Source organism: Pseudoalteromonas sp. PAST1 (assembly GCF_021532515.1).
GTDB classification, from domain to species: Bacteria; Pseudomonadota; Gammaproteobacteria; order Enterobacterales; family Alteromonadaceae; genus Pseudoalteromonas; species Pseudoalteromonas simplex.
In genome coordinates this window covers 57,672-115,342 of record NZ_JAKGBH010000004.1, presented here as the reverse complement: position 1 = coordinate 115,342, position 57,671 = coordinate 57,672, and the positions used below count along the sequence as shown (strand labels likewise).

Genomic DNA, 57,671 nt, shown 5'->3' with positions numbered 1-57,671 from the left:
ATATTACTTAAAGTGTCTTTAAGGGCTAAACCTATCGCCAAACCTGCCGCCCCCATTAGGGCAATAAGGCTTGCCGTATTCACGCCAAAGATATCTAAAATAAATACCCCGCCAATAATATACACCGCATAGCCTGCCACAGACGACAAAATAGGCAGCAAGGTATTATCAACTTTTTTAAGCGTCGCGTTGGAGTTTTTTATAGCCTTTTTCACTGACTTAGCAAGCACTGCACTGGCAATTAAAATAACAATTGCGAGTATCAATTTATACCCTAGCGCTATGATTGTTTCTGAGTTATTGAGCCAAAACTCATTGAGGGTTTGTTTCATAAAGATCCTTGATTTTTTTAAATTCGAAATTGCATTTATTGATAAATTGAAAAGAAAAGCCATGCGTTATAGGCAATAAAAATCAGCAATAAACCAATACCTTCAGCGCGATTTACCCTGCCAATACCTCGGTGCCCATAAGCAAAAATTAATAAAAATATTGAAAGAGAGAACATCGCCAGCCAATCTCGCGATAATAGATCCGGTGAAAGGTTATCAGCTGGCGCTATCATCCCTGCAATACCTGTGACGGCCAAGATATTAAATATGTTTGAGCCAATCACATTACCAATGGCAATGTCGTGTTCACCTTTTCTGGCTGCGGCAATTGAAGCTGCAAGTTCAGGGAGCGAAGTGCCAAGTGCCACAATTGTGAGACCGATAATGAGGTCGCTAATACCCATAATCTCAGCAATACTGACTGCCCCCCATACCAATAGCCTTGAGCTAATAATGAGTACAACAAGCCCAACTACCAGCCAAACAATAGCTGCTTTAAGTGACATTGTTTGCACGTTAAGTTCTTGCTCAACATCTGTTGCTAAGCTGTCATTTTTGCTTTTAAGGCCAGAATAAATACTCCACCCCATAAAACTGCAAAAGCCAAGTAACAATACACCTGCGTCAAAACGTGATAAGCCACCATCAACAATCAGTAATGCAAATAGCACACTCACCACAAGCAATAATGGGAGCTCTTTTTTAACGATATTAGAGTGAACAGCAATCGGGGCAATCAGCGCTGTTATCCCTAGTATAAGCCCAATATTGACAATGTTTGACCCCAGCGCATTACCTAAAGCAAGCTCTGGGCTGCCATCAGCAGCAGCCATGGCCGATACCAACATCTCAGGAGCCGACGTACCAAACCCAACCACAATCATACCAATGAGTAAACTAGGCATACCTGCATATTTTGCGCTTACAGCTGCACCATCAACAAAGCGATCAGCGCTCCAAATCAGCAATACAAAACCAACTAAAATGGCAAGGATAAACAAGGTCATAGTGCTCTCCAACAGAAGGGTTGCACAGCAAAATGTGATAAATAAACCGATTTAAGAGGACAGAAATAACCATATAAATGGTCTAGAAATGTAACAAGCACGAGACGGTTCCTTAGGGCGAAGAACAATAAGACACGCATCAAGGTCGCCCATTGAACCCAATACGTGCCTTAGGTCTTGTCAATCCGGCTTGCGGACATGAACGCCACGAACATTGGTTCGGAGACTGTTGACGTTCATCTTAATCTAAGAGACTACTCCCCTAAGGTTAGGTAAAGACTATATAACTAAAAGTCATACAATTAAAGCTCTATTTGTTCCTTTTTTACTTGTTATTTAGAAGCTCAAATGTTCTACAACAATCCCTGTAACTTGACAATTTTCACAGCTCAATTGCCAGCCAGCAGCCCATGTGGTTGCGTTAAGATTTCCTTTGCAAAGTGGGCAAACTTCGCCAGCAAACGTACTGGGGGTAATATCTTTAGCTCGCTTAGAAAACGGCCTTAAAAACCAAAGAATATTATCGTCGATACTGATGGTTAGATCGTGGCGTAACGTCTCACAATACGCATTAAACACAGCTTGTTTGTACTGCTTTTCGTGCTCAGCAGATTGACTGGCATAAACACTCAACGCGTTTTCGATGTTTCTTAGACGATCGGGCCATGCTTGTGCGTCTATATTCGCTTTGCAATCTAACAACTCTTCAAGAGTGTAACTTGCATAGTTTGGTTCAAACATCATTGCCATCCTTGCTTTGGGTTATTAATTCTTTGGGTACTCAGTGCTTTAGATATAATGTACCATTTTGCTTTATTTGCAAAAGCCATTGATCAAACAAATTGTTCGCGATACTCAGCTCTTCATCTGAAAGTGTCGGGTATTGTCTTTGCTCAAACCACGCATAACGATTATACACATCGTTATTTTGCGTGATTTCCATAATGAGTCGATTTATAGCGTAGGCTTTTGCTGCACTATGCTCACCAACTTGTTCGCTGTAATACATGCTCGCTAAACTCATCAGCGCTTGTTCACTGCCCTGCTTCGCTGCTTGCTCTAAAAATACGGTTTTACGCTCTTTAAAACCATCACGATTTTTTTATGAACTCGGCACGTGACAACTTCTCAGGAAATTGCGACTTCATGTAAAATTCGGGAGTTAGCCCAGCAAACGTTTGCTGCGCAAAGGCAGAGCCCTGTTCTGCTGCCATTGCCAAATAACGGTAAAAAGACCGCCGCGTTGCTAAATCAACCCCTTCGCAATACTCATATTTTTCTAAAACACGGTTTTGCGTATCACCAGCATCGCTAAACTCATAGCTTTCGGCTAATGTTGCCTCAAGCGCCTCAGCATCTAAAGGAGCATTAAAGCAATACTTAAGATTTTGTGCGATGAGATAGTTAGCCTCAGCATCACCTTGCTTAGCGCGTTGCTTTAGCTCAGTAAAATGGTCAATAAACACACCATCAAAACGCCATTTCGGTGCATTTTTGATAATAAATTCACGGCTATCATTGGCTTCACTCCCTTGCTCAGCAGATTCATCAGCTAACAAACTCGTATCAGGCTTTGTGGCTGATATGTTTGCTTGTGCCTCAACGTGCTGCGAAGCTGTTGTATCATTTGATGACTCTGAATTGGTTGCAAAAATTGCAGCTTCTCGTGAAAAATATATATAAATAACGAACAACAATACCAAAACCACAATTAAAAATGGCTTTACTCCTTGCCTAACAAAAGCATACCCAGACATAACAACCTACTTATTATTTTTGTTGCTCAGTAAGTTACAAGAAAACAAGGATGAAAGCGAAACTTAACTGCGGTTTCGCTTTGTTTGCATTAAACAAGCAATAACAATAAAACTAATCCCAACTAATTGCTGCCCATTTACCGGGCTATCTAGAATAGTTAACTGAAGAAGGTATGAAAACACCACTGACGTATAAATCAGCGGCGCTAGTTCAGAGCCGGTAGTAACTAGTTTATATGCAGAGCTTCTAAAGTATTGCGTAGCACTACTAAATACCGCTAATAACACTAATAAGCCTAATAATAACCAAGCACTCTCATCCACCAAGCTGCCTGCTGCGAGCTCAGCATTTAGCCCACCAACGAACAGCGGCAGAATGAAAAATAGCGTACTGAATAGTGCTGCAATTAAAAAGCAAAAACCATTAGCAACCAGAACCGGGGTTTTCTCTTTACTAATTTGAAATAAACACAATTGCGAGCAAGCATTAAAAAAGCCAGCTGCCAGACCAATTAATAGCTCCCAACGTAACGTAATCCCTTGGTCGGTCATACTTTGAATGATCAGCCCTATCATCATTAACAACAAAGTCGGCACGACAAACAAGTCGATTTCTCGCTTATACACCACACTTTCAAGCAATGGGATAAACAAAGGCCCGGTGCTAAACAACACAACTGCCTCAATTAACGTAAGTTTGTAAAGCGCTAAAATAAAAAAACCTTGGCACAAGGTGATAAAAACAGCACGTAGCATCACATTTTTTAATGCAGAAAAACTAACATAATGCCAAAACCGTGCTCGCGCTGTTGCTAACATTAAACAACCAGGTAAGAGCAACCTTAAGAATAACAGTAAAATAATTGGCAGCATGGGGGTTAACAGCTGGGTAACCAGTCCATTCAGTGCTAGAGTGAGGGTAGATAGCAGCATTAACGCACTAGAGCGGTGACTAATGTTCATTTACATTGTTTATAAAGCGAGTAGATGACACTCACGATACGCTCTGCTGAAATTATAAAAAAGCGAATAAAACCGCATTAATATGTAAGAAAAACTAACATATGAAACACAATATCCCGCTCAAATCCTTATACAGTTTCATTGCTGTTGCAGAGACTGGCAGCATGGTTAAAGCCGCAGATTCAATTCACGTTAGTCACTCGGCTATCAGCCAAGCTATCAAGTCTCTTGAACAACAGCTTGAGGTAAAACTTTTCGATAGGGTTGGCAGACAAGTGTATTTAAATGATGCTGGGAAACTTTATTATCAGCGCGTTTCGCCCGCCGTTCAGGCCATCATTTCAGCAAGCGAAGAGGTTAAAAATAAAGACAAAAATCATCATTCAATTTCACTCAACATGGTGAACTCTTTGGCATTACATTGGTGGATACCACGAGTTGATAAGCTACAAAATTGTTATGCTGAGTTAGATATTCGCTTATCAAACTTTGTAGGTGATGTTGATCTCGAAAGACGCAATATTGATATGGCTATTTTTCAGGGCGATCCGCAAAATTGGCAAAAGTACCACTGTGAGAAATTAGCAGATGATGAACTTGTTTTAGTTTGCAGCCCGTCATTATTAAAGTCAGAAACTACAAACAACATCAATGAACTATTAAACCGCTTTCCCGCCATTCAAGTGCTTAATGCACGCAGAAACAATAACTGGCAGATTTGGGCAGAGCATAACCACATTGCCTGCCCTAAAACACAAAAAAACCGCTCTTTTGAAACCACAGCTCAAGCATTGCAAGCTGTAACGAGAGAACTTGGCCTACTGGTTACCCATAAGCAATTTGTTCTAGAAAAGCTCGAATATGGCGAATTAGTGCAGCTAGGCAATGCAGTAATCCATCCGCAGCAGTCATTTTTCTATGCCTGCAAAGCTGACAAATTAAAACATACCAGCATTCAACAATTGATCGCATGGCTAAAAAATGAATTTTTAGCAAGTTAGCAAAATTGTAGCGACGATTTTATATCGCGTAGAATTGATTGCTTTACATTGAATCATTTATATAGCACCAGCAATAAAGACCAATTCAAAACTATTTTATTTAGAGCTAGTTATATGCCAAACGTGATTAGCTTAACTTATCTTTATACTCACACATGCCTTTTAACGCATGGTCGATTAAGGTTTTTATGTTCGTCAGCTCAGTGATTTTGGCGTCTATTTCTTTACTTTTTTCAATCAATTTGGCGGCCATAGCTTGCTGAGTTAAGTTGTTTTTGCCAAGTAGCTGTGTGAGATCTTTAATCTCTTTTAAAGTGAAGCCTAGGTTTTTAGCCATTGTGATCATGTTGAGCTGCTCAACTGTTTTTTCACTATAAATACGATAGCCATTCACATCTCTTGAAGGTGGCGGGATCAACTGCTCTTTTTCATAAAAACGAATGGTGTCTTTTGTGAGGCCGGTTAATTGCGTGACTTGCTTGGTTTTCATAAAAATACGCTTGACTGTAGAGTAAGCTCCACAGTTTATGCTCAACGCATTCTTCTATCAATACTAATAAAAAAATGAATACATCGATTAGTGTTAAAACAGCCGATAACGTCACTTTAAATGGCACTCATTTTGCGGCCAACAATCCTAAAGCAACGGTGCTATTAAACCCAGGTACAGCAACAAAAACCACCTACTATTTACCGTTTGCGGAGTTCTTAGTCAGCCAAGGTTTCGATGTGGTTGTTTGGAATTACCGTGGCTTTTGCGAATCGAAAACAAGCCAGTTAAAAGGCTGTATTTATCAATATTCAGACATTGGCCGCTTTGATATGCCTGCCATGATTGATAAAGCTAAAAGCATCAATCCTTCTCTGCCACTTTATTGCGTTGGTCATAGTGCTGGCGGTCAGCAAATAGGTTTAGCTGCCAATTACCAAAAGCTTGATGCCCTTGTTGCGGTTGCAGTTTCTGCCGGATACTTTGGTTATATGCCAACCGGTTACCGTATTAAAGCTAACTTCTTCTTTCGTTTATTTTCGCCGATTACGGGGGCATTATTTAAATACGTGCCTGCTAAAAAAATGAATTTTATGGAAGACTTACCCGTTGGCTTTACGCGTGAATGGTCAGCGTGGTGTAGAGAAAAACAGTTGTTTTTCTCGAATAAATTTTACGGTAAATCGATTGCCGAAGGTACCTATAAAAACTTTGATATTCCTACCTATGTCTTTACCGCTGACGATGATGAAATCTGTACCGAGCAAAACGTGCATAACTTTTGGCGCAATGTAACCAGCAAACACCCAATTGCTTTTAAGCGTTATCAATCTGCACAATTACCCGCTAAAAAAGTAGGCCACTTTGGCTATTTCAGAAAACATAATCAAGCAATTTGGCATGACATATTAACCGCGTTAAATGAGACTCATAATGCAAAACAAAGCAGTGCTATTTAAACAACCCGCTCGTTTACTCTTTATTGTACTCGCGAACTTTATCGCCAGTATTTTGCATTATGTGCACAATATTATGTATTTTGAGCACTATCCTGAACCTGATTGGCTTGCAGCAAACGTGGTCGACTACTTTTGGTTTATCATGACTTTTGTTGGCTTATATGCGCTGCTCTGTTTAGCTAAGCAACGCATTAAACACGCCATGTGGCTGCTCTATCTTTATGCTGCGATGAACATGTTATCGGTACTGCATTATGCGGTTGATAGCGATAACGTTATGACAACCGAAATGCATGTATTAATTTTGCTAGAAACCGTTGTTGCTATTTGGCTCATTATTTTCGTTGCAAAAACACGCTTAGCAACAACCAACTAACGGTCACTCTTGAGTCTTTTTAATTGACCTATTTTGCTTTTGAACAGTATTAACCATTTTTGAAAACGACCTCTGTTTTGTTATGCTCAACAACACGTCCTAAATGGCTGTTTTCCAGCTCATCTAAACTCAACTGTTGTTGAAAGAAAGGTCGCATGCCTAATTCTATCAGTGAAGGTGTTTGCATAGTGTTTACCAAAGCTGTGGATTATCGAGTGGTTTTAGGCAACTTGGCTTACCAGTAATTGGCAAAATTTCGTCATCTAAAACCGGTTTAACAAGCCAGCCTTTTGGGTATGATAAGCTATGAGGAGCTTGAATAATTTCTTCACTCACAACGGAAAAACCGACTTTTCCATAAAAGTTGATATCACCATAGGTCATCACTAGGCTGACATTTTGTTCAGCTAACTTATCGCAGCCAAATTGGATCAGCTTTTGTCCTATGCCTTGTCCCTGCCAATTCGTTGCCACTGCAACAGGTGAGAGTAAAAACACCTCTTTAGCGTGCGCAAACTGTAAACGCGACATCACGATAGCGCCCACGATCCGTTGCTCATCTGTCGCGACAAACACATATAAATCAGTTGATGGATATGGCTCAGCTAAAAAGTCAGTGACTAAACGGGCAACTTGCTCGCCTTCTTGTTTTGACTCTGATGCACTAAATGTTGCCAAGTAAAGCGCAATAATCTCGTTTTTTTGGCTCTGTTCGTAAATTGAAAAATTCACTTAGACTCCTTAAGTTTTAAAATAAAATAGTGATAAGTAAAGTTTTGCCCGGTTTCATTTTCGTAAAGGGCAATTTCTGTTTGTATGTCTTTCACAGCTTGAGACTCACTTATCGATGGCGCTAACTCAGCAAGGCGCGCCTTGAGTGGTTGCCAATAGTTTTTCCAAGCTTGCTGATCCAGCGAAAACTGCTCTATAAGCTCATAACCAAGCTCATCAAATAAGGCTATGCGGCTTTCGATTGATTGCATATCTGGGTAATTCGCTTGCCAGTACTCTTTAACCGCCATTTCAGGCTGGCTGTTAAGCCAAACTAAATCACTGACCACAATCACCCCATCACGGCGAAGAAACGGTTTCCAGCTTGACAGTGCGCTTTGCATACCCATGACATATACACACCCTTCAGCCCAAATAACATCGAATGAACTTGCTTTAAAAGGCAGCGCAGTCATCGATGCGCACGTCAAAGACACATGCTCATCCAATTGCTCTTCGAGCAATCGCTCCTGTAAATAAGCAAGTGCCGATGACTCATTATCTAAAGCCGTGATCTCGGCATCAGTTTGCTTGGCGATTAGTAATGTTGATGAGCCTTTACCACAGCCAATTTCTAAAATTTGTTTGGCATTGTTAGGAACAGCAGCAAAAGCTTTTAATGTGGCTTCTTCGCTACCAGGTCCCCATCGCTCTAATGGCTCAAACACAGCCATGAAATCTTGCATGTAGCTTTCATGGTCACTCATATCTTTTGATAACCAACGAAGCCGCAATGCCTCTTTTTCTGTGTATCCTTGCTTTAACAACCAATTTAAATGTGCACTTGGCGCACGCTTATTCAGCTCATCATGTAGGTGTTTTTGAGAGCGTTCGCCAAGCAAACTCAGTAATAAATCTTTGGCTTGTAACTTAGCGGTAATTTCATCTTCAAGTTGCGCTAAGCGCTGTTGCAAAATCGCTTTATCTAGCTCTACATCTAAACAGCTCTGACATTCTTTTAAGGTTAACCCCGCGCTTTGTAACTGCTGGATCAAAACCAAGCGTTGTAAATCAGCCTCGCTATAATAGCGATAACCATGTGCAAGCCTGCGCCCTTGAATAATTTTAAGCTTCTCGTAATACAACACAGCCGTGCGCGACAAACCCAGCTTTGCTGCTAACTCTGAAATTAAATACATGATGAAATAGGCCTATAAGGCTTTTGAATACAATAAGTATGAAGTGTAAAGCTGTAGACAGGTCAAATATTTTTGCAAAATAATTTAAGAAAATAAGGTAAGCAAGAAAGCTTACCTTTATAGGGCGTGTTTAGATTCAACTAAATTTGTTTTGGCAATTTAGTCGATATAAGGGCGGTAATTACAATAAATAACAGTGAGATAGCTAAACAAGCTGCTAAGCCATAAAGTTGAAACACTAAGCCCGACAACACAGTGCCAATTAAGCGACCCATGGCATTAGCCATATAGTAAAACCCAACATCAAGTGATACGCCATCGGCGTCAGCCATGCTCACAATCAAGTAGCTGTGCAACGATGAGTTAATCGCGAATAACACACCAAATAACATCAACCCGCCTATCAGCATTGGTTTTACAGCCCACTCAAAGCCAATAGCAAGGGCAATGGCTAAGGTGACTACAGCAAGCAATGATGCCCACTTAACTGTTTCTGCGCTTGGTGATGTTTGCTTATTGAGCTTAATGATTTTAGGAGCAAAAGATTGCACAGCCCCATAACCAATGACCCAACTCGCTAAGAAGGCACCCACGGTCCAATGGTCCCAATCAAAGGCTTGCGATAAAAACACCGGAAGTGCAACTACAAACCAAACATCACGCGCACCAAACAAAAACAACCTCGCGGCCGACAAGATATTGATTGAACTACTCTTTGAAAATATCTCGTTAAACTTAGGTTTGTTTTTAGCTTTGCCTAAATCATTTTTAAGTGCATAAATACTAAAACACCACACCACCAGCAAGGTGGCAGCCATGGTTAGCATTGCGCCTTTAAACGACATTAATGTCAGTAGTAAGCCACCTAAAAAGAAGCCCACACCTTTTAAGGCGTTTTTAGAGCCTGTTAGTATCGCTACCCATTTAAACAAGGTGCCTTCTTGGCCACTGGCAACCAGCATTTTAATTGAGCTTTTAGCGCTCACTTTATTGAAATCTTTGGCAATGCCCGACAGCGCCTGCGCCATCATCACATAGGCAACACTCAGCCATTCAGGAGGGACTGCCAGCATGAACAAGGCTGCAACCTGTATGGCAAGGCCAATGTTCATGGTCTTGTTTAAACCAAGCCTTGCGCCTAAATAGCCGCCCACTAAGTTAGTGACAACACCAAAAATCTCATAAAACAAAAACAGCATGGCAATACTCAAAGGCGAGTAGCCAAGCGCATGAAAATGCAGTACCACCAACATTCTCAATGCGCCATCTGTTAGCGTAAATGCCCAGTAATTCCCGGTGACAATTAAGTACTGCTTTATATCAGCGGGAAGATTAGCCAAACGCGTCATTACTTTTAACCTTGTAGTGATCGCGCAACTTTACGGGCAAGTTCGGCGGTGCGGTTTGCATAACCCCATTCGTTATCGTACCAAACATACAGCTTAACTTGAGTCTCGTTGACAACCATGGTTGATAACGCATCAACAATGCTTGAGCGTGGATCAGTTTTGTAATCGATAGAAACAAGTGGCTTTTCTTCATAGCCCAAAATGCCTTTTAGCTCGCCCTCTGCGGCTTCTTGCATCCATTGGTTAATTTGCTCAGCAGTGGTCGGCTTTTCAACTTCAAACACACAGTCAGTGATTGATGCATTTGCTAATGGCACACGAACTGCGTGGCCGTTTAATTTGCCTTTAAGTTCAGGGAAAATATGTGTGATCGCCGTTGCAGAGCCGGTTGTAGTTGGAATTAAGCTCATGCCACATGCGCGAGCACGGCGTAAATCTTTATGCGGCGCATCTAAGATAGTTTGCGTGTTAGTAATATCGTGAATGGTCGTCATTGAACCATGTTTGATACCAATTTTTTCTTGCAATACTTTAACCACAGGCGCTAAACAGTTGGTAGTGCATGATGCCGCAGTCACAATATCGTGCTGCTGTACATCATATAAATCATCGTTTACACCCATTACAACGTTCAACACGCCGTCTTCTTTTACAGGCGCAGTGACAACAACTTTTTTCACACCTTGATCAAGATAGGCTTGCAGTAATTCGGTTTTTTTCATTTTACCTGAGGCTTCAATAACGATATCGCAACCAGACCAATCAGTGTCTGCAATCGCTTTATTTTGCGTAACGTTAATTTCGTGGCCATCGATGATCACAGCATTGTCGTTACTTTCAACCTCATGAGGCCAAATACCGTGTACCGAATCATATTTTAGTAAGTGAGCCAGTGTAGCTGCATCACCCGCTGGGTCATTAATTTGCACAAACTCAATGTCGTCCCATGCAAACGCTGCTCTTAGTGATAAACGACCCATGCGGCCAAAACCATTAATGCCTACTTTAATTGCCATTGTTAAGCTCCTACTTTTTGAAAATTGTCGAAATATGAACGTTGTACTGGGTTATGCAACGATTTAGGGCGAATAGCCTGCACTTGAGTAACTATGTCGTTTTTAGCATAGCCAAGCTCATGCATTAATAAACCAATGACTAAGCCTGTACGGCCCGAGCCGCCTTTACAATGCACAGCCACGCTACCACCGCTTTTTATGATGGCAAGAATGTCGTTAAGGTGTTTGTTGAAAGCGAGACTAAACGCTTCGTTTGGCGCGTCATCATCCAAAATAGGTAACTGAAACCAGCTAAGGCCGGCTTGCTCACATTCGATTGCAAGCTGCTGCGCCCCATTTTTAACAAGCTCTTCATCGTACATTAGCGTAATAATGGCTTTTGCACCTGCCGCTTTTAAATCAGCAACAGAGTGTGATAAGCCAACGCCTTTTGTGCCAGGGCAAGGGGTAAAAATAAATGCCCCAGTTTCTAGCTGTAAAATATCAAATGGATGTGATTGCATTATGATTCCCCAATTACTCTTTAAACCAATGTGTTGTTTTATTAACGATTGCAACCAACGACAGCATCACAGGTACTTCGACCAACACCCCAACAACGGTTGCTAATGCTGCACCCGAGTGCAAACCAAATAATGAAATAGCCACTGCGACCGCTAACTCAAAAAAGTTAGAAGTACCAATTAAACATGCAGGCCCTGCAATGTTGTGCTTAAGCCTGAGCTTTAACGCAATGAAATAGGTGATTACAAAAATACCGTAGGTTTGCAAAACAAGCGGAATGGCAATCAGTACAATGTTAAGCGGTTGGGCTAAAATCGTGTTGGCCTGAAACCCAAATAGCAAGACCACAGTGGCCAGTAAACCAATAACTGAGTAAGGTTTAACTTTCTCTAAAAATGACTGCACAGCAGCTTCATTTTGCGCTGAATTATTAAGAGCTTTGCGTGTTAATACACCAGCAATAAGTGGCAGTAATACATACAACACAACCGAAATCATCAGTGTAAGCCAAGGCACATGAATATCAGATACACCCAGCAATAACCCCGCAATAGGTGCAAAAGCAAAAATCATGATGATGTCGTTCACAGATACTTGCACTAAGGTATAATTTGCATCGCCTTTGGTTAGTTGTGACCACACAAACACCATTGCCGTACAAGGTGCAACACCGAGTAAAATCATCCCTGCAATATATTCTTGCGCCGTTTCAGGGCTAACAAAATCAGCAAATAACCCTTCAAAAAATAACCAGCCTAATGCGGCCATTGAAAACGGTTTGATAAGCCAATTAATGATTAAAGTGAGCATCAGCCCTTTTGGATTCTTACCGACTTCTTTAATCGTTGAAAAATCAACTTGCACCATCATCGGGTAGATCATTACCCAAATAAACAGTGCAACAACAATGTTTACATGGGCCACTTCGGCTTTCGCTATTAGCTCAAATAAAGGCGGAAACATCACCCCTAGCGCCACACCAATGACAATAGCAGCAGCAACCCATACAGATAAATATCGTTCAAAAACACCCATTTTTAGTCCTTAATTGCAGCAACGAGCAACACGGGTTGGGCGATCATCGCCCATCGCATTTAGCCTTGCTAACTCGTTTTCTATGAAATTTGGTTCGTTTACCACGGTCGAGGTAATTGTTTGTTTCATCCACATAGGTAGAGTCGGGTTTAAAGAGTAAAACACCCACTGCTGGTGTTTTCTATCCGACAAAATGCCCTGCTTTTTAAGTTGCGCTAAATGCCTTGAAACCTTTGGTTGGCTCTGCTCGTTAAGTGCCGTCATTAGTTCGCATACGCAAACCTCTTGCTCAACAGCGATAAGCAATAAGCTTTTTAAACGAATATCATCTGCAAGCGCTTTATAAAATGTAGTTGGCGAAATCGATACTGGTTTTTCTTTGTTATGGGATTGCACAAACTGCTTAATTCGCTCATTGATCTCTTGCAAGGTTTTTTCAAAGGCATGAGGTTCAGGGCGAGTTTTTGGATCAACAAAGTCCCAGCCTAAACAATGTGTGCCATCAACACGATTTGTACATTCTTTAGCTGCCTTGTCGCACAATGTAATGACATAATCAAAATGCAGGTTAGTTACATCATTTAAGTGCTTTGAGTGTAAGTCATCGGTTTTTAGGCCAAAATGCTCAATCGTAGCAAGCGTACGAGGGTCTACCGCATAAGGTTCTGTGCCCGCACTAAATACCTCAAACTCACCTTTACCATGATGTTTAAGCAATGCTTCAGCCATAATTGAACGGGCTGAATTTTCTGTACATAAAAAGAGGACTTTCACGGCTTACTCCATAACAATTTTGTTATATAATATTTTTGTTATATACCATTTGCAAGCTGAATTTTATAAATGGCGCGTTTTGCAATAACGATGGCGCGATCTGATGTCATGTGGCACCAATAGATGGCCTACCATGCATATAACAAAACAACAGCTCAAATTAATGGAGTACAAATATGACAGCAACAGCATTGATCACTGGCGCCTCAAACGGGATTGGTTTAGAACTTGCGCATATTCACGCACAGCATGGCGATAATTTAGTGCTGGTAGCTCGTTCAGAAGACAAACTGAATGATCTTAAGCAACAGCTTGAATCAAAACACAACGTAAAGGTTACGGTTATTGCTGCCGATTTATCTAAGCCAGATTCAGCTGAGTATGTTTTTACACGTACTGAGGCACTTGGTTTGCACATAGATATTTTGGTGAATAATGCCGGCATTGGCGGACATGGCAAGTTTCATGAGCGTGATCTCAGTGCAGAACAAACGATGATGCAACTTAATATTGTGACATTAACAAACCTAAGCCACTATTACTTACAAGGCATGGTTGAGCGAAATCGTGGCAAAATTTTAAATATTTCGTCTACAGCTTCCTTTATGCCCGGCCCACTGCAAGCGGTATATTATGCAACGAAAGCGTTTGTGACTTCATTCAGTCAAGCAATTGCAGAAGAAGTAAAAGATAAAAACATTACGGTCACCGCGTTATGCCCAGGAACAGTAGCAACAGGCTTTGTTGAAGCAGGTGATCTACAAGGGGTAGATGCTTGGAAGAATGCTAAATCAGCGCATTCTGTGGCATTGTGTGGTTACAAGGCAATGCAAAAAGGTCAGTTAATTGCTTTTAATGAAGCGCCGCTTAAATTTATGCTCAATTGGGTGATCCCTTTATTGCCTCGCAAAACTGTGTTAAAAATTTCTCGTCAGTGTATGGAAAAAAGCGGAAACTAATATGAAACGAGCCAGCAAGTTTTTGATCCCTCCCAACTGGCAAGTATTACTCAATGATTTAGAAATCAACCTAGAAGAGGCACTGGCTTATGCCCAGTTGCCTTCAGGTTTATTTTCTCAAGATAAAGTATACTTAACGCCGGCTCAATACTTCCAATTATGGCAGGGTGTAGAGACAGCAGCAAACGGCATTGAGTTACCCTTAAAACTTGCCGAAGTAATGACAATAGAATCATTTGACGTACCAATTTTTGCCGCGATCTGTAGCCCAAACTTAAATGCCGCTTTAGCAAGGTTACAGCAGTACAAACCACTAATTGGCCCTATGGAACTAGCACTTGAAATTACCAACACTCATACTAAAGCCCAAGTAAGCTGTTATGGTTTTATTGATACGCTGCCCAAGTGCTACAGCTTGGCAGAGCTGGTATTTTTTACACAACTAACTCGCCTTGCTACTCGAAAACAAATTAACCCTGTTACGGTTATTGTGCCAGAGCTACCTGAAAAGCTCATGGAATACGAAGCCTACTTTGGTTGCCCGCTGAAAGTGGGTAACACCCCTAGCGTGACATTTTTAGCAGAAGATGCAAAAGCGCCATTTTTAACTAGTAATCAAGTAATGTTGTCGTGCTTTGAGGGAGATTTAAAACGTAAGCTGCAAGATGTTATCAGCGAACAAAGCCTTACTGACAAGGTATCAAGTATTTTGTTTAAATCCCTACCTCAAGGGCAAAGTAACATTGAGCATGTTGCCTCAGAGCTGGCACTAAGCAAACGCTCTCTACAACGAAAACTAGCAACTGAAAAGCAAAGTTATCAAAAAATATTACAGCAAGTCCGAGAAGATCTTGCGCAGCACTACTTAATGCAAACTGAGTTACCAATTATCGAAATCGCCTTTTTACTCGGTTTTAGCGAAACAAATTCGTTTGTTCGCGCTTACAGTAGCTGGACGGGTGTTTCTCCCGCCCATAAGCGCATACAAGTGAGACACTAGTTTTTTGTTAAGCCAACTAAAAGTCTAGCTAAAGGCTGCTTAACAATAGCAGCCTTACTGGACACACCATAACCGATACGTAAAAGCTAATGTTTCTGCCTTAAATCTCTTTCAAATTCAGTTTCTGTTTTAACTGGATTGCAACGCGTTATAACTTCAGTTTTGCCAACTTTTTCAGGTTCGTCAGAGCTATAAATCGTGGTGCTATAACTTCGATCTATTTCCCCTGGACAGTGATGATCTGCGATTACTACATCCTCAAACTCACCCGTTTGCTGCTGTGAGGCGCAACCAGATAAAAGTAGTGCAATAAAGGTTACTGTGTATTTCATAACAAATCCTCTGTAAAAGTACGGGGCTGATTTTTTGGCACATTGTCTTGGCTTAACATCCATTTTGCTATGTCATCTTTACGCATAAACTTAACCCCTTTGTGCTGCTTTGCATAGGTTATAAAGTCGTCCAACGCTTTCACTCTGGCGGGAGTGCCCGCTAATCTATCGTGAGCACTGATAGACATCATCCTTCTGCGCTGTTTGCCTTCTTTGTAGAGCACATCAAACTCGTCTTTAAGCTCTTGTAAATATGCCTTACCAGTCATAGCTGTGCTGCCAGTGTACCGAACTATATCGTTGTTTCTAAACGTGTATGGAACAACAACAATGTCGTCACTTCCAACAGGTGTTAGCGATGGCTCATCACGAGATAAATCGTCTATGTGATAAATAAAACCTAATTCTTTAAGGATTTTGAGGGTATTTTTTGAATGTCTCATCCAAAAAGCGTTAAAGCCCACAGGCCGCTGCCCTGTTACTTTTTCAATGATATTTGCACTTTTTATGTATGACTGTCGCTCTTGTTCTTCACTCATAGAGTATTGAGGGGTCCATGTTTGTCCGTGCCCTGATGCTTCATGCCCGCGTTGAACCACTTCTTTTGCTAACTCAGGGTTTAACTCAACAGCTCTGCCAACCATATGAGAGGTGACTTTAATATCATGCTTATCCCATAAATCTAGCAGCCTAGGAATGCCCTCGTTCATGCCGTATTGGTACCAAGAAGGCGAAATAGTGTCAGGATATCCAACCTCTTGCGGTGGAAACGGGCCCGGATCTGATTGGTCTTGCGCTGTGGCCTCAAACTGCATCGAAATAGAGATCACAAGTTGAGCATCATCAGGCCAAAATGCAGATGTTGCCTCCTTAGCCTGAGCAACACCTAAGCAACTTAAAACAAATACCGACGCAATTAAAATTGACTTTAAAAATTTCATCATTTATTCCCCCTGAAATACTGGGTAGTCTGTGTAACCTTGCTCATCACCTCCAAATAAAGTAGTAGGATCTGATATTTCATTTAGAGGTAAATTGTGCTCTAAGCGATAAGGTAAATCTGGATTTGCAATAAACTTTCTGCCAAATGCAACATAGTCAACTAAGCCTTCACCAATGAGTTTATCGGCCTTTGCTAATGTGTAGTTTCCTGCCACCACAATTTTTCCATTAAAGCTTTCACGTAATTTAACTCTAAACTCATCGGTTACGAGGGGAGCGTCATCCCAATCAGCTTCCGCTAAATGCAGATAAGCAATGCCAAGTTCATCAAACTTTTTAGCTAAATATAGAATGACATCGATTGCTTGCGGATCATCCATGCCTCTTTGTGTAATAAAAGGTGCTAATCGAATAGCCGTTTTTTCTGGGCCGATAGCTTGACTAATTGCAGTAATGATTTGCAGCGCGAACTTTGCTCTATTTTCAATATTACCGCCGTATTCGTCACTACGTTTATTTGATGTTTGTCTTAGAAATTGATCAATTAAATAGCCATTACCTGCATGTACCTCAACGCCATCAAACCCTGCTTCAATCGCATTTAAAGCAGCTTGTTTATAGTCTTGAACGATGCCCTTTATTTCATTGGTCGATAATTCACGTGGTGTAGGACAATCAAGCATTTGGCCTTCGCCATTTTCATCAACCACCCACACTTGCGCATTTGGGGCAATAGCACTTGGCGCAACCGGCAAGCCGTCTGGATGAAAGACACTATGCGACATTCTGCCAACATGCCATAACTGAGAAAAAATGAGTCCATTGTGCTGATGAACGGCTTGCGTTACTTTGCGCCATCCGTTGATTTGCTCTTCAGTATAAATCCCGGGGGTAAATGAGTAGCCCTTTCCTTGTGCAGAAATTTGCGTCGCCTCTGATACTATAAAACCCGCACTGGCTCGTTGCGCATAATATTCTGCCATTAGACTTGTCGGAATATCACCTGGTTGAGCCGTACGTGAACGAGTCATAGGAGCCATTACTATTTTATTTGCGGTTTTATGATGACCAATTTGGTCTGGATTAAATACTCTATTTTTCATGTGTGTACCTTTTAAATAAGCTCGCTGCGTGTAAATAAAATTTCTATTTTTAAGCCATCAGGCCCTTGAATAAACACTTGATGCTCATTCGCTGCCGGCACTTCCCGCTCAACGAATGGTATTGAAGTTGCTTTTAGCCGTGCTTTAACTTCTTGATAATCAGTTGCAAAGAAAGCAAGGTGGTCAACCGTTGATAAGCCAACTGCTTCTGTTGATACCGAAGCTTGGCTTAAGTAATCAGATTGCGATTCATTTATGCCAAACTTAGCTGCTATATGAATGCATGGCGTATCCAAGTCGTCATATAACCAAACACCATCAAAACCAAATGCTGGCCTTGGCCCCTTTTTAAGGCCTAACGACGACTCTAAAAACTGAGCCATGTGCTGGATATTCGTTGCTAAAAGCAGGGCGTGATTAAGCTGCATTTCTATCTCCTTCAAGTGATGAAATGAGTTTAACTATTTTGACTAAATTTATAATTAGCCTTAGAGTTAAATCAGTATTCATTAAAACTGAAGAATAATGTCAAAAATTGATGATATGGCGCTTTTTGTTCACGTTGTAAAAGCGGGAGGGTTAGCCGCTGCGGGAAGAAAATTGGGGCTTTCGCCTGCAAGCATGACAGCACGAATTAATAAAATTGAGCAAAATTACGATACGCGATTATTAACGCGTAATACGCGCAGTATTGCCTTAACAGATGCAGGCGAACGTTTTTATAGTGGCTGTTTAAGAGTATTAGCAGAAGTCGAAAATACTGAAAACATACTTCAAGAGTCACAACAAAGCCTAAGAGGCCAGCTAAAACTCTCTGCAACATCTGACTTTGGTCGCCAGTTTGTTGCACCCGCATTAGCAGAATTCATCAATAATCACCCAAATGTTAAACCGCATTTAGTACTGACAGATGGGGTCACCAATATTGTTGAGGAAGGTATTGATCTGGCATTTAGATTCGGCAATTTGCCTGATAGTAACTTGATTAGCCGCCCGCTATGTAATAACCGCCGTGTGCTATGCGCCTCACCTAGCTATATAGAATCGTTTGGCTTGCCAAGGCATCCCGAAGATTTAAAAAATCATCGTTGCCTTGTACTTGAGCGACTTGGGCAACCGCTAAATGACTGGCATTTTGAGGTAGATAACACGCACTTTTCTATCAAAGTAGCTCCCCACCTTTCATGCTCAGACGGTGAGGTGATAAGACGCTGGGCAAATCAAGGCCATGGCATAGCCTTAAAATCATACATTGATATCAAAAATGACCTCAAAACAGGCGACCTTATTTTGATACTAGATGAGTATGTTCGAGGCTTTAGCCACAGCGATAAAAAAAGTGTCGGCCTACAGGTGATATATCCAAGCAGGCAATTTCAACCTCGGCAAGTGAAAGCGTTTATAGAGTTTTTTGAGTGTTGGTTTAAAAATAAGTAAGCCGCCCAACAAAGTATGAGCGGCTTGGGTATTTATTAATTAACCACCAAATTGAATTCGCATGCCTGCATTAACGGTAAAACCATCATTTCGAGACCATATATCAGTTGTCCAGCGTCCACTTGCAGCTTGCTCAGGCAAGGTGAGCGGATGTTCTTTTGTTTGACGAACGTTAAGTAAGTTCTCTGCGTTTACAAACCAGCTTACGTTACCCGTGGTTATTTGACCTAACAACCCCAAGTGCCAATATGGTTTGCTTCGTTCAAGGTAAGGGTTGTCTTCAAGGTGCTGAGTACCAGTATAATAGGCTTCAAAACCAACTAGATGACTGCCATGCTCTTCCCACATTACAACCAGCCCAGCCGAGTGCTCTGGTGTTAGAGTGAGTTTTTCGCGACCATACCCTGCCTGATTTTGCTTCGTTGCATCGGTATATAAATAGCTGCCGGTAAACTTAATATCATGCCAGCGATAGCGCATTAAAAACTCTGCGCCTCTGATTTGTGTTTGCCCTTGGCTGTTTACAAGTCGAACGGCTTTTTCACTGCCAACTTGAGAGGCTTCAAGCTCTGTAACATGCTCAATATTTGATGAAAACAACGTTATGCTGGTTTCTAAATTACCAGCAATGTAGCTAATATCGAATGAAGCTGTATCTGCTTGCTCTGCTTGTAAGTCATTAATGGGCTCAAGCTGTGATAAACCGACCTCATCAATTTCTTCAATAAAAGGAGTTGGTGCAAAATACCCTTTGCCATATGCACCTCTAAATAGCCAGTTTTCTGGATTATAGAGTACAGAAAGTCGAGGACTAAATTGATTGCCATATTCACTGTGATCATCTGCACGAGCACTCACTGACATTGATAAGTCATCCGTTGCTTGGTAATCAATTTGTGAAAACAGTCCTGGCACCTCATAACGATAATCAAACGCCGAAAATGTCTGTGAGGAAAACTGCTCTGTTTGATATGCAACACCTAGCAACCAAGCAGTATTGTGCAAATAACCTGACACACTCGACTCAAGTAAATAACTATTATGCTTATCTTGTTCAAATACCTGACCGTACTGGTGATCATGATCTTGTTCCATTGCTGAGCCACGAACATTTAAATCAAGTTCTTCAGCTAATGCTTGATCATAAACAAAACCTAAGTCTGTTCTAAGTGTATCTTGCTGTTGCACAAATGGCAGACCATCAGGCATTAAAGCCCCAGCTTCTGTGCCACCTTTACGCTGTTCTTTCATCCCTCCAAGTGTTACGTAAAGGTTTTCTCCATTTTCGCCTTGATAGTAAAGCCTAGGCCTTGCAGTGACCCGTTCATACTGTGCCATATCTATCCAACCATCATCATCCAGATCCTGTTTTGCTTGATGATGAATGCCCGCCGTCAAAGAGCTTGCGAACGACTCATTGATCGGGGCCGATAAATAGGTTGTTACATCTTGGCCATCTTTAGATGTCGCATTAAGCAATACCTCGCCGCCAAACTCGTCGGCAGGTGTTCGCGAAATTAAGTTAATTACACCACCAAGTGCTGAACCACCATATAAAGATGAGGCAGAACCTTTAATTATCTCAACATTTGCAAGATCAGTAGGTGGAATTTGTAAAAGGCCAATCGAAGCCGTTTGCCCACCATAAAGTGGCAAGCCATCGCTTAGTAACTGGGTATATCGACCATACAAACCTTGCAAACGAATATTCGCGCTGCCTAGTGACGGTGATGTTGTTTGCACCCTAACCCCCCCTGTTTCAGCAACTAACATCGAAATATTTCCAGGCCGCATTAATGCCTTTTCTTGAACTTCTTCACCGTTAATAATCTCAGTGCGAGTAGCTGATTCTGTCACAATACGCCCTAAACGTGACGCTCTGACCTGAATTCGCTCGATACTTTTTTCTTCATGATGATGTTCATCTTCATGTGCACTTGTATAACCAGCCGATGGCAATAGCAGTGTAACCGCGGCTAATTTAAATAGTCTTTGACGCATTTTTACCTCTTAGAATGCTTATTGTAATGACAAATAAATTTTCATTAACCAGCACCTATAGGCGAGCAAATGCCAACTTATAGGTTTTGGTTAAGAGGTAAAAATGGGTGGGCGATATAATTGCCGTGCAATTAAGTTGGGGGGTTGTGGCTGATCACTGAATCGAAAACCAGCAAAATAGGGCAACTTAATTTTTTTAACTTCAAGGTCTAAATACAAGATTGGTGAGCATAAACTTGCTACGCAAGAACACCCTAATTCACAGCAATCGATATTGCAGCAATCATTAGTTTCACTCGGGCTGATTTGGTTGGTTGCGCTATCAAGTGCAGCGAGCTGATAAATATCTTCACTTTCACAAGGTAACTCAGACGGCGACGCAATAACCTGCCCTACAAAAGAGAGCAAAACACACATTATCACCAACCAAGTTGAACAAAGCTTAGACATTTAATTTAAATCTGAAATAAGTTACGGGTCATTGTAACACTCATTGCGCTTATTTTGCTTGTAATGTTAAGTAATCACTCATCACTTTTTCAAGCTGGGCATAGTCTTTTTGCTGAGTAACAGCTCCTGCGACCACCACCTGCGTTGTTGGCTCATACATCACCAAAGTGCCCCAAAAGCCACCATGTTGATAAACCAAAGTGCCGTTATATTCTTTTGCAAATACACCTAAACGATAAGGGCTACCTGCAGGTAAGCCTTTATTAGAGAGCATCAGTTTGAGCGTTTCTGGGTGTTTGAAGACCTTACCTGAAAATAAAGCCTGATAAAATTTAGCCATACCGATTGGACTGGCAACAAGCCCACCGCCACCATATAAATCGACAGTTGGACTCCAATTAAAGGTGTCAGTGCCGTGCAAGTATTGATGCACGCGTCGTGACTCATCCACAGCAACTGAATCACCACGTTCCCAGATCACATTTTCAATATGATTTTTGTCGAAACTTAAGTATTTACGAACCGCTTCAGGCAAGGGTAAATCTGTCACTCTTTCAATAATATGGCCGAGTAACACATATCCGGTATCTGAATATGAAAAAAGCTCGCCAGGTTTGCCAACTGGGTCGCCCCACTCTACACACCCTTTAATTTGCTCGCGCATCGTAATATCTTGCTGCGGATTTGCCATTATGCCAGCTAAATACTGATCGCTTTGAGCGTGATCGTATAGCCCTGCCGTATGACTCAGCACTTGCTTAAGCGTCATTTTATCAAGGGCATAGCCATCGCTTTCAAGAAGCGCAAAAAAGTCGTCAGAAATTAACTTATCAAGTGTTGTATCAAGATTTAATTTCCCTTCTTCATGCAAACGTAGCACCGTTGCTGCAGTGAAGGTTTTAGTCACGCTGGCAATTCTAAATAAACTGTTGGGGTTAATAACTTGCGGCGCATTTTCTTTACTTTGCTTTACCGTTGAAAAAGTATGTCCATCATCAACAATCACATGAAGTGCAAAACCTGTAAGGGGAGCTTGTTGGTGTGCATTGAGAACTTGGCCCATTAAAGCGTGGTGAGTTTCGAGTGGCTTTGTAGGCTCAGCAGTCACTGGCAAAGCCAACATTGATAGAGCAACAAATAAAGAGCTTAGCGTTTTTTTACTTGCTAGAGAGCACCGACGATCCATAACAGGTTCCTTAAAAAATGAATCCTTTATTAGCGCCTAAAGCCAAAATAAGCGCGCAGTTAAGCAGCCTAATTACTACTTAACTGACATTAACAAACCGTTTTTGCGTTGTCGAATTAATAAGTTAACACTATTTTGTAAGCATATTCACAGCCATAATAACCAACAGCCCAGCAAATATTTTTTTAATAGTAGAGACGGGTAAATGATGCGTTGCTTTTGCACCTAATGGTGCGGTAAACCACGAAGTACAAACAATACCAAACAAGGCAGGCAAATAAACAAATCCAGCAAAGCCCTCTTTTAATGTAAAGTACTGACTGCCTGAGCTGATGTAACCCACAGAGCCAAATAGCGCAATGACAATACCGCACGCCGAAGCACAGCCAATGGCTTTTTTCATATCAACCGAGAAAAACGTCAGTAGCGGCACAAGTACCGCACCACCGCCAATACCTATCATGGCAGATAGACCCCCTGTGATGGATGTATAAAGTGTCAAAAGGCCTTTATTAGGTAGCGTTCGTGATGTTTGGCTGTCGTTTTTACTGCTGAAAATCATTTTTAATGCAATAAGCACCACACTCACAGCGAATACAATTCGCACCACATTTGCGGGTAATAGCGAAGCCAAAAAGCCACTGATAAGTGCGCCTAGTGCAACCCCTGTCATTACCCACGGAGCCAATTGCCAAGGCACATTACCATTTTTGTGGTGAGCGATAGCTGATGACGTTGAAGTAAAAAGAATTGAGGCGAGCGATGTAGCAATCGCCACCAGCACCACTTGCTCTGCGGGTAACACCTGAAAATACAGCAAGATCATGCTTAATATAGGCACGATCACTAGGCCTCCACCAATTCCTAACAGCCCAGCTAAAAAGCCAACCCCGCTACCAAGTATGGCGCAAGCGATAATAAGCACGATTAATTCATTCATTGTATTTGTCTGTGTTGTTGATTTGTGAAACCGAGTATAACAACAATAAAGTACGGGGTTGCTCTCAAAAGTCCTGTTAACTAGTGAATATTACTCACGTTTTATATGAAATTACTGCAACTTCAACATATGACTTTAGAAATCTAGACGTCCAAAATAACTTTAAAGCATTTTTTCATTCCCAGTTGCTGTTTTTAGAACTAAGACAACAAAGCAGCATGAATCTGCCTCATGTTTTACCTGAAATAAAAACGTTTTTCTTCATGATAGTAAGAACGTATAAATTTATTAGCGCTGCAGAGCAACCTAAGGTTAATGACCTAGCGATTTAAGGAAGGTGAGCAGCAATCATTTATCTCAGGACTTTTGGATACATTGCCATGAACAACGATTTCAGATTTACAATTAAAAGTATTTGCCTCGACGAAAATTATCATCCGTCAAATAGCACACGACTTACCACAAACTTTGCGAACCTAGCTCGCGGTGAAAGTCGCCAGCAGAATTTACGTAACGCCTTAAAAATGATTGATAGTCGCTTTAATGCGCTAGCAAACTGGGATAACCCGCAAGGCAACCGCTACTCAGTAGAGCTTGAGATCATTTCTGTTGATTTAGAAATTGCACAAAGCGCAGAGGCATTCCCGTCAATTGAAGTACTAAAAACTAATATCATTGATCACCAAACTAATGAACGTATCGAAGGTATTGTTGGTAATAACTTTTCATCTTACGTGCGCGATTATGATTTTAGCGTACTGCTGCTTGATCATAACAAAGCGAAAAGCGAATTCAGCATTCCCGAAAACTTTGGTGACTTACACGGTAAACTCTTTAAATACTTCATTGACTCAGAAACTTACAAACAGCACTTTAAAAAGCCACCGGTTATTTGTTTAAGCGTGTCTGATAACAAAACGTACCACCGCACAGAAAACCAACACCCAATTTTAGGTGCTGAGTACCAACCAAATGAGTCGTCATTAACCGAGCAATACTTTAAAAAAATGGGCTTGCAGGTGCGCTATTTTATGCCACCAAACACAGTTGCTCCGCTGGCGTTTTATTTCTTTGGTGACTTGCTGAACGATTACACCAACTTAGAGTTGATCAGCACGATTAGCACTATGGAAACATTCCAAAAAATCTACCGTCCAGAAATTTATAACGCCAATGCTGTGGCGGGTAGTTGCTATCAACCCAATTTAAGAAACGCCGATCACTCTATCACGCAAATTGTTTACGACCGTGAAGAGCGCAGTCAACTTGCGATTGCACAAGGTAAATTTACTGAGCAGCACTTTATTAAGCCTTATCAGTCAGTACTTGAAAAATGGTCTGCCAACTACGCAATTTAATGAGATTAAAAATGAAAAAATTATTACCTACATCAACAGCAGGCAGTTTACCAAAACCAGCTTGGCTTGCTGAGCCTGAAACCTTATGGTCACCTTGGAAATTGCAAGGTGCAGAACTTATCGACGGCAAACAAGACGCGCTGCGTGTTGCCTTACAAGAGCAGCAACAAGCTGGTGTTGATATCGTGAGCGACGGCGAGCAAACCCGCCAGCACTTTGTAACGACCTTTATCGAACACTTAAATGGCGTTGATTTTGAGAACCGTAAAACAGTGACCATTCGAAATCGCTACGAAGCCAGTGTACCAAGTGTGATTGGCCCGGTGTCACGCAGCAAACCCGTGTTTGTTGAAGACGCCAAGTTTTTACGTTCGCAAACCAAGCAACCTATAAAATGGGCATTGCCAGGGCCAATGACCATGATCGATACCTTGTATGACGCCCACTATCAAAGCCGTGAAAAACTAGCATGGGAATTTGCCAAAATCCTCAATCAAGAAGCGAAAGAGCTCGAAGCTGCAGGTGTTGATATTATTCAATTTGATGAGCCTGCGTTTAATGTGTTTTTCGATGATGTAAATGACTGGGGCATTAAGTGCCTCGAAAGAGCAATTGAAGGCTTAAAGTGCGAAACCGCCGTACACATTTGCTACGGCTACGGCATTAAAGCTAACACTGATTGGAAACAAACACTGGGCAATGAATGGCGTCAATATGAAGAAGTATTCCCAAAACTTCAAAAATCGAATATCGATATTATTTCACTTGAGTGCCACAACTCTCGCGTACCTATTGAGCTATTAGCACTGATACGCGGAAAAAAAGTGATGGTTGGCGCCATTGATGTAGCGAGCAATGAAATTGAAACCCCTGAAGAGGTCGCACACACATTACGCGAAGCTCTGAAATACGTTGATGCCGACAAGCTTTACCCATGCACAAACTGCGGTATGGCTCCCCTCCCTCGCCAGATAGCAAGCGCCAAACTCAGTGCGCTAAGTAAAGGTGCAGAGATTGTAAGAGGCGAGGTTTTAGAGGCGAGGAGCTAGGTTCTAGAGGTAGTTAGCGAGTAACTAAGGGAAAGAGTAAAGTTACGAGGTGCGAGATTCGAGAGGCGAGGTGCGCATCTCCCTCGAGCCTTGTCGCCATAAATAGCGACCTACATGGTAGGTCGGGCTTTAGCCCGTCAGATTTTAAATTTAGTCTGAACCTGCTTGTGTAGCAGCGATTTCACATCGCGTTTATGATTTTATTATTGAGCGAGTAAGTTAGCGAGTTACTAGGGTCAAGTTACGAGGTGCTCGTCTACCTCACCCCTTGTCGCCATAAATAGCGACCTACATGGTAGGTCGGGCTTTAGCCCGTCAGGTTTTAAATTTAGTCTGAACATGATTGTGTAGCAGCGATTTCACATCGCGTTTATGATTTTATTATTGAGCGAGTAAGTTAGCGAGTTACTAGAGGAAAGAGGAAAGTTGCGAGGTTCGAGGTTCGAGAGGCTAGGTGCGCGTCTACCTCCCCCTTGTCGCCATAAATAGCGACCTACATGGTAGGTCGGGCTTTAGCCCGTCAGTTTTAAAATCAGGTATGGACCTGCTTGTGTAGCAGCGATTTCACATCACGTTTATGGTTTTACTATTATGAGAGTAAGTTAGCGAGTTACTAGGGTAAAGTTACGAGGTGCGCGTCTACCTCCCCCTTGTCACCATAAATAGCGACCTACATGGTAGGTCGGGCTTTAGCCCGTCAGATTTTAAATTTAGTCTGAACCTGCTTGTGTAGCAGCGATTTCACATCGCGTTTTACCTCACCCATCACCCCTCGTTTCTCGTAAAAATTTATCAATGCCACAGCATAAAGCCGATGCTACAACGTAGGCGTGAAACGTGTATCGCGCATCCTATCCTCTATCAACTAACTACTACCCACCCCTAATACTATTAAATCAACCCATTCAGAAAGAGTTAATCCAAAAGATGCAAAATTGGATTGGCTAAATTAATTACTTTTTGCTAGTTTTATTTGTACCCAATGGAAGGGCAAAGATTAAAGGATTAATATGAACGAATTTGATATTTTCATCAGAAATATTGTCTTAGATTGTATTCGCGAACAAGGCACCTGCAGTGATATTTGCGAAGAAGACGAACAGTTAACTTTTTATGTTGATATTGAAAACCACGATAACGTGATATCGCGCAAACAGTTTAAAGTGACTTATCCTATTAGCTACTCTATTCAATCGGCACTCAAGCATGAAACTGATCTGCTTAGATATTTAGACTCTGGCGAAATCAGAACGCCCTTTACAACTGATATTATCGAAGTACTCAAATCTGAGTTACAGGCCTTTATGTTCAGCAACAAACCACGTGGTGAATATCATATTTGCTAATTCTTGATTTATAGCCTGGTGACAAATTATCAGGCTATAACTTAATTAACTCACCATTATAAATACGGTAGCGTAACGTGGTTTTCTTGCTGGGGCAGCAACGAGGATCATTTTCATCATATGTACGTAATTGTATGACAAGCTCTTCGCCTACCTTTTTTGTACTTTTTACAACTCCGTTAAAAGAGATAGACGACAATTCGCTATAACCGTCATTTTGAACCTCAATAAGAGTCAGCTTCTCTAACCAAACATTGCCTGCTTGATAAGTCCAAAATATAGAGACTCTGCCATCAATATGCTCATAAAAACGCTTTAACCGGCCAACTTCATCATCAGAGACTAACTCTGGAAAATGATCTTTATATTGGTTTTGAATAAACGCATCAACTTGCTGCTGTATTTGCTGCTCGGTGGCATACCCTGTTAAAGATACAAATAGTGCTATTAAACCAAAACTTTTCAACCCAAACCGAGAGTTCTTTAATCTATATTTTTTAAATGAGCTCATAATTCACTCTAATGATTTATACACTTTTTGATAAAAATCGACTTAATTTGTTTGATAATAAAAGCTTGTCTCAGAGAGTGGTTTTATTACGTCATACTCAAGGCCAATTGCATTTCTATCACCTTTCCTAGGTATATTACTTTTGTCTAAAAGTACCACCCCCCAATGATTATCGCTAAGGCCGCCAAAAATTACATTTACGCTGTCATTCTTATCTTTTGTGACAGCTGCAACTTTATGTTTAATCATTAAATCTCTGAGCTTTTGAGAATAAGCTGATAGCTCCATCAAACTAGAGGCTGTATCAGGTGATAGAATTTTATAATCGGCAGATGGTACAAAACCCGCATACTTTGATGGTGTATAGCTTAATAATTGAGTTGGGGAGTAAAAAGTATTGTTAATACGATAAACATTCGGCGCAGTTAATTGTACAAGGTTCAAGCTAATGTTATTTTTAAAAGCTAAGATTTGCTCCTCCGATACAGCTAAAAATGAGCTAATTTGCTTTAGCCTTTGTTCCGTACACTTATCTTTTTTACAAATAACTAAATTAGGAAGTTTTGTTCCAACCTGCGGTTCTACATTTAAAAACTGACTACCAAGCACGCCTAAATTAAAGTTAGTAAACGCTTGCTTATCTTTGTCATTTTTCAATTTTGTGGCATGAATATCAAAGATGCTAAACGGGTAAAAAGAGGGTAAGTAAGCAAGCTCTAAATCGGTTTGCGGCATCATTTCATCCATGTGCTTTAAAACCGCGCGATACTCTTGATCTATCTCATTATTAAAGTAGGCTGGCATGTCAGCCATTGCAGTAACAGAAAATAGAAAAGCACCACTAAGAAGCATCTTATTTAGCATAAAAAAGTAATTCCTTTTAATTAAATTTACACTGAGGACAATACCATTTAAGGCACAAAAATCATATTTTTGAGATAAAACTTATAGCAACGCCATACCTTTAGTGATTATAAAAAAACACGAACTAAAATTTCATTCTAGAATTAATAAGCTAGCCATTAAGTTCATCTCCTCCCAAAACTAGCACAATAAAACTGGCCATATTTCCAACAGCTGATATTCTTAATAAAGACTAAAAATTCAGAATAATTATTTTTATATCAAACAGTTAATATATATGAATGAATTCATCCCCCTTAACAAGGAGTAAAGTATGAAAAGGTTTTTAGTTCTCAGTCTGTTAATCGCATCATTTTCTGTGGTTGCAGAAAAAAATGTATTCAATGATGCAATCGTTGAAAAGCCAAATATGGAGCCAGCCATTCCTCGCCCTGAACAAGAGAAAGTTGCGGCCTCAAAGCTAAAGAATCTCGAAGCTAAGCAAGGCAGAAAACCAAATGTTCTTGTTTTACTAGTAGATGATTTAGGCTGGGGTGACCCTGGAGTGTATGGTGGCGGTGCAGCGATAGGTGCTCCCACTCCTAATATAGATAAACTGGCAAACGAAGGGCTTCGCCTCACATCAATGTATTCACAACCAACTTGCACATCTTCTCGAGCTGCACTGACAACTGGTAGATTACCCGTAAGAAGTGGCTTAGTTCGCCCTATTCTAACTGGCGATAAAGTGACACAAAATCCGTGGGAGAAAGAAGTATCTCAAGGTAAGCTATTATCTAAAGTGGGCTATAAAACGGCGCTAATCGGTAAATGGCATGTTGGTGAAGCTGAGGGAATGCTTCCTCATGAGGTAGGTTTTGATTATTTCTATGGCCTCCCATCAGTTCAATCAGATTACACCCAATTTTTGGTAGAGCGCCAATATGCCGATATGATGACGAACAAAGAGCTTTACACTAAAGCTTCTCAGCTGCGTCCTGAAGGCCTGATAAAAGGCCGCAAAGGTGGTAAGCGTGAAGTTGCGTATCCAATTAATAGTATTGAAGATATCTCAATGATTGATCAGGTATTGCGAGATGAGTCTGTAAAATTTATAAACCAAGCTGTTGATGAAGGGAAACCATTTTATTTAATTCATTCTTTTTCAAAGATCCATAACGACAACTACCCAGCTCCAAAATACAAAGGCGCAAGCCCAGCTGCAATGCCCGTTCGCGATGCTATGGTCGAAGTTGATGATATTACAGGTGAACTTGTTGCTCTATTAAAAGAAAAAGGGCAGCTAGAAAATACACTGATTATTTTCACTTCAGATAATGGCCCTAATGAAGATACTTGGCCAGATAGTGGCTATTCGCCGTGGCGTGGTGGTAAAGGAACAACATGGGAAGGAGGAGTTAGAATACCCGGCATTGCTTACTGGAAAGGCATGATATCTGCTGGGCAGGTCAATAATGGCTTAATGGACCTCACCGATATCTACATGACTTCTTTACGATTAGGTGGTGTTATTGATGAGCTTCCGAGTAATATGTATTTCGATGGCATAGATCAAACAGCTTTCTTACTAGCTGATAATGGCAAATCACGACGTCAAGTTGTGTATATGTGGAGCCGTGAAGATTTCACAGCACTTCGCTGGTTAGACTACAAAATTCATTTTAAAGTGTTCAATACTGCAGTGCCAAGACGCAACATTGATGCATCATTCTTATTAGATATCGGAACGGCGCCTTGGGTTTTCAATTTAAATATGGACCCTAAAGAAATGGCAAGCACAGGGCACCAATATTTTGAATGGGGCATGCCTCAAGCGACTAAGTTTATGAAAGCACACATAGCCACAATGAAAAAATACCCAAATACGGATATAGGACTCGGACTCTAATCTTATTTGGTATAGTAATTAAAATGAGCCTGCCACATGCAGGCTCTGTACTATTTTTGATAAACTAACGATTAAATCCCAACAACGATACTATTATGTCCATCGAACAAATCTGGCTTGAATACAAAAATAGTTTACGTGCTTTTTTAACCACAAAAATATCGAACCCTGCTGATGTTGAAGAACTTTTACAAGATATTCTGTTAAAAACACATCTTAATATTCATCACTTACAAGATCAGCGAAGTTTAAAGGCTTGGTTATTTCAAATAGCACACCATGTTATTGTTGACTTTTATAGGCGTCAAAATAAGCATGTAGAAATAGAGCTTGATGATATTATTTCGCAACAAGAAAACAAAACCGTAAAAGCTGAACTCATAAAGTGCATTGAACCTTTTTTACAAGCTATGCCTGAAGAAGAAGCGGATCTAATTAGAAAAATAGATCTCGAAGGATACTCTCAAAAAGAGGAAGCTTTGAAGTTAAACATCAGCTACTCAACCTACAAATCAAGGCTGCAAAAAAGTCGCTCAAAATTGAAGGCATTATTCGATTGTTGTTGTGACTTTGAAATCGATAAGTACGGCAACTTAGTTGATTACCACCCCAAACAAAAAAAGTTCTGCTAACACTTCGTCTTTTTGAAAAACATTACGTCTTACTAGGTAAGCCTCAATCATTCAGGAGATGTAATGAAATACTTAAATGATGCAAAGTTTGACGTAACCCCGACTTTCGATAATGCAAGCACAAGCAAACCTCGAGTTTTAATTTTATACGGGTCTTTACGAGAAACGTCGTTTAGCCGTTTTGCTAGTGAAGAAGCCGCAAGAATACTTGAACACTTAGGTGCTCAAGTTAAAATATTTAACCCAGATGGATTACCATTATTTGATAATGGAGAGTCAGTAAACAATCAAAAAGTACAAGAGCTGCGAGAGCTTGTGAAATGGTCAGAAGCACAGGTTTGGTGCTCACCTGAAATTCACGGCAATATGTCAGCTGTGCTCAAGAATCAAATAGATTGGATCCCACTCACTGATGGTGCTGTTAGACCAACACAAGGTAAGACGCTAGCCGTAATGCAGGTATCTGGCGGTTCGCAAAGCTTTAATGCTGTAAATAACATGCGCATTCTTGGTCGCTGGATGCGTATGTTAACGATACCAAATCAGTCATCAGTCGCAAAAGCTTGGCAAGAGTTTGACGAGGCTGGCAATATGAAAGAGTCGTCGTTTAGAATGCGCATTGTCGATGTGATGGAAGAGTTAATTAAATTTACTTTACTAACCAGAGACAAGTTGGACTGGCTCGTAGACCGATATAGCGAAAGACAAGCGGCTGCGAACTTACAAACAACTAAATTAGTGGATGACAGTAAAGTGCTTGAACCAAACTCTTAACTTTAACAACTTTCCACAAGGCTGTTCAATGAAGTTCAGCCTTATGCTATTTGACCAAAACAAACCTGCTACATTCACTATGAATGCTAGCCAGAACATCTGCAAAATTAATATTATGGATAATAATTCCTGACGGAGTAACATTTAAAATGTTTAGGATTTTTTGCTTTCTATTATTCTCTTCTCAGCTTGCTGCTACTGAAGTAGAAAACGAAATAAACAAAGTTTTTCAAGGCTTTACAACAAAAGCCGAGGCTATAGCTATCTTAAGCAAATTAGAAAAACAAATGCCTTATGAAAATGCGCTAGATAATGCGCAAGTAATGGCGTTTAAATGTTGGTTTTCTAATGTATCAACTCCAAACGGGATTAGTGAATACAAACAGTTTCTAGAAACAGCCAAACCAGTCATTCAACAAGCAAACAATTTAAACTTAATACAGGAACTTGCTGTCTGTGAAGCAAACCAAGAGTATACACAAGGTAATTATCAAACAGCTCTAGAACACTTAAAACCAATAATTAACACCACGTCAGTAGAAAACACAATCTCCCCTAAGCAATTGTCGACCATCGCTACTGCCCACATAGTACTTAACCGTATTCAGTTAACTAAAGGCAACTATCAAGAGGCATTCGACTCTGCTAAAACTGCTTATCAGCTATTTGAAAAAGCAGGTAATGACTACGAAAAAGCACTTGCATTAAAAGAAATTGCCGATATTCATATAGCGTTGTACAACTATGAACTTGCAATTGAACAACTGCAGCGAGCCAAATTAGCGTTAACGAAATTCAATGAGCAAGAGCACTACAAAGTAACGGATCAACTCGCGTATACCTACGAAGAAAAAGGCGACTTAATAAAGGCAATTGAGCTATACAAGTCGATTAAAAAAGATGTTCGTCGTTTCGAAAGCGACAACGGCTATGCTTACATATTGATAAAACTTACGGAACTCAATATAAAACTTAATAGTTTATCTCAGGCTGATTCATATCTAACTGAGTTAAACACGCTTTCTGTTACAGACAGCTGGATTTTGACTCTTTACAACCTCACTAAGTCAGAATGGTACTTAGCTAACTCTCAATTGCAAGCCGCCCTTACATCTTATGAGAAGATAGCCGGGCATAATCAATCATGGCCCGCTAACTTAAGGGAACGCTATTTAAATTTAACCTCTCGGCTCGCAGCTGCAAGAGGAGATACTTACTTACAAATAGCATCTCAACAACAATTAATCGCTTTAATTAGGGATAAACAAAAAGCTATCGCAAATAACACACTTATTTCTGCCAGGTTAAACTTTAATTATGAACAACAGAACCTTGAGATTTCTCGTTTAGAGCATGAGTCAAAGCTACAACAAAAACTTTTAGCAGTGGCCGAAGATAAGTCTTTTTGGCAAGGCTTAACTGTGATAATAACTTGCGTGTGTTTACTCTTATTCGCCGTTTATACATTTAAACAAGTTCGCCAGAAAAAGTACTTTGAAGTTCTCGCTTTAAAAGATGAATTAACAGGGATAGCGAATCGAAGAGCTATTTTAAATTTAAAACAAAGTGTCATGCTGCAAAACAAACTAAATCAGCAAATCAGCTCATTAATTTCTATCGATATCGATCATTTTAAAGCGGTCAATGATCAATACGGTCATGATATTGGTGATGAATTAATCATATCCATAACCAATACGATTGTGCAAACAGTCCGTTGTTCCGATCGAGTAGGACGTGTCGGCGGAGAAGAGTTTTTAATTGTGCTTGAGAATCAGTCTTTAGAGCACGCAAAAGACATTGCTGAACGTATTAGGCTTTCTGTTGCCGAAAAGGAACATACATCTTTGTTTATAAGCGCAACGATAAGCTTAGGTGTTATTGAAATTGCACCAAACGAAACGTCAGAACAGGCAGCCAAAAGAGTCGACTTACACCTTTATGAAGCAAAAAGAGGCGGCAGAAATACTGTCTTTTCTTAACTTTAATAGATTCAAATTAAATTTAAAAACCGTTATTAAGCTCAAATCCAAAGAACCAACCTTAATGGATTAATCAAAAAGAATTACCACTAAAAACAACCTTTAAAAACACAAAACGTACTTTATTTAAACAATTACCTTGGACTATAGTTACTAAGTTAGTGACTAAATACTCACTATTACATACCAACATGTCGGTAATTATTACCATGGAGAAAGGGATGAATCGTTTAAAACGAGTAGGTAGTATTATTTCATTGCTATTGCTTTCTGGGTTTAGCCAAGTGAACGCATCTGAAATAGATAGAAGTGTTTTACCAATAGCCGCACCAGAGTTTCAAGGAAAGATTGGCAAAACGTTTGAAAACTCTAAACAAGATTATCCACAACCAATAAAAGCACCAAAAGGTGCACCTAATGTTGTGGTTATTTTATTAGATGATTTTGGGTTTGGTCACCCAAGTACTTTTGGCGGCCCAATTCCAACCCCATCAATCGATAAACTAGCCAATGAAGGTTTAAAGTTTAACCGCTTTCATACCACAGCTATTTGTTCGCCAACACGCGCAGCTCTTCTTACTGGTAGAAACCACCATCAAGTTGCCATGGGAACAATTACTGAGCTTTCAACAGGCTACCCTGGCTATCATAGTGTTTGGCCTGATGAAACTGCGAGTATTGCCCAGATTCTAAAAGAAAATGGTTATAACACAGCGGCTTGGGGTAAATGGCACAACACTCCAGACTGGGAAACCAGCCCAATTGGTCCATTTGACCATTGGCCGACAGGCCTAGGTTTTGAATATTTTTATGGCTTTCAGGGAGGTGAAACTAGCCAATGGGAACCGCAATTATTCAGAAACACCACACCGGTTGAACCACCTAAAAAGCCTGAGCAAGGTTATCATTTAACCGAAGACTTGGTTGATGACGCAATCAAATGGATGGGGCAACAAGAATCTATCGATAGCGAAAAGCCGTTCTTTATGTATTTTGCAACAGGCGCAACACACGCCCCGCTTCATGCACCACAAGAGTGGAACGACAAGTTTAAAGGTCAATTTGATCAGGGTTGGGATAAAGTTCGCGAAGAAACATTAGCTCGGCAAAAGTCGCTTGGTATAGCCCCACAGAATACTAAACTTACAGAACGACCTAAAGAAATAAAAGCATGGGACTCTCTTTCTGCTGACGAGAAAAAGCTATTTAGCCGTCACCAAGAGGTGTTCGCAGGCTTTACTGCGCACACAGATTATCATGTTGGTCGATTACTGGATGCGGTTTCGCAGTTACCTGATGCTGATAACACCATGATTGTTTTTATCGCTGGTGATAATGGCCCAAGTGCTGAAGGCAGCGTCACTGGCACACTTAACAATATGATGACGCAAAATGGCATTGCCGACACAATCAAAGGGCAACTAGCTAAAATAGATGAGCTAGGTGGCCCGCTGCACGAGAACCACTTTCCTGTTGGCTGGGCATGGGCAGGCTCAGCACCATTCCAGTGGATGAAACGTGTCCCTTCACATTTTGGTGGCACCCGAAATGGGCTTGTTGTGTCATGGCCTAAATATATTAAAGAGCATGGTGGCTTGCGCTCACAGTTTCATCACGTGATTGATATAGCACCAACCATACTTGATGCAGCCCACATTCCTGAGCCTAAAGTTGTTAACGGTGTAGAGCAAACGCCGATGGCTGGTGTGAGCATGCTGTACTCGCTGAACGATAAAGATGCTAAAGGCAAACGTACGACTCAGTATTTTGAAACCGGTGGTCATCGTGCTATTTATCATGACGGTTGGGTGGCTGCTTCGTTTCATGGAGTACCATGGGCTTTGAATGGTTCTGTTGGTTTCGATAATGATAAATGGGAGCTTTACAATATTGAAGAAGACTTTTCTGAAGCTGTTGACTTATCTGCTAAATACCCAGATAAATTAAGAACTTTAATTTCAATTTTTGATCAAGAAGCGAAAAAATTTAATGTTTACCCATTAGATGACCGCTTTGTTGAACGTGCAACTAATCCTGAACGCCCCAGTGTAACCAAAGGAAAAACTCAGTTTACTTATTTAGCTGGTACTAATCGTATCCCTGAAGGGAGCGCACCTGCTGTTTATGGCCGTTCGCATTCTATTACGGCAACGTTTAATGTACCAAAGCAAGGTGTAGAAGGTGTATTAGTTGCTGTAGGAGGTTCAAGCGCTGGCTACAGCTTATATGTTGAAGACAGTAAACCTGTTTACGTGATGAATTTCTTTAACGAGCACCACTATGTTGTTAAATCTGAACAAGCTTTACCTACTGGCGAGGTCACGCTTACCCTTGAATATACCCAACAAGGAAAAGCACCTAACGGCGGCCAAGCGACACTGATAGTAAACGGTAAAAAGGTTGCCTCTGGCAAAGTGGATAAAGTGCCTCCGGTTCGCTATTCAGCCACTGAAACGCTTGATGTTGGTCAGGATCTTGGCTCAACAGTTACCCGAAGCTACTACGATAAAGCACCATTCGCTTTTACTGGTCAATTACATAAAATTGAATATGTTTTGAAGTAAATAACTAAATTAAAAGGTGTGCTGCAGCACACCTTTCACTTTATGAAAACAAGACTAGGTGTTATTTAATTTGTAGTAATACGTAACCGCTCAACTGGTCTCTCATCTATAAACACGTGAATTGCAGCCGTAACAAGTGCAATTAAACAAGCACTCCACCAAACGACATCATATGATCCTGTTAAGTCGTATAGATAACCGCCTAGCCAAACACCACTGAATGAACCAAGTTGGTGACTTAAAAATACGATACCGTAAAGTAACCCCATATGTGGCAAACCAAAAAGCTGTGCTACGAGTCCGGAAGTTGGCGGTACAGTGGCCAACCATAAAAAGCCTGTTAAGATTGAGAATAAAATTACTGATGTTTCAGTCATTGGTAAAAGCATAAATAGCGCTATAGCAATAGCTCTCAGTGCATAAATAAGCGTTAATAAATTCTTTTTAGAATACTTACCAGACCAAGCCCCAGAGACCAAACAACCGAAAATATTAAACAAGCCAATAAGAGCTAAACTTGCTACGGCAACGTTTGCGGTAAAACCTCTGTCACTTAAAAATGCTGGCATATGTACTGTAATAAACGCTAATTGAAAACCACATACAAAAAAGCCGATCACTATTAACCAGTAATGTGGATAGCTGAGTGCTTCATTCAACGCTTCTTTCACTGTTTGCTTTGCAGTGATTGGTTGTGACATTTGTTCAGGGTCTGTATTTTCTTTAAATACCCCAGCCATTAAAGCCATTAATAATGCACCACCAGCTAATAACATTAGAGCATTACTCCAGCCATAAGCTGCAATAAAATCCTGTGCAACGGGAACAAATATTAATTGCCCTGCGGAGCCAGCAGCACTCCCTAAGCCAAGTGCAAATGCTCGCTTATCCGGAGAAACCATTTTTGCCATAGCAGGTAAAACAACGCCAAACCCTGTTGCAGCAATACCCATCCCCATAAGTAAGCCTGCACCCAAATTCAAACTCAATATGGAATTTGATGAAGCTGTTACATAAAGACCACCCGCATATAAAAGCGCGCCAACAATGACTGTTTTGCATGTTCCATATTTATCAGCGAGTGCTCCTGCAAAGGGTTGTGATAAACCCCACCATAAGTTTTGTAAAGCGAGTGCGAAAGCAAAAACTTCTCTACCATAACCAAATTCATCAGAAATCGGGGCCATAAAAAAGCCCATTGATGATCTCAGGCCAAAGTTTAATGATAATAAAATACAAACAAAGGCAATAGAAAAGCTCAAAAGCTTGATGGGGGCAGACATATTAGTTCCTCTGTATTCTGTTAATTAGTCTTATTCTTTAGCAACATAAACAAACGCAGTGCACATTTGGCCATTTTCAAGCTTTACACTTGTTTCAACACGATGATAATCACTGCCTTCAAATTCATCCAAAAACTCCCAATGTTTAGTTAAATGTGATGAACTAAATATTTGCCCTCTAATTTCCTCGCCCTGAGGATCTAGACTCAGTGCAGGGCAGCCCATTTCGACTCCCCACCCAACATTTATGTAACGACCAAATACAGAAGCATCTGTGAACTTACCGCCAATGTTAGTTAATATGTGTTCATTTGGATAACCTTTACGAAGGGTGCCGTATATAAATAATGATTCCATCTGTTTCCTCTTAAATTAAACTCTCTTACGTTTTATAGCCAAAACACCAATTAAAACTAAACACATACCCAACACTTGCAACAAAGTGATTTTTTCATCAAGTAATATCCACCCTAGAATTAAAGTCAAAATAGGCCCTAAAGTACTTACAAGTACAGACCTTGCCGCTCCTATATATTTAATAGCGCTTGATTGCAAAAAGACAGGGAGAACAGTTGAGAATAAAGCCATCATAAAGCAAATTGTATAAATTTTAGTAGGTTGGATTAGGCTCTCTATTGGTAATTGAATAAAAAAATGTAGCTGAACGGCAAAAATAGATACAAACATAGCCAATAAAGAAAACCGCATTGCGCCTAGTTTCTCAATCATTGGCTCTGAAAAAGCTTGGTAAAATGCGTAGCATAGCGCAGAGCCAAAGACTAAAGCAGCGCCAAGCCAAATGCTGTGACTACCTCCAGCAAATTTGAAATCACTCAAGCATGCGCAAACAACCCCTAATGTGCATAGCACTGTAGGTACAACCAACCGCTTTTCAAATTGTTTACCCAGAAATAAAACCCCCATAAAAATCGTGAGGATGGGATATGAGAATAAAATAATGCGCTCTAATCCTGCTGAAATATACTCTAGGCCCATAAAATCCAAAATTGATGCGCCGTAATAGCCGGCAACACCGAGCAAAATAAGTAAAAGAACTTCTTTATTGGTCAATGAAAAGCCTGTTTTTAAGCTTGAATAGCCAATAAGAATAAATAAAGGGAATGAAAAAAGCATTCGTAAACTAAGAAGAGTAATAGGTTCAACATTAGCAATTAAGTAAGCTTGTTTTACAAATATTGCCTTTAGAGAAAAACCTGCAGCAGAAAGAACCGCTAAGATAATACCGATTTCATTGCTTGTTAAACGATTTAAACCCACAGAATTTCTTTTTCATTGTAAAAAGTGACGCTACAATGCCACATAACTGCTCAATATTAGAATTGCTAATTAACCAATAAGAGTTCGTTAATAACGAATGGTAACTTAGAATGAAATTTGATCTTACTGACTTAAAACTATTTATCGCTGTGGTAGAACAAAAGAACTTAACTCAAGGAGCTAAGCAAGTATTCTTGGCACCATCATCAGCGAGCCATCGAATTAAACTACTCGAAGATAATTTAGGTACTCAATTATTGGAGCGTCAACCAAGAGGTGTGTCTGCTACAAAAGCAGGTGAAATCGTTCTTCGATATGCCAAAAGAACATTAGCTACGTTAGAGCAAATGCAATCTGATATTGCTCCTTTTACTAAAGGTGCATTATCGCAAGTAAAATTATGGGCAAACACCAATGCTATTCATACATACTTGCCAGAAGATCTTGGGACCTTTTTAGAAAATAATCAGGGTGTTAGAGTTGCTTTAGAGGAACACACAAGCGAAGAAATAATTACAGCCGTAGCACAAGGAGAAGTTGAGTTAGGGATCGTCGCTGAAAATGGCCTTTATGATAATGTGGAGTTTTATCCTTATAAGAAAGATCGATTGGTCATCATTGTTCCAAGCGAGCATTCTCTTGCTAAATTTAGCAAAATACAGTTTTCTCAAGCTGTTAGTTTTCCATTTGTAATCTTGAACGAAGGATCTGCAATCCATACTTTTATGATGAATAAAGCCGCAGGCCTAAATTGCCATCTAAATATTCGAGCGCAAGTTAAAAGTTTTGATGCTGTATGTAGAATGGTTGGTTCTGGTGTGGGCATTGCCTTATTGCCATATGATTCAATAGGCTGCTGGCGCTCTTTAGATATAAAAACCATAGAAGTGGATGAAAAATGGTCAAAAAGAAACTTAACTCTTTGTATTAAAAAAGGTGCACAAATTGGTGCGCTATCTAAAGTTTTATTTGACCATTTAAGAGGAGAGCCATAGCTTGGTCGCTACTTTCTGTGCACAAGCAGTAACCCTATTATTGATAAGCCCATCCCTAACAACATTGCAAAACTGATTTTTTCATCAAATAAAATCCATGCTTCGACAGCTGTGAGTACTGGTACTAAATAAAAATAGGATGCTACCTTTGTCGATTCTCCATTTTTTATCATAAACATAAGCAACAATATGGCCGTTACAGACACACCAACCACAAGCCACAATATACTAATAATAAAAGGTGCGTTCCAAGTCGGTGTGTTTGGCTCGTATAAAAATGACACCACTGCCATCACGACAGCAAGGGGAATATATTGAAAGAAAGTAGAGGCAAAAATATGCCCATCACTTACCGCTTTCTTTTGATACATTGCACCAACCGTCACACCTGTTAAACCTAAAAATGCTGCAAGTAGACCAATTAAACTCAATTCACCTCCTAATTTAGTTGGCGAAAGCACAAGAAAAACACCTAAAAACCCGACTACAATCCCTAGCCATTGCAACTTCTTTAACTGCTTGCTTTGTATTATTGATGCCAACACCGCCGTTAACACTGGTTGTAAACCCGTAATTAATGCCACAACTGATGCAGGAAGCCCTTTGTTAATTGCGAAAAAACAGCCACCTAGAAAAAAGGTTTGCAGAAAAAGCCCTACTATTAATTGCTGTTTAACGCTCTTCAATGAAGGAAACTTAACCTTTAGCACAACCGATAAAAATAAAAAAATAACACATGAAAATAGCCCTCTAAAAAACAGTAAGTGAAATGGACCACTATATTGAAGCGAAAATTTTGCGCCAACAAACCCTGTACTCCATAAAAAACAAATACCCATGGTGCTGCAACAAATAAGATAGGTTTCCAGTAATTTGGAGATGCCGAATAAACATTTTCTTGAGACATTGATCCACCTCTGACTCATTGAATTGTAAGGACCTAACTAGCTCAAAAGCAGTGGAAGGTGTAAGATGGTGGCACTATATAGCAGTCAAGATAAGCGTAAAATATGGGCATTTATACTGTGATAAATAGTCATAGGCTAAGCATTTTATGACGACTAAACACGAAAACTTAAAAACCTTCCTTACCAAACACCGTGCAAAAATAAACCCTGAAGATTATGGTTTTACCAATGGAAGAAGGCGTGTAAAAGGGCTTCGTCGAGAGGAAGTCGCGCAATTGGCTGCTATAAGTGTCAGTTGGTACACTTGGTTAGAGCAAGGACGAGAAATCAGTATATCGCGTGCAGCTATTAATCGCATTGGCACAGTCTTAAAACTGACTAACGATGAACAAGAGTATTTAAACGCGATTGTTTTCGGGAATAAACCTGCTCTAGAAGAGCAAGAGGAAGTGTCGGAAGAATTAAAAGCGCTAATTCGTGCACTTGAACCGAATCCTGCATTTATTCGCAGAGAAAATATGGATATAGAGTACTGGAATGAGGCGGCTTCCAAAAAGATATTCGATTGGTCTACCCTTCCTAAAGCTGATAGAAACTCATTAAAGCTTATGTTCTTAAATGATGAGTATAAGCGACGTATTCCTCAATGGGAGCAGGCAGCAAAAAACACTATTGCCTCATTCCACTCTTACTTTGCTTTAGCTACAGACAAATCAGCCTTTAAAGCCGTCTTAGACGATCTTAAATCTCGTAGTGAGTTGTTTTGCCAAATGTGGCAAGACTATGAAGTAAAGAGAATTCGGGAAGGAGAAAAGTCTGTGCTAGATGACAAAGGAACACTTAGGCACTATAAATATGTATCATTAAAACCCGAACATTATTCTAATACCTTTGTTATTTACTATATTGAAAGTAAAGAAAAATTATCAAACCCATAGCTTAATCAATATGACTATTAATACTACAAATAATTGAGCAAATTGAAATTAGTCTTGCTACTCGTTCTAGAAAGCACAACTTTTCTCTGTTTCTAAAATATATAATCCGCAATATGACAATAGTCATAATTCTGTCATTTAACTGATCAATAATTGACGCTAATTTAATCACCTAACGTAATGAAGAAGTAATGGACAGTGCCTTGGTGCAACTTTCGTTTGCACTCCCCTCTAGTGAAGACCCTTTATGTGCTGCACTTGCGCATACTATGGAATACGAACAATTGCATTTTGCGGCTAATGAGCAAAAGCGTGTTGTGTTTTGTTGTGTGCTACCAGATGATGCCCATGAAGGCGATGTGATCTCTATCAGTGCAACCCGCCCTGATGCGCGCGAATCGGCGTATTTTACTGCACACACTTTAACGCAACACGATCTAGAGCAGCACGTTATTATGCTTACCTTAGAAAACGTTACTCACAGTGGTGAATTTGTATTGCAGTTAATGCTACACGGCTTGCATGCAACACTTAAAGACAGCGCCCAGTTTGATGTCAGTATTGCAGCTAGCACATCACCAGAGCTATTAACTTCTGAGCAAGCTAAAAACCAGGGCTTACGCCATTACATTAGTAATATTGGCGCAAGCTTTTTAGCCTTTTTCTAGGGCCTAGTCAGCAAAGCTAATTTTACCCATGGTAATATCGGGGATCCCTTGCTCGGTATTACCAAAGCGTTGTTGCCCACCCGACAGACATTCGTTCGCTAAAATAGCAAATAACACAGCTTCTTTTGCATCTGGATTAATCCCCAACGAATCGGTATCTTTTATCTCAGAAAGCGCTGGGCAATTAGCCAAAATAATGTCCATTAATAATGGGTTATGGACCCCACCACCACTGGCGTATACAGCCACATCGGTCAAACCTTCGCTGCATTGGTTAATTGCTTTAGCAATCATTAACCCTGAAAACTGCACTAAGGTTGCCATTACATCAAAGTGCGATAAGTTCTGCGTATTCGAGCGTGCTTGTGCTGCAGCTAAATAGGCTAGATTAAACACTTCTGGCCCGGTGGTTTTTGGAAACCCTAAAGCAAAAAACGCATCATCACACAGCGCTGTGAGTAAACCTTCACTTACCGTGCCTTTTTTTGCAATAGCGGCATCTTTATCATAATGAAGTGGTGCAAAATAACGCTGCACATAAGCATCCATAATGGTATTGCCGGGGCCTATATCAGAGCTAAAAACCGCTCGTGCATCTGCCGATTTAGGTAAATAGGTTAAGTTTGCAATGCCGCCCATATTAAGCAATATGCGGTTTTCGCTGGAGCTTGTGAAATACAAGTAGTCACCATATACAGCAAGCGGTGCACCTTCACCACCCGCTGCAATGTGCTTTTGTCTAAAATCAGCTATGGTTGTAATACCTGCAGTCACCGCTAAATGATCGCTATCACCAATTTGTAGTGTTGCATTACCATATTCAGGGCGTTTGTGTTGGTTTTTAGGGCAGTGATAAATAGTTTGTCCGTGGCTAGCTATCACATCAACAAGTTCTTTTGCTACTCCCCAGCTGGCTAACGTTTTGGCAACCATTTCCCCATGTAATTGGCCAATCCAAGGATTGAGTAAAGTGACTTCTTCAAGGTCACATTCGCGTTTGGCGAACACTCGCTTTACACGCGTTTTATAATCATCGTCGTAGTCGACCGTCGTAAACTTTACGACTTCGACATGAGTATCCATGCCTTGCCCTGATACTTCGCATAGCGCAATATCAAGACCATCTAATGAGGTGCCACTCATTAGACCAATTATTAATTTTCTTTCTTTTTTTGCGCTTAAATACAGTTTTTCAATATGTTGATGCATAAATAAATCACTTAAAATCAGCTTATTAGATGTAAATAAGCGGGTTAACGACTTGGAATAGTTTATATTTTAAAATAATAGATTTAAAGAATAATTATTGCAAAGACTTTTAAATTGCTTTAAAACTGTACCGGTGAGCTCCCCAAAAGGAGAGCACACAAGCATCATAACAAAAAGTATGACTCATTAAATTAACTAAATGGTCTAGGTCAGACACCAACCTGCGTTGATTTAAATGATAAAACGCAAGGGAATCATCATGAAAGCAAATACATCAACAGGGCATCGCTCGCTATTGCTGCTATCACCTTTAGCTCTCGCTGTAAGTTCAGTAATTAGTTATGCACACGCAGAGCAAAGCACTGAAGCAAAAAAACCTGAAGTGATCACCGTAACAGGTTCACGTATTCAACGTACTGAGCTGGTCTCAAGTAGTCCTGTAGTGAGCGTTGATGAAGCACAAATTCACCTAGACCGTGCAGTGAACGTTGAAGATATTACCGCGAAACTGCCACAAGCTGCGGCGGGTGCCAACAGCACCGGCGCCACAGTCGGTGACTCATTTGGCTCATCAACGATTGATTTACGCGGCCTTGGTCAAAACCGCACATTGGTTCTTATTGACGGCACTCGCGCGGTACCATTTAGTTTTCGTAACTCGGTTGATGTAAATACTATTCCAGCCGGGTTAATAAAACGCGTTGATGTATTAACAGGTGGTGCAGCAGCGGTTTACGGTGCCGATGCGGTAGCTGGTGTTGTTAACTTTGTTTTAGACGATGATTTTACTGGCGCTGAATTCTCAACCAGTTACGAAAGTGCTGACGGCGGTAACGAAAAGCTTAACTTTGAAGCAATTTTTGGTGGTGACATCGCCGACGGTCGCGGCCATGTAACAGGCTATATTGGTTACACCGAACGAAAAGAGCTATTAGCCGGCGAGCGTGACTATGCGCTTGAAAACTCAACGGCAATGATCAACAGCGGTGGTTATTATACTGACGTTGCCTCTGGCAACAGCATCGGTATTGCTGATTCTGGTGCTGTAACAAGTGAGCGTCAAACAACTGATTTCACAGCTGACCGTTATTTAACTCAACCGATGGACCGTTTTTCTGCGGGCTTATTATTTGACGTTGATGTAAGCGACAGTGCCATTGCCTATGGCCGCGCAATGTATTCTAAAGTGACCGTAAATGGTGCGGGTGCCAGTGGTCAAACACCGATTTTTGTAAACGAGCAAGTGACCCTCACGCAAGACAATGCGTATATTCCAGATGAACTACGCGACCAACTTACGTTTGATAGCGAAGGCAATGCCCTTGTTAATGTTGAACGTAACCTAGGTTTAGGTGTGCAACACACCGAAGCGGTACGTGATTCAATGCAATTTCAGTTGGGTCTAAAAGGTGATATTACTGACTACTTACGTTATGACGTATATGGCCAGTATGGCAAAACGGACGAAGTAGCCACCATATATAACAACGCATACCGTAATGATAACAGCGGTAATAGTCGTTTTGCTGCCCTTGCAAATTCAGTGGATATTTTTGATCCCAACCATGATTTCAGCGACTTTAGTGATCCGCTGCTTTATACCACTCGCGACCGTACTCAAAGTGTCATCTCAGCAACACTATCGGGTGATTCTGGGTTCTTATTTGAATTACCAGCCGGTGCTATCGATTTTGCAATCGGTTACGAATACCGTAAAGAAACCGGTAAACAAACACCGGGCGATGCATTTAGGAACGGCACCAGCTTTGCGTCTATCAGCGCATTTGATATGGATGCAAGCTTTAGCTCTGAAGAGTTCTACGCTGAAATTTTAGTGCCTATCTTAGTTGATAAACCGTTTGCTGAAGAGCTTAGCTTTGAAGGTGCCTACCGTATTTCTGATTACTCAAATACCGAAGCAGAAGACACTTACAAACTAGGTATCAACTGGGCAATAAACAGCGACATTCGTATTCGCGCCAACCGCTTAACCGCGTTTAGAGCACCTAACTTAGGTGAGTTTGCCAGCCCAATTACAGCGCTATCGTTATCGTTATTTGACCAAAATAGCGACCAGTTTGTGCCACGACTAGCAGGGCGTTATAACGGCGATCCATGTTTACTGGGCACCGGTGATGCGGCTCAATGTGCTGCGTTTGGTGCGCCGCCTGTTGGCACCGAGTTTGATTCAAGTACCGCAGAGTACACCTATGGTGGTAACCCGAATATTAAACCTGAACAAGCCGAATCAGATACCTTAGGCATTGTTTACACACCTAGCTACTTAGAAGGCTTTGATTTATCACTCGATTACTTCAGTATTCGTGTTACAGATGCGGTAAGCCAAATTCAACCTGGTGCTGCACTGCAAAGCTGCTATGTTGATGACCCGAATCCAAACAACCCACTGTGTGGTGCGGTACTTCGCGATCCAAATACTGGCTTTATTAGCACAGCCATCGTTAATGACTTTAACTTAGCCGCTATTGAGCAAGAAGGTATCGACGTTGCAGCAAATTATGTGATTGATGCACCAGAGCAAATGGGTGGCCGTTTTAGATTCTCGTACCAAGGTAACTTTGTTACTAAACAAACCCGTCAAAACAACAGCACTGTACCTGAAGTAGACTGTAAAGGAACTTATGGCAGCGCCTGTTCGGGCGACTTTGCGAGTATCTTGCAAGCTGACTACAAACACCGCGCAAGCATTGATTGGCAGTTAGACAACATGAACTTCCAACTTGGCTGGCGCAGAATCGGTGAAGTAGAGTATGCTGTAGACCGTTCAGAAACAATCTCAGCACAAAATTACTTAGACTTTGCCGCTGCATGGCAAGTTAATGAGGAACTTGCTGTTAACTTTGGTGTCGATAACTTATTAGACCGTGAACCACCAACACCTGAGGTAGGCGCAAACCACTTTAACACCGTGAGTGATTACAGTGTGATTGGCCGTTCAGTCGGTGTTTCACTGAGATATGCCCCAAGCTTCTAATTAATCCTACTGTTTTAGCTACACAGGATTGATCCCCTCAAGCGCACCCTGCCCGGTGCGCTTTTTTATTTTAGAAAGTACGAGTATATTCAGAATAAAAAGGGACAGTGAATAGATTGTTGTTTAAGATATAAGCAGTAAAACTGCAAGGAAGGTGTTATGCTCAAATCAATAAAGTCAAAAATTCCATTTATTTTCCTAATCAGTATTAGTCTTTTTTGGGGCATTTATTATCAGGGAAAGCATCCACTAAATGACTTTGGCAAAGCAAATTTTGAATGGTTATACCTGCTTGATGCACTGATAGTATTACCTGTACTTTGCTTAATATTAATTAAAAATAAGAAAGAAGCGGCTTTTAAAGCATTGATGATGTGCTCACTCGCTATTTTAGTGGGGAGTTACATTATTCCCGAACAAAACAAATTTTTAATGAATTACTTAGAGCAAGGTCGTTACGGGCTTTTAGCTTTGATTGTAATTTTAGAGCTAAGTGCTCTCATTACTGTGTACCTGGCAATAAAATCCGCTTTAAGCCAGCAGACAGATCCTGATATAGCTATCGAACGGCCAATTAACAAGCTTTTCAAACAAAGTGCTATTGCAAACTTTTTATGTTTCGAAACACGGATGTGGGCTTTCTTTTTTTACGCTAAACACATTAAACCTAGTTATTTCACTGGTGAACAGCATTTTAGTTATCATAATAAAGACGGCGCACAAGCTAACTTACTTGGCTTTATTTTTATTATCTTATTAGAACTGCCCATGATGCACTTCTTCATACACTTTGTGTGGTCATCAACAGCAGCAAACATAATCACTGGTTTAACTATATTTAGCCTTTTATTCTTCATTGCAGAATACCGAGCAGTTGCAAAGCGCCCTGTTTCTATTAGTAAATCGCAACTCATTATTCGCTATGGGCTCTATCCTGCTTACAATATTGCTTTAAAAAATATCAAATCCATTGATTTAAATACCGACTTTATTGCACGCGCTCGTTCAATCAAACGTTACAACTACTCTGGCTACCCGAATATTAAAATTAAGCTCAATGAACCTATGGGTGATATTAACACTGTTTTCCTGGGGCTAGATGACCCTCATCAGTTTATAAACGCAATGAACAAGGAACAAGGAACAAAAACATGCCATTTAACGAACAAGAACGCAGCGCGCTTTTAGCACTCAAGGGTGTAGGGCCAACGGTTATAAAACGGTTTGAAGAAATTGGTATTGATTCGTTTGAGGAGTTAGCCGGGTTTGATGCCAACACTATTGCTGAGCGAGTAGCGTCGATGCTGCATTCAAATTGCTGGAAGAATAGTCCGCAAGCAAAAGCGGCAATCACCGCTGCTATTAAGCGAGCAAAGCAAGGCTAAAGTTCAATCACTTCGATTGCCCCGCGCTTTTGCATGGTGACATACACTTTGTTTTGCGTCTCGTTGAAAGCCAAGTTCGTTGGATGCTGGCCTTTTAATTGGTAGCTATTTAAGAGCTTGCCGGTAGGCGAGACTTCAAGTACCTTCCCTGCGCCATAACGAGTAATAAACACATGCCCTTGATTATTAACGCGCATGCCGTCTAGGCCATGATCAGCAAATTTAATCAAAACTTTTTTATTACTAATGTTTAAGTTGTCATCTAAGTCATATTGCCAAACGATTCGTTGCACACTTTCGTTCACATAGAGCTTGGTATTGTCGTTATTAACCGCTACTCCATTGGTAGTCCCCATGTTTTTTTCGAGTAAATGGGTGCTGCCATCCGCATTAATACGCCATAGCTGACCCGTTTCGTTCGCCCAGTTAGGGTCACTTGCAAACAGCGCCCCACTTTTGGTGATAGCAATGTCATTGGGTTGATTCATCTTGCTATTATGGGCGAACACTTCTGCTTTATTGCTGCCAGCAGGTACTTTTAAAATATTGTGGTTAACGTAATCGGCAATAAATAAATTACCTAGTGAGTCAAACTGTAAGCCATTACCAACGCTGTCATTCGGTAACCGCACAAACAACGATGTTTTGCCCATGTTATCTACGCGGCCAATCGTTCCTTGCTGGGCATAGTTCACCGCGTATAGGGCACCGTTATACATGGTTGGCCCTTCAATGCCTTGCGTGAACACGTTATCTTTAACAAAGTCTTGGCTATCAATAGCAAAACCTAACGGTGAGCTTAAAAGTAGTGTTATTGCCAGTGGCTTAGGTAATTTCATGGGCCTGCCTTTTACTCATCTAAACTCGTGTATACCGCTAAAATGGGGTATTCATTTTCACCAAAAGATAAAGTCAGTGAGCGCTTTTCACCATCATCTAACTTGATACCTTCATCAAAAGCTAACGGGTGTAAGCGACGCCCATCGGCAAATAAAGCCATAATATGGTCTGCTTGTAAGATACGCGATCCTGATGCTTTGTTTTCAACAGTTACGACAGCTAATCGTCGGCCGCTTTCACTGCTCATCGAAACACTGTGAACAATACTAAACTCACTTTGCTTTGGATAACGTCTTGCGTCGTTTTCAAACGCAAATACGTTTCCTGGAGTGATAGGATCAACCGATAAAACACTTGTATTAGCATGCGCACCCCTTGCCATAAAACCCGCAACAAGCGTAAAAGCTATAAGAGAAATACCTTTCATATCAATTTGTTTCGCCATTTGAATATTTTTCCAGCATACACCTTTACACTATACCGTGCAAAATGGATTGTCGTTTGAATGAAATTATCATTTTCTACTCGGTAACAATTTCGCCATTGATTTCTAATTACATGCCCGCACCTATTTATTAAACAGGATTTAAAACAAATCATAGGAGATAAGTATGACTGAAATTAAAAACCGTCAGTATATTCTTGAATCACGTCCAACAGGCCCTGCAACAGAGAATAACCTCGTTTTAAAAACATCTACTCTTGCCTCACCTAAACAAGGTGAAGTTTTACTAAGAACAATTTATTTATCTCTTGACCCTTATATGCGAGGCCGTATGAGCGATGCAGAATCATATGCTGACCCTGTTGAAGTTGGCGATGTGATGGTTGGTGCGACAGTGTGTCAGGTGGAGCAATCAGAGCACCCTGATTATAAAGTAGGTGAATGGGTACTTGCCTATACTGGTTGGCAGGAGTATGCGATAAGTAATACAGAAGGACTGATGAAGTTAGGAGAAAGTCCAGATACTCCTTCCTATGCACTCGGTATTTTAGGTATGCCAGGGTTTACTGCTTATATGGGACTACTAGATATTGGTGAACCAAAAGCAGGCGAAACAGTGGTTGTAGCTGCAGCAACAGGGCCGGTTGGAGCAACCGTCGGTCAGATAGCCAAATTAAAAGGTTGTAAAGTCGTTGGTATCGCTGGAGGCTCACAAAAATGTAAGCATGCGATTGAGAACTTAGGGTTTGATGCATGCATAGATCATAAAGCCGATAACTTTGAAGAACAGCTTAAGGACGCCTGTGATCAAGGTATTGATGTTTACTACGAGAACGTCGGTGGTCATGTTTTAGATGCGGTACTGCCTTTACTTAACACAAAAGCACGAATCCCACTATGTGGTTTAGTATCACAATATAATGCAACTGAGTTACCACCAGGGCCTGATCGCCTACCTATGTTGATGGGCTTAATTCTTAGAAAACGTATTAAAGTACAAGGCTTTATTATCTTTGATGATTACAGCGATCGTTACGGTGAGTTTGCACAAGATATGCAACAATGGCTGAACGACGGCAAGATAAAATACAAAGAGCACCTTGAAACTGATTTCGAAAAAACCCTAGATGCTTTTAACGCCATGTTAAATGGTGAAAACTTTGGTAAAACCGTGGTGCAAGTTCAGCAGCCAATTTAAAAAATTAGGCGCAACAAATAATGTTGCGCCACTATTAAGGATAACAAATGATTAAATTACACCATTTAAACAAATCACGCTCTAAGCGTATTATTTGGCTGCTCGAAGAGCTTGGCGTTGATTACGACATTATTGCCTACCAACGTAATAAAGAGACATTTTTAGCACCTGATGAGTTAAAACAAATTCATCCTCTCGGTAAAGCTCCTGTAATTGAAGATAACGGTAAAGTAATTACTGAATCGGGTGCGATAACTGACTACCTAATAACTCAGTATGGCAAAGGTAAGTTTATGCCAAACCAGCAAAGTGAGAGTTACATTGATTATCAACAATGGCTCCATTTTGCTGAAAGCTCAGCAATGGTGCCTTTTTTATTAAAACTATTTATTACAAAAGATGGCTGTAAAACTAACTTCATTGCTGATTATGCCGACCATGAAATTGGTAAAATACTCAGCTATGTTAATCAACATTTGAAAGGTAGAAAGTACTTTGTTGGTGACAACCTTACTGGCGCTGATTTTATGATGTCATTCGTCATAGAGAAAGTCGCTGAGTCTGGCATGCTGTCTCATTTTGCAGAAATAGAGCGGTATTTCGAGCGATTAAACACCTATGAGAGCTATCGCACAGCAGATGAGTTAGAAGCCAAATACGGATAAAGACAAGCAAAGGCATACTCCAATGCCTTCGCACACACACTTACAAAACTCCAAAGGATGAGCGTGATTACACTTCGAGACTTCGTAGAGTCAGATGCAAAACAACTTGTTGCAATTCTTAACGACATGGATGTTACACAATACCTATCAACTAAAATCCCCTCTCCTTATAGTTACGAGGATGCTCAGTGGTGGATTAATGAAGGTAGTCAAAGTCAGCTCATTAAAGCCGTTATATTTAACGATAAACTTATTGGATGCGTGAGTGTGCACCCAGGTGAGTTTGAATTTGATCGCTCAGGTGAGTTAGGTTACTGGCTGGCAAAAGAGTACTGGCGGCAAGGTATCACTGTAAAAGCTGCATCTATGCTACTCGAAACAGTATTCTCTAAAACGACAATCGCCAGAGTGTTTGCTTACGTGTGCGAAGATAATCCTGCCTCAATGAAGGTGCTGCAAAGACTAGGCTTCGAGCAAGATGCCATTTTAAAAAACGCGATGTTCAAGAAAGGACACTTATTTAATGCCCACCTTTTTTCATTATTAAAACCTAAAAATTAAGCAAATGAGTATGCATACATCACCATATCATTTGAATGCCCTATTAAGTAACTTTTAAAGTTTCCTAAAATAAAGTAAGCTAACCACTTTTGTAACACTTAAAGTTACCTATTAGGTTTTTACTATGCAACAACACGAAGTCACCGCCTTATTTGATCAACAAGCAGCTAATTATGATTCACAATGGCAAAACATGGCCCCCATTAGCCAAGCCTTGTATTTTATGATGACACCTTTATTCAGCAAACTACCAAGTAATGCGCATATTCTTTGCGTTGGAGCGGGCACCGGAAATGAAATTTTGCATTTAGCACAGGCCTTCCCCACATTTAGTTTCACCGCAGTCGAACCCTCGAGTGAAATGATCAAAGTATGCAAACACAATTTAACGCAAGCAGGGGTGGCACATCGCTGCCAGTTTCATAATGGTTACGTAGATTCACTTAAAAACTTAATGCCCTTTGATGCAGCGACAGCCGTGTTAGTATCGAAGTTTATCGTGGATGAACCTAAACGAGTGGCATTTTTTGCTGATATTCAAAAACGTTTAAAAGCAGGTGGGTTACTTGTCAGCGCAGACTTAAGTGCTAATCAAAGTGACAAAACTTACCCAATGCTGCTTAGTCACTGGTTAAGCGTTATGTCATCAGCCGCAGTCAGTCCTGAACAAATTGAAAGAGTAAAACTAGCTTATGAAAATGACGTTGCTTTAAAAGAGACTCACATCATTGAAAACATCATTGCCGAATCAGGCTTTACAGGCGTTTACTCTTTTTATCAAGCTGGCCTAATAAAAGCATTTACCGCCGTTAAAGAATAGTTTAAGCCACACACACTCGATTGCGGCCTGACTTTTTAGCTTGATACATAGCTTCATCGGCCCTTTCGATTGCCGTTTCAATATTATCATCGGCGTTTATCAGCGTTACGCCAAATGAGCCTGTAACATTAATGTGATTATCGTTGCTAATATCGATTTTTAAAGCCTCAACGCCAGCTCTTAGTCGTTCAGAGAATGACTTAGCATCATCAAGCTCTGTTTGTGGTAAGCAGACTAAAAACTCTTCGCCACCATAGCGATATAATTGATCGTATTTTCTTAGCTGAGATTTAATGCATTTCACGAGGGCTATTAACACCTTATCGCCCGCAGCATGACCAAATTCATCGTTTACTTGCTTAAAGTGATCAAGGTCGATCATTATTAGTGCGCAGCTCAGTGATTTGCGCTTACACAGCTCGTGTTCTTTTTGCAGGTTTTCTAATAAGTTCGTACGATTTGATGCACCCGTTAAAGGGTCGCGTGTGTGAAGCACTTCAGTAAACTCATCGATAAGGCAGTCAAATAACTCGCGTAATCTATCTAAATCCGCATGAAATTGGTCTAATAAGTTTACTGGAATAACAGTCTTAGACTCTTTTAACGACAACAAGACTTTCGCTCCTTGATGCATTTTTTTATGTGCAGAAGCGATTTCAGAAAAGTGAGGGTGAAGCTTTATAGTCTGATCAGGTAGCTTATTAAACCACTGCCCAAAGCGACAAAAGTTATGAGCATTATCTGCTAAGTCTTGTTCATTTGCGGGAGTATCTGCAATTAGACACCTTAATAAGTTTTTATACCATGACTGGTGCCACTCAATAGCTTGCTCAATTTCTGCAATCACATCTTCGAGCTGCGTATTCGACAATGAACTAATACCTTGTCTGTTAATTTGATGCATGGCCAATGAAGGGACTTCCGCTTTATTATTATTCTCTAAAACAGTACCTAAGGAATGTTACAAACTCAACCCAAAGCGATGTAAAGAGATAGTTTATTCAACTAAGCGGTAACCTACGGCGGGCTCGGTTAAGATATGTTTAGGGCTCGCCGCATTTTGTTCAAGTTTTTGTCTTAACTGACCAATATGTACTCGCACGTATTCAGGACGGTTAATATACTGCTCTCCCCACACTTCAGATAAAATAGCGTTATGCGTTAACACCTTATCTTTTTGCTGAAACAACAACAGTAAAATAGCGTACTCTTTTTTAGTTAGTTTGACTTCTTCAGCGCCTTTACGGACCACGTGCTTATGTGGGTCGATGTGAATATCGCCACATTGCAAAGTTAGGCTGGGTGTTGTTTGTGTGCGAAGTAGCACCCGAATGCGCGCTAGTAATTCGTTTGCGCTAAATGGTTTGGTTAGATAATCGTTGGCACCGTTATCAAGGGCGGTGACTTTTTCTGTTTCGCCGTCGCGCGCAGAAAGTACTAATACAGGGAGCAGACTCCACTGCCTAAACTCCACCAGCCAATCTTGCCCATCCATATCGAGCAAGCCTAAATCAAGCAGCACTAAATCAAACTGCTGCTGGCTTAATAGTGCAAACGCATCAAGCCCTTTGGCGCACACACTAACTTCATGATCACTGGCTTTTAATAGTGTTTTTAAAAAACTTTGCAGAGGTGGTGAATCCTCTAAAACCAAAATATTAGCCACGACTGTTACTCCAAATTAATATAGCTGTTGCTTGCTTTGTTTGCTCATTGAGGGTTAATTCAAAGCGCCCTTGATGACATTTAGCAACCACATCGCAAATCACACTCCCTAGTCCAACACCTTCATCTTGACTCGTCTCATGCTTATTCGCAAAAGGATTGGTTAGCACAATTTGATATTCATTCTGTGTTTCAATAAATTGCATATTCGCCGAACCATCTCCGTAACGAGCTGCGTTCTCGAGCATATTGGCAAAGGCAATTTCTAGTAGGGTTTCATCGCCAAAACAGATGCTTTGTTGCTGAGCCTCGATGCTCAGTTTAAAGTTTTGTAGTTGCTGCTGACGACGAGATTTTGCCTCGCTAATTAAGGTCAAAATAGGCAGCTTTTGCCATTTAATATTCTCAGCTAACTTATTAACTTTACTGAGCTCCATGACTTTATCAAAGTGTTGATTAAGTATTTTACTTTGCTCATAAATGTTAGCAGCTTGCTCTTTGATAACCTCAGAGCTTAGTTGGATATCATCATCAGCCAACATGCTTGATGCGCCCATAATGGTTGCTAATGGTGTACGTAAGTCATGGGATAAACTGCGTAATAAGGTGTTTTTTGACCTCTCTAGCTCAGCCTGTACTTTTATCGCCGCTGATTGCTCGCGTAATAAGGTTTTTTCTTGAACCTGATACAGTAAAGAGCACGCTGTATTCGCCAAAGCCTGTTGCTCTGCATTTAGCGCTTTAGCAAACGCAATACCACCAAATTCAGCTTGTTGTTCATTTAAATAAATAAACTGCTTTGACGCTGTTAGCTGCCAATCACACGCAACCTTTAAATGCGCGGCCATGGTTGTTAAAAACAGCTGCTTTTGCTCCTCAAGGCTATCGAGATCATTAAGCTTTTTTGCTAACTCATACAATAAGCGACTATTACTTGCATGGGCTTGCACATCGCGAACCTTAGTATTGAGCTCCCCGGCTAAGTGACTTATCACTAAACCCACAATCAACATCACCAAAAAGGTGACCACATATTCAATATTTTCGATATGAAAAGTAAAATACGGCACCACATAAAACCAGTCCGTGCAGGCAACACTCACCAAGGTGGTAAGCGCTGCAACACGGCGATTACTGCGCACCGCAACCCATGTCACCCACAAAAGCTGAAGCATCACAATATCGGTGGTTGTAAACAGTTCTCGAAATGGGAATATCGCAAGCACCACGACAAGTGGCATCAACACACTTAAAAATGCGGCTTTTAAATACTGTATTTTGAATACTGACTGCATCATCTTTTCACTTATTGTTTATCCCTATTAGATTAAAGGGTTTTCAATTTTGTCACTATAAAGTTTTTATAAAGTTTTTTTATCTCGGCATAAAATCTTTATAAAGCTTTCAAGCTCTCTAGAGACTTCTGTTTTTTTGCCATTAGCATTTAGCGCGTACCCACAATAGCGAGAAAGACAATGGCTCAGTTTGCAGTAATCGGATTAGGACGTTTTGGCGTAACCGCCTGTTTAGAACTTTCAAAACAAGGTCATACAGTGTGTGCCGCCGATATTAGCGAAAGTACCGTTAATCACTATGCCGACCAACTCAGTTTTACCGTGGTGGTTGATGCCAGTGATGAAACACAATTAGCACGGCTCGATTTACCCAGTTGCCAAGCCGTATTGGTGGCCATTGGCGAGAATATTGAAGCCAGTATTTTATGTGTATTGCACTTAAAAAACTTAGGCGTAAAGCAAATTTGGGTAAAAGCCTGTACCAAAAGCCACCATCAAATACTAAGTAAACTTGGCGTTGACCGCATCATTCACCCTGAAGAAGAAATGGGCGTGAGGGTTGCGCAAGCGCTTAACTACCCAATGGTTAATCAATATTTCCCGCTTAACCAATCCACGTTTATTGTTGAACTAGGCATTGATCTGCAGCTTTCAGGTTGCAAAATTGGCTGGCTGCTCAAAGAACGTAATAGCGATATTAAACCACTCACACTACGACGTGATGATTACTTCAATACAGAGCTGACTAACGACACCGAACTGCGTCACGGCGATAGTCTGGTGCTACTGGGCTCTAAAACTTACTTAACTAAATTAGCAAAACGGTTTCGTGCATTATGATTAACTGGCAAGCCAACGTTTATCCAAAACAATTTAGCGGTGTAAAGTGCCGTAAGCGGCAAAAAATAAACCCACCTTTAGTGCTTACTATTGGCTTTATTGTGTTAATTATGCTCGGCACGGGCTTGCTTATGCTACCAATGGCAAGCACCCAACCGATCAGCTGGCTCGATGCATTATTTACGGCAACCTCTGCGGTTACAGTAACAGGGTTAGTGGTCATCGACACAGGTACTGATCTGACTGTATTTGGTCAAAGCGTGGTCATGCTGCTGATTCAAATAGGTGGCATTGGCTTTATGACCGTGGCGGTGATTTCAATACTAAGTTTAGGAAAAACCCTAGGCTTACAACAACGCTTACTCGCCAGCCGCGCTTTTGACACTAACGATTTAACCTCGGTGATCAAAGTTGCTAAGTATGTTTTAGTGTATTCATTAGTGATTGAGTCGGTGGCATTTTGCTTACTCTTTATTAGTTGGTTCGATGACTATGGCGCACTAAAAAGCGCCTATCACAGTCTGTTTTATACGATTTCGGCGTTCAATAATGCGGGCTTTGCGTTAAGTGGCGATAGCTTATCGGCATTCAAGGGCGATATAACCGTAAACGTAGTGATCACCGCTTTGTTTATCATCGGTGGTTTAGGGTTTACTGTACTGATTGATATCTACAAACAAAAGCGCTGGTCATTATTATCGACCAATACCCGCCTGGTGTTAATTGCCACCTTAGTGCTCAACTGCATCGCATTTATATTGATTTTTTTCTTTGAACACGCCAATCCCGCGACATTAGCGCCGCTATCAACGTCTGAGCAAATATTAACGGCTTGGTTTCAAGCGGTGACACCTCGTACCGCAGGGTTCAATACCCTACCGATTGATGGCTT

At 40.8% G+C, this 57,671-nt stretch carries 60 protein-coding genes (2 of these 60 cut by a window edge); 26 read left to right on the top strand and 34 right to left on the bottom strand.

What is annotated here, in order from left to right; translation table 11 throughout:
* The 6 genes from L1272_RS03065 to L1272_RS03040 all read right to left on the bottom strand — a co-directional run.
* Positions 1-332, bottom strand: the 5' end (the start) of a protein-coding gene (locus L1272_RS03065) for a mechanosensitive ion channel family protein (RefSeq protein WP_138602278.1). Its footprint begins 505 nt before the window's first position; only the first 332 of its 837 coding nucleotides appear in the window; it begins with the start codon at positions 330-332; the stop codon falls past the left edge of the window.
* A gap of 35 nt (positions 333-367) precedes the next feature.
* Positions 368-1,339, bottom strand: coding sequence for a calcium/sodium antiporter (locus L1272_RS03060; protein ID WP_235372716.1), 972 nt, complete (start codon positions 1,337-1,339; stop codon positions 368-370).
* 336 nt (positions 1,340-1,675) lie between these two features.
* Positions 1,676-2,083, bottom strand: a complete 408-nt coding sequence (locus tag L1272_RS03055) for a hypothetical protein (RefSeq protein ID WP_235372715.1) — start codon at positions 2,081-2,083, stop codon at positions 1,676-1,678.
* A 37-nt stretch (positions 2,084-2,120) separates the two neighbouring features.
* Positions 2,121-2,363, bottom strand: a complete 243-nt coding sequence (locus L1272_RS03050) for a hypothetical protein (RefSeq protein ID WP_235372714.1) — start codon at positions 2,361-2,363, stop codon at positions 2,121-2,123.
* A gap of 67 nt (positions 2,364-2,430) precedes the next feature.
* Complete coding sequence (locus L1272_RS03045; RefSeq protein WP_235372713.1) at positions 2,431-3,096, bottom strand: hypothetical protein; 666 nt, start codon at positions 3,094-3,096, stop codon at positions 2,431-2,433.
* A 63-nt stretch (positions 3,097-3,159) separates the two neighbouring features.
* A complete protein-coding gene (locus L1272_RS03040) occupies positions 3,160-4,059 on the bottom strand; it encodes an EamA family transporter (RefSeq protein ID WP_235372712.1) in 900 nt (299 codons plus the stop codon).
* 101 nt (positions 4,060-4,160) lie between these two features.
* Between L1272_RS03040 and L1272_RS03035 the strand changes: the two genes are divergently transcribed.
* On the top strand, positions 4,161-5,060 hold the full coding sequence (locus tag L1272_RS03035) for a LysR family transcriptional regulator (RefSeq protein WP_235372711.1): 900 nt from the start codon (positions 4,161-4,163) through the stop codon (positions 5,058-5,060).
* 127 nt (positions 5,061-5,187) lie between these two features.
* Here the strand turns inward: L1272_RS03035 and L1272_RS03030 are convergent, their stop codons facing one another.
* Complete coding sequence (locus tag L1272_RS03030) at positions 5,188-5,550, bottom strand: MerR family transcriptional regulator (RefSeq protein WP_054553508.1); 363 nt, start codon at positions 5,548-5,550, stop codon at positions 5,188-5,190.
* Positions 5,551-5,624: 74 nt separating this feature from the next.
* On the opposite strand from L1272_RS03030, the gene L1272_RS03025 reads away from it, so the two are divergent.
* Positions 5,625-6,509 carry an alpha/beta hydrolase family protein gene (locus L1272_RS03025; protein ID WP_054553507.1) on the top strand — a complete coding sequence of 295 codons (885 nt, stop codon included), beginning with the start codon at positions 5,625-5,627 and terminating at the stop codon, positions 6,507-6,509.
* Positions 6,484-6,885, top strand: a complete 402-nt coding sequence (locus tag L1272_RS03020; RefSeq protein ID WP_235372710.1) for a hypothetical protein — start codon at positions 6,484-6,486, stop codon at positions 6,883-6,885. The genes L1272_RS03025 and L1272_RS03020 overlap by 26 nt, the downstream gene beginning before the upstream one ends.
* Positions 6,886-6,934: 49 nt before the next feature.
* Here the strand turns inward: L1272_RS03020 and L1272_RS03015 are convergent, their stop codons facing one another.
* From L1272_RS03015 to L1272_RS02980, 8 genes are all read right to left on the bottom strand, one after another.
* Complete coding sequence (locus tag L1272_RS03015; RefSeq protein ID WP_200909100.1) at positions 6,935-7,072, bottom strand: hypothetical protein; 138 nt, start codon at positions 7,070-7,072, stop codon at positions 6,935-6,937.
* 5 nt (positions 7,073-7,077) lie between these two features.
* Positions 7,078-7,617: a GNAT family N-acetyltransferase gene (locus L1272_RS03010; RefSeq protein WP_054553505.1), complete on the bottom strand. Its 540-nt coding sequence runs from the start codon at positions 7,615-7,617 to the stop codon at positions 7,078-7,080.
* Entirely contained in the window at positions 7,614-8,795 is a 1,182-nt protein-coding gene (locus tag L1272_RS03005) for a MerR family transcriptional regulator (RefSeq protein ID WP_235372709.1), read from the bottom strand. The genes L1272_RS03010 and L1272_RS03005 overlap by 4 nt, the downstream gene beginning before the upstream one ends.
* 140 nt (positions 8,796-8,935) lie before the next feature.
* Entirely contained in the window at positions 8,936-10,144 is a 1,209-nt protein-coding gene (arsJ, locus tag L1272_RS03000) for an organoarsenical effux MFS transporter ArsJ (RefSeq protein ID WP_235372708.1), read from the bottom strand.
* 5 nt (positions 10,145-10,149) lie between these two features.
* Positions 10,150-11,160 carry an ArsJ-associated glyceraldehyde-3-phosphate dehydrogenase gene (locus tag L1272_RS02995; RefSeq protein ID WP_235372707.1) on the bottom strand — a complete coding sequence of 337 codons (1,011 nt, stop codon included), beginning with the start codon at positions 11,158-11,160 and terminating at the stop codon, positions 10,150-10,152.
* Positions 11,161-11,162: 2 nt separating this feature from the next.
* On the bottom strand, positions 11,163-11,663 hold the full coding sequence (locus L1272_RS02990) for a phosphatase domain-containing putative toxin (RefSeq protein WP_235372706.1): 501 nt from the start codon (positions 11,661-11,663) through the stop codon (positions 11,163-11,165).
* Positions 11,664-11,676: 13 nt separating this feature from the next.
* On the bottom strand, positions 11,677-12,699 hold the full coding sequence (arsB, locus tag L1272_RS02985) for an ACR3 family arsenite efflux transporter (RefSeq protein ID WP_235372705.1): 1,023 nt from the start codon (positions 12,697-12,699) through the stop codon (positions 11,677-11,679).
* 9 nt (positions 12,700-12,708) lie between these two features.
* Positions 12,709-13,473, bottom strand: coding sequence for a metalloregulator ArsR/SmtB family transcription factor (locus L1272_RS02980; RefSeq protein WP_328249669.1), 765 nt, complete (start codon positions 13,471-13,473; stop codon positions 12,709-12,711).
* Positions 13,474-13,649: 176 nt separating this feature from the next.
* Here L1272_RS02980 and L1272_RS02975 point away from each other — a divergent pair, with 176 nt between their 5' ends.
* Positions 13,650-14,432: an SDR family NAD(P)-dependent oxidoreductase gene (locus L1272_RS02975; protein ID WP_235372704.1), complete on the top strand. Its 783-nt coding sequence runs from the start codon at positions 13,650-13,652 to the stop codon at positions 14,430-14,432.
* Between the two features lies 1 nt (position 14,433).
* Entirely contained in the window at positions 14,434-15,432 is a 999-nt protein-coding gene (locus L1272_RS02970) for an AraC family transcriptional regulator (RefSeq protein WP_235372703.1), read from the top strand.
* 86 nt (positions 15,433-15,518) lie between these two features.
* Here L1272_RS02970 and L1272_RS02965 read toward each other — a convergent pair whose 3' ends face one another.
* From L1272_RS02965 to L1272_RS02950, 4 genes are read right to left on the bottom strand one after another with little or no spacing between them, the layout of a single operon-like run.
* Positions 15,519-15,764 carry a hypothetical protein gene (locus tag L1272_RS02965; RefSeq protein WP_166338374.1) on the bottom strand — a complete coding sequence of 82 codons (246 nt, stop codon included), beginning with the start codon at positions 15,762-15,764 and terminating at the stop codon, positions 15,519-15,521.
* On the bottom strand, positions 15,761-16,708 hold the full coding sequence (locus L1272_RS02960; protein ID WP_235372702.1) for a polysaccharide deacetylase family protein: 948 nt from the start codon (positions 16,706-16,708) through the stop codon (positions 15,761-15,763). The genes L1272_RS02965 and L1272_RS02960 overlap by 4 nt, the downstream gene beginning before the upstream one ends.
* On the bottom strand, positions 16,709-17,809 hold the full coding sequence (locus tag L1272_RS02955; RefSeq protein WP_166338372.1) for an alkene reductase: 1,101 nt from the start codon (positions 17,807-17,809) through the stop codon (positions 16,709-16,711). It abuts the gene before it with no gap.
* An 11-nt stretch (positions 17,810-17,820) separates the two neighbouring features.
* The gene (locus L1272_RS02950) at positions 17,821-18,237 is read right to left on the bottom strand and encodes a lactoylglutathione lyase (protein WP_166338370.1); all 417 of its coding nucleotides are present in this window, start codon (positions 18,235-18,237) and stop codon (positions 17,821-17,823) included.
* A gap of 97 nt (positions 18,238-18,334) precedes the next feature.
* On the opposite strand from L1272_RS02950, the gene L1272_RS02945 reads away from it, so the two are divergent.
* Positions 18,335-19,246 carry a LysR family transcriptional regulator gene (locus L1272_RS02945; protein ID WP_235372701.1) on the top strand — a complete coding sequence of 304 codons (912 nt, stop codon included), beginning with the start codon at positions 18,335-18,337 and terminating at the stop codon, positions 19,244-19,246.
* A 39-nt stretch (positions 19,247-19,285) separates the two neighbouring features.
* Here L1272_RS02945 and L1272_RS02940 read toward each other — a convergent pair whose 3' ends face one another.
* From L1272_RS02940 to L1272_RS02930, 3 genes are all read right to left on the bottom strand, one after another.
* A complete protein-coding gene (locus L1272_RS02940) occupies positions 19,286-21,247 on the bottom strand; it encodes a TonB-dependent receptor plug domain-containing protein (RefSeq protein WP_235372700.1) in 1,962 nt (653 codons plus the stop codon).
* 499 nt (positions 21,248-21,746) lie between these two features.
* Positions 21,747-22,883 (bottom strand): serine hydrolase domain-containing protein, encoded by a 1,137-nt coding sequence (locus L1272_RS02935; RefSeq protein WP_235372699.1) that lies wholly within the window; start codon positions 22,881-22,883, stop codon positions 21,747-21,749.
* 130 nt (positions 22,884-23,013) lie between these two features.
* Entirely contained in the window at positions 23,014-23,823 is an 810-nt protein-coding gene (locus tag L1272_RS02930) for a sulfite exporter TauE/SafE family protein (protein WP_187489903.1), read from the bottom strand.
* A gap of 380 nt (positions 23,824-24,203) precedes the next feature.
* On the opposite strand from L1272_RS02930, the gene L1272_RS02925 reads away from it, so the two are divergent.
* The 3 genes from L1272_RS02925 (at position 24,204) to L1272_RS02915 (ending at position 27,576) form a co-directional block, all read left to right on the top strand.
* Positions 24,204-25,181: a DUF1852 domain-containing protein gene (locus L1272_RS02925; RefSeq protein ID WP_235372698.1), complete on the top strand. Its 978-nt coding sequence runs from the start codon at positions 24,204-24,206 to the stop codon at positions 25,179-25,181.
* Between the two features lie 11 nt (positions 25,182-25,192).
* A complete protein-coding gene (locus tag L1272_RS02920; protein WP_138617942.1) occupies positions 25,193-26,230 on the top strand; it encodes a methionine synthase in 1,038 nt (345 codons plus the stop codon).
* Positions 26,231-27,240: 1,010 nt separating this feature from the next.
* Complete coding sequence (locus tag L1272_RS02915; RefSeq protein WP_054553487.1) at positions 27,241-27,576, top strand: hypothetical protein; 336 nt, start codon at positions 27,241-27,243, stop codon at positions 27,574-27,576.
* A 34-nt stretch (positions 27,577-27,610) separates the two neighbouring features.
* On the opposite strand, the gene L1272_RS02910 is transcribed toward L1272_RS02915, so the two are convergent.
* Positions 27,611-28,087 (bottom strand): LppP/LprE family lipoprotein, encoded by a 477-nt coding sequence (locus tag L1272_RS02910; RefSeq protein ID WP_235372697.1) that lies wholly within the window; start codon positions 28,085-28,087, stop codon positions 27,611-27,613.
* 42 nt (positions 28,088-28,129) lie between these two features.
* The gene (locus tag L1272_RS02905) at positions 28,130-28,951 is read right to left on the bottom strand and encodes a hypothetical protein (RefSeq protein WP_228482476.1); all 822 of its coding nucleotides are present in this window, start codon (positions 28,949-28,951) and stop codon (positions 28,130-28,132) included.
* A 313-nt stretch (positions 28,952-29,264) separates the two neighbouring features.
* Here L1272_RS02905 and L1272_RS02900 point away from each other — a divergent pair, with 313 nt between their 5' ends.
* From L1272_RS02900 to L1272_RS02880, 5 genes are all read left to right on the top strand, one after another.
* A complete protein-coding gene (locus L1272_RS02900; RefSeq protein WP_187489899.1) occupies positions 29,265-30,839 on the top strand; it encodes an arylsulfatase in 1,575 nt (524 codons plus the stop codon).
* A 95-nt stretch (positions 30,840-30,934) separates the two neighbouring features.
* Positions 30,935-31,471 (top strand): RNA polymerase sigma factor SigZ, encoded by a 537-nt coding sequence (gene sigZ / locus L1272_RS02895; protein ID WP_054553484.1) that lies wholly within the window; start codon positions 30,935-30,937, stop codon positions 31,469-31,471.
* A 63-nt stretch (positions 31,472-31,534) separates the two neighbouring features.
* Positions 31,535-32,245: an arsenical resistance protein ArsH gene (arsH, locus tag L1272_RS02890; RefSeq protein WP_054553483.1), complete on the top strand. Its 711-nt coding sequence runs from the start codon at positions 31,535-31,537 to the stop codon at positions 32,243-32,245.
* A 149-nt stretch (positions 32,246-32,394) separates the two neighbouring features.
* On the top strand, positions 32,395-34,227 hold the full coding sequence (locus L1272_RS02885) for a GGDEF domain-containing protein (protein WP_235372696.1): 1,833 nt from the start codon (positions 32,395-32,397) through the stop codon (positions 34,225-34,227).
* A gap of 221 nt (positions 34,228-34,448) precedes the next feature.
* Complete coding sequence (locus L1272_RS02880; RefSeq protein WP_138617946.1) at positions 34,449-36,791, top strand: arylsulfatase; 2,343 nt, start codon at positions 34,449-34,451, stop codon at positions 36,789-36,791.
* 65 nt (positions 36,792-36,856) lie between these two features.
* On the opposite strand, the gene L1272_RS02875 is transcribed toward L1272_RS02880, so the two are convergent.
* The 3 genes from L1272_RS02875 to L1272_RS23195 are packed head-to-tail and all read right to left on the bottom strand — an operon-like array spanning position 36,857 to position 39,352.
* Positions 36,857-38,074 (bottom strand): MFS transporter, encoded by a 1,218-nt coding sequence (locus L1272_RS02875; protein ID WP_235372695.1) that lies wholly within the window; start codon positions 38,072-38,074, stop codon positions 36,857-36,859.
* A gap of 30 nt (positions 38,075-38,104) precedes the next feature.
* The gene (locus tag L1272_RS02870) at positions 38,105-38,431 is read right to left on the bottom strand and encodes a gamma-glutamylcyclotransferase family protein (protein ID WP_054553479.1); all 327 of its coding nucleotides are present in this window, start codon (positions 38,429-38,431) and stop codon (positions 38,105-38,107) included.
* Between the two features lie 15 nt (positions 38,432-38,446).
* Positions 38,447-39,352 (bottom strand): DMT family transporter, encoded by a 906-nt coding sequence (locus L1272_RS23195; RefSeq protein ID WP_235372694.1) that lies wholly within the window; start codon positions 39,350-39,352, stop codon positions 38,447-38,449.
* Positions 39,353-39,462: 110 nt separating this feature from the next.
* Between L1272_RS23195 and L1272_RS02860 the strand changes: the two genes are divergently transcribed.
* Positions 39,463-40,347, top strand: coding sequence for a LysR family transcriptional regulator (locus L1272_RS02860; RefSeq protein WP_235372693.1), 885 nt, complete (start codon positions 39,463-39,465; stop codon positions 40,345-40,347).
* Positions 40,348-40,355: 8 nt separating this feature from the next.
* On the opposite strand, the gene L1272_RS02855 is transcribed toward L1272_RS02860, so the two are convergent.
* Positions 40,356-41,186, bottom strand: a complete 831-nt coding sequence (locus L1272_RS02855; RefSeq protein WP_235372692.1) for a DMT family transporter — start codon at positions 41,184-41,186, stop codon at positions 40,356-40,358.
* A 215-nt stretch (positions 41,187-41,401) separates the two neighbouring features.
* Between L1272_RS02855 and L1272_RS02850 the strand changes: the two genes are divergently transcribed.
* On the top strand, positions 41,402-42,193 hold the full coding sequence (locus tag L1272_RS02850; RefSeq protein ID WP_235372691.1) for a helix-turn-helix transcriptional regulator: 792 nt from the start codon (positions 41,402-41,404) through the stop codon (positions 42,191-42,193).
* 191 nt (positions 42,194-42,384) lie between these two features.
* The gene (locus tag L1272_RS02845; RefSeq protein WP_054553476.1) at positions 42,385-42,861 is read left to right on the top strand and encodes a hypothetical protein; all 477 of its coding nucleotides are present in this window, start codon (positions 42,385-42,387) and stop codon (positions 42,859-42,861) included.
* 3 nt (positions 42,862-42,864) lie between these two features.
* On the opposite strand, the gene L1272_RS02840 is transcribed toward L1272_RS02845, so the two are convergent.
* Complete coding sequence (locus L1272_RS02840) at positions 42,865-44,070, bottom strand: anhydro-N-acetylmuramic acid kinase (RefSeq protein WP_235372690.1); 1,206 nt, start codon at positions 44,068-44,070, stop codon at positions 42,865-42,867.
* A 259-nt stretch (positions 44,071-44,329) separates the two neighbouring features.
* Between L1272_RS02840 and L1272_RS02835 the strand changes: the two genes are divergently transcribed.
* The 3 genes from L1272_RS02835 to L1272_RS02825 all read left to right on the top strand — a co-directional run bounded on the left by L1272_RS02835 (position 44,330) and on the right by L1272_RS02825 (position 48,450).
* On the top strand, positions 44,330-47,065 hold the full coding sequence (locus L1272_RS02835; RefSeq protein WP_235372689.1) for a TonB-dependent receptor domain-containing protein: 2,736 nt from the start codon (positions 44,330-44,332) through the stop codon (positions 47,063-47,065).
* A gap of 159 nt (positions 47,066-47,224) precedes the next feature.
* Positions 47,225-48,253: a hypothetical protein gene (locus L1272_RS02830; protein WP_235372688.1), complete on the top strand. Its 1,029-nt coding sequence runs from the start codon at positions 47,225-47,227 to the stop codon at positions 48,251-48,253.
* Positions 48,217-48,450 (top strand): helix-hairpin-helix domain-containing protein, encoded by a 234-nt coding sequence (locus tag L1272_RS02825; protein ID WP_235372687.1) that lies wholly within the window; start codon positions 48,217-48,219, stop codon positions 48,448-48,450. Before L1272_RS02830 ends, L1272_RS02825 begins: the two co-directional genes overlap by 37 nt.
* On the opposite strand, the gene L1272_RS02820 is transcribed toward L1272_RS02825, so the two are convergent.
* The gene (locus L1272_RS02820) at positions 48,447-49,289 is read right to left on the bottom strand and encodes an SMP-30/gluconolactonase/LRE family protein (RefSeq protein WP_054553471.1); all 843 of its coding nucleotides are present in this window, start codon (positions 49,287-49,289) and stop codon (positions 48,447-48,449) included. The two genes, L1272_RS02825 and L1272_RS02820, sit on opposite strands and share 4 nt — an antisense overlap.
* Before the next feature lie 11 nt (positions 49,290-49,300).
* Entirely contained in the window at positions 49,301-49,735 is a 435-nt protein-coding gene (locus tag L1272_RS02815; RefSeq protein ID WP_166338349.1) for a hypothetical protein, read from the bottom strand.
* Between the two features lie 166 nt (positions 49,736-49,901).
* Between L1272_RS02815 and L1272_RS02810 the strand changes: the two genes are divergently transcribed.
* The 4 genes from L1272_RS02810 to L1272_RS02795 all read left to right on the top strand — a co-directional run bounded on the left by L1272_RS02810 (position 49,902) and on the right by L1272_RS02795 (position 52,979).
* Positions 49,902-50,933, top strand: coding sequence for an NADP-dependent oxidoreductase (locus L1272_RS02810; protein ID WP_268841444.1), 1,032 nt, complete (start codon positions 49,902-49,904; stop codon positions 50,931-50,933).
* Between the two features lie 47 nt (positions 50,934-50,980).
* The gene (locus tag L1272_RS02805) at positions 50,981-51,598 is read left to right on the top strand and encodes a glutathione S-transferase family protein (protein ID WP_235372686.1); all 618 of its coding nucleotides are present in this window, start codon (positions 50,981-50,983) and stop codon (positions 51,596-51,598) included.
* 57 nt (positions 51,599-51,655) lie between these two features.
* Complete coding sequence (locus L1272_RS02800; protein ID WP_235372685.1) at positions 51,656-52,159, top strand: GNAT family N-acetyltransferase; 504 nt, start codon at positions 51,656-51,658, stop codon at positions 52,157-52,159.
* A 124-nt stretch (positions 52,160-52,283) separates the two neighbouring features.
* A complete protein-coding gene (locus tag L1272_RS02795; protein ID WP_235372684.1) occupies positions 52,284-52,979 on the top strand; it encodes a class I SAM-dependent methyltransferase in 696 nt (231 codons plus the stop codon).
* Position 52,980: 1 nt separating this feature from the next.
* Here the strand turns inward: L1272_RS02795 and L1272_RS02790 are convergent, their stop codons facing one another.
* From L1272_RS02790 to L1272_RS02780, 3 genes are all read right to left on the bottom strand, one after another.
* The gene (locus L1272_RS02790) at positions 52,981-53,883 is read right to left on the bottom strand and encodes a diguanylate cyclase (protein WP_166338343.1); all 903 of its coding nucleotides are present in this window, start codon (positions 53,881-53,883) and stop codon (positions 52,981-52,983) included.
* A gap of 93 nt (positions 53,884-53,976) precedes the next feature.
* Entirely contained in the window at positions 53,977-54,645 is a 669-nt protein-coding gene (locus L1272_RS02785; protein ID WP_054553464.1) for a response regulator, read from the bottom strand.
* Complete coding sequence (locus L1272_RS02780; RefSeq protein WP_235372683.1) at positions 54,638-55,942, bottom strand: DUF4118 domain-containing protein; 1,305 nt, start codon at positions 55,940-55,942, stop codon at positions 54,638-54,640. Before L1272_RS02780 ends, L1272_RS02785 begins: the two co-directional genes overlap by 8 nt.
* Before the next feature lie 177 nt (positions 55,943-56,119).
* Between L1272_RS02780 and L1272_RS02775 the strand changes: the two genes are divergently transcribed.
* On the top strand, positions 56,120-56,779 hold the full coding sequence (locus tag L1272_RS02775; protein WP_235372682.1) for a potassium channel family protein: 660 nt from the start codon (positions 56,120-56,122) through the stop codon (positions 56,777-56,779).
* A protein-coding gene (locus L1272_RS02770) for a TrkH family potassium uptake protein (protein ID WP_235372681.1) crosses the window boundary here: on the top strand, positions 56,776-57,671 show its 5' portion. Its footprint extends 472 nt past the window's final position; only the first 896 of its 1,368 coding nucleotides appear in the window; the start codon lies at positions 56,776-56,778; its stop codon lies beyond the right edge, outside the window. The genes L1272_RS02775 and L1272_RS02770 overlap by 4 nt, the downstream gene beginning before the upstream one ends.

Coding starts and splice junctions, on each gene's coding strand:
- L1272_RS02930 (WP_187489903.1), bottom strand. CDS start 23,823: ATGAATGAATTAATCGTGCTTATTATCGCTTGCGCCATACTTGGTAGC.
- L1272_RS03050 (WP_235372714.1), bottom strand. CDS start 2,363: ATGAGTTTAGCGAGCATGTATTACAGCGAACAAGTTGGTGAGCATAGT.
- L1272_RS02780 (WP_235372683.1), bottom strand. CDS start 55,942: ATGATGCAGTCAGTATTCAAAATACAGTATTTAAAAGCCGCATTTTTA.
- L1272_RS02820 (WP_054553471.1), bottom strand. CDS start 49,289: ATGAAATTACCTAAGCCACTGGCAATAACACTACTTTTAAGCTCACCG.
- L1272_RS02870 (WP_054553479.1), bottom strand. CDS start 38,431: ATGGAATCATTATTTATATACGGCACCCTTCGTAAAGGTTATCCAAAT.
- L1272_RS02945 (WP_235372701.1), top strand. CDS start 18,335: ATGTCAAAAATTGATGATATGGCGCTTTTTGTTCACGTTGTAAAAGCG.
- L1272_RS02925 (WP_235372698.1), top strand. CDS start 24,204: ATGAACAACGATTTCAGATTTACAATTAAAAGTATTTGCCTCGACGAA.
- L1272_RS02860 (WP_235372693.1), top strand. CDS start 39,463: ATGAAATTTGATCTTACTGACTTAAAACTATTTATCGCTGTGGTAGAA.
- L1272_RS03025 (WP_054553507.1), top strand. CDS start 5,625: ATGAATACATCGATTAGTGTTAAAACAGCCGATAACGTCACTTTAAAT.
- L1272_RS02940 (WP_235372700.1), bottom strand. CDS start 21,247: ATGCGTCAAAGACTATTTAAATTAGCCGCGGTTACACTGCTATTGCCA.
- L1272_RS02960 (WP_235372702.1), bottom strand. CDS start 16,708: ATGATGAAATTTTTAAAGTCAATTTTAATTGCGTCGGTATTTGTTTTA.
- L1272_RS02975 (WP_235372704.1), top strand. CDS start 13,650: ATGACAGCAACAGCATTGATCACTGGCGCCTCAAACGGGATTGGTTTA.
- L1272_RS02815 (WP_166338349.1), bottom strand. CDS start 49,735: ATGGCGAAACAAATTGATATGAAAGGTATTTCTCTTATAGCTTTTACG.
- L1272_RS02845 (WP_054553476.1), top strand. CDS start 42,385: ATGGACAGTGCCTTGGTGCAACTTTCGTTTGCACTCCCCTCTAGTGAA.
- L1272_RS03030 (WP_054553508.1), bottom strand. CDS start 5,550: ATGAAAACCAAGCAAGTCACGCAATTAACCGGCCTCACAAAAGACACC.
- L1272_RS02835 (WP_235372689.1), top strand. CDS start 44,330: ATGAAAGCAAATACATCAACAGGGCATCGCTCGCTATTGCTGCTATCA.
- L1272_RS02955 (WP_166338372.1), bottom strand. CDS start 17,809: ATGAAAAATAGAGTATTTAATCCAGACCAAATTGGTCATCATAAAACC.
- L1272_RS02850 (WP_235372691.1), top strand. CDS start 41,402: ATGACGACTAAACACGAAAACTTAAAAACCTTCCTTACCAAACACCGT.
- L1272_RS02805 (WP_235372686.1), top strand. CDS start 50,981: ATGATTAAATTACACCATTTAAACAAATCACGCTCTAAGCGTATTATT.
- L1272_RS02830 (WP_235372688.1), top strand. CDS start 47,225: ATGCTCAAATCAATAAAGTCAAAAATTCCATTTATTTTCCTAATCAGT.
- L1272_RS03035 (WP_235372711.1), top strand. CDS start 4,161: ATGAAACACAATATCCCGCTCAAATCCTTATACAGTTTCATTGCTGTT.
- L1272_RS02840 (WP_235372690.1), bottom strand. CDS start 44,070: ATGCATCAACATATTGAAAAACTGTATTTAAGCGCAAAAAAAGAAAGA.
- L1272_RS02970 (WP_235372703.1), top strand. CDS start 14,434: ATGAAACGAGCCAGCAAGTTTTTGATCCCTCCCAACTGGCAAGTATTA.
- arsH (WP_054553483.1), top strand. CDS start 31,535: ATGAAATACTTAAATGATGCAAAGTTTGACGTAACCCCGACTTTCGAT.
- L1272_RS03040 (WP_235372712.1), bottom strand. CDS start 4,059: ATGAACATTAGTCACCGCTCTAGTGCGTTAATGCTGCTATCTACCCTC.
- L1272_RS02855 (WP_235372692.1), bottom strand. CDS start 41,186: ATGGGTATTTGTTTTTTATGGAGTACAGGGTTTGTTGGCGCAAAATTT.
- L1272_RS02900 (WP_187489899.1), top strand. CDS start 29,265: ATGAAAAGGTTTTTAGTTCTCAGTCTGTTAATCGCATCATTTTCTGTG.
- L1272_RS02965 (WP_166338374.1), bottom strand. CDS start 15,764: ATGAAATACACAGTAACCTTTATTGCACTACTTTTATCTGGTTGCGCC.
- L1272_RS02915 (WP_054553487.1), top strand. CDS start 27,241: ATGAACGAATTTGATATTTTCATCAGAAATATTGTCTTAGATTGTATT.
- L1272_RS03015 (WP_200909100.1), bottom strand. CDS start 7,072: ATGCAAACACCTTCACTGATAGAATTAGGCATGCGACCTTTCTTTCAA.
- L1272_RS02920 (WP_138617942.1), top strand. CDS start 25,193: ATGAAAAAATTATTACCTACATCAACAGCAGGCAGTTTACCAAAACCA.
- L1272_RS02990 (WP_235372706.1), bottom strand. CDS start 11,663: ATGCAATCACATCCATTTGATATTTTACAGCTAGAAACTGGGGCATTT.
- arsB (WP_235372705.1), bottom strand. CDS start 12,699: ATGGGTGTTTTTGAACGATATTTATCTGTATGGGTTGCTGCTGCTATT.
- L1272_RS02875 (WP_235372695.1), bottom strand. CDS start 38,074: ATGTCTGCCCCCATCAAGCTTTTGAGCTTTTCTATTGCCTTTGTTTGT.
- L1272_RS02775 (WP_235372682.1), top strand. CDS start 56,120: ATGGCTCAGTTTGCAGTAATCGGATTAGGACGTTTTGGCGTAACCGCC.
- L1272_RS02935 (WP_235372699.1), bottom strand. CDS start 22,883: ATGGATCGTCGGTGCTCTCTAGCAAGTAAAAAAACGCTAAGCTCTTTA.
- L1272_RS02885 (WP_235372696.1), top strand. CDS start 32,395: ATGTTTAGGATTTTTTGCTTTCTATTATTCTCTTCTCAGCTTGCTGCT.
- L1272_RS02880 (WP_138617946.1), top strand. CDS start 34,449: ATGAATCGTTTAAAACGAGTAGGTAGTATTATTTCATTGCTATTGCTT.
- L1272_RS02800 (WP_235372685.1), top strand. CDS start 51,656: ATGAGCGTGATTACACTTCGAGACTTCGTAGAGTCAGATGCAAAACAA.
- L1272_RS03055 (WP_235372715.1), bottom strand. CDS start 2,083: ATGATGTTTGAACCAAACTATGCAAGTTACACTCTTGAAGAGTTGTTA.
- L1272_RS03020 (WP_235372710.1), top strand. CDS start 6,484: ATGCAAAACAAAGCAGTGCTATTTAAACAACCCGCTCGTTTACTCTTT.
- L1272_RS02910 (WP_235372697.1), bottom strand. CDS start 28,087: ATGAGCTCATTTAAAAAATATAGATTAAAGAACTCTCGGTTTGGGTTG.
- L1272_RS02950 (WP_166338370.1), bottom strand. CDS start 18,237: ATGCAGCTTAATCACGCCCTGCTTTTAGCAACGAATATCCAGCACATG.
- L1272_RS02825 (WP_235372687.1), top strand. CDS start 48,217: ATGCCATTTAACGAACAAGAACGCAGCGCGCTTTTAGCACTCAAGGGT.
- L1272_RS02905 (WP_228482476.1), bottom strand. CDS start 28,951: ATGCTAAATAAGATGCTTCTTAGTGGTGCTTTTCTATTTTCTGTTACT.
- L1272_RS02795 (WP_235372684.1), top strand. CDS start 52,284: ATGCAACAACACGAAGTCACCGCCTTATTTGATCAACAAGCAGCTAAT.
- arsJ (WP_235372708.1), bottom strand. CDS start 10,144: ATGACGCGTTTGGCTAATCTTCCCGCTGATATAAAGCAGTACTTAATT.
- L1272_RS02790 (WP_166338343.1), bottom strand. CDS start 53,883: ATGCATCAAATTAACAGACAAGGTATTAGTTCATTGTCGAATACGCAG.
- L1272_RS03005 (WP_235372709.1), bottom strand. CDS start 8,795: ATGTATTTAATTTCAGAGTTAGCAGCAAAGCTGGGTTTGTCGCGCACG.
- sigZ (WP_054553484.1), top strand. CDS start 30,935: ATGTCCATCGAACAAATCTGGCTTGAATACAAAAATAGTTTACGTGCT.
- L1272_RS03045 (WP_235372713.1), bottom strand. CDS start 3,096: ATGTCTGGGTATGCTTTTGTTAGGCAAGGAGTAAAGCCATTTTTAATT.
- L1272_RS02995 (WP_235372707.1), bottom strand. CDS start 11,160: ATGGCAATTAAAGTAGGCATTAATGGTTTTGGCCGCATGGGTCGTTTA.
- L1272_RS03060 (WP_235372716.1), bottom strand. CDS start 1,339: ATGACCTTGTTTATCCTTGCCATTTTAGTTGGTTTTGTATTGCTGATT.
- L1272_RS02810 (WP_268841444.1), top strand. CDS start 49,902: ATGACTGAAATTAAAAACCGTCAGTATATTCTTGAATCACGTCCAACA.